This is a genomic window from Sheuella amnicola (assembly GCF_010499255.1).
GTDB lineage: Bacteria > Pseudomonadota > Gammaproteobacteria > Burkholderiales > Burkholderiaceae_B > Zwartia > Zwartia amnicola.
Genome location: NZ_JAAGRN010000006.1, coordinates 172,668 through 219,323 on the forward strand (window position 1 = coordinate 172,668; position 46,656 = coordinate 219,323).

Consider the following 46,656-nt stretch of genomic DNA (forward strand, 5'->3'; position numbering starts at 1 on the left):
TTGTTTGCCGCGATGGCTCATTTCCATCACGGACATACCGCTGCCATGCCAATCAAGCATCTCTGCAGCGGCTTGTTGCAACACGGCTTCTGGCATGGCCGACGGCCCGGCAGAAAAATTCCAGGGGCGCGTCGTCATATCAGGATTCCGATGCGGACTCGTCGGTGGTGTCCGTTCCGGTTACATCGCTTTCGGTATCTTCGCCATCCGCATCGCTTTCAACGACTCGACGCACACCTGAGAGCATGCTGCCATCGTCCACATTGATCAAGGTCACGCCTTGCGTGGCGCGACCCATCTCGCGAATTTCGGCAACCCGTGTACGCACGAGGACGCCACCGGTGGTAATCAGCATGATCTCATCCGTGGAGTTGGCCAAAACAGCTCCAACCACTTTACCGTTGCGCGCCGAGGTCTGGATGGCGATCATGCCCTTGGTGCCACGACCATGACGCGTGTATTCGGTAATCGGCGTACGCTTTCCAAAGCCGTTTTGCGTCGCGGTCAACACGGTTTGCGACTCGTCTCCGGACACCAGCATCGCGATCACGGACTGACCTTCCTCAAGCATCATACCTCGGACACCGCGGGCGTTACGTCCCATCGGACGCACATCGTTCTCGTCAAAACGCACGGCCTTTCCGGAATCCGAGAACAGCATGACATCATGCTTGCCATCTGTCAGTTCGGCTCCAATCAGGAAATCACCTTCATCCAAGTCGACCGCGATAATGCCGGCCTTACGAGGATTGGAGAAGTCAGACAACGGGGTCTTCTTCACAGTTCCACGCGAGGTAGCCATGAATACGGTCTGCACATCACTGAATTCCTTGATCGGCAGAACGACCGTAATCTTCTCTCCGTCGACCAACGGGAACATATTGACGATCGGCTTGCCGCGCGAGCTGCGCGTACCTTGCGGCACTTCCCATACCTTGAGCCAATACACACGGCCACGGTCCGAGAAACACAACAAATAATTGTGGGTATTCGCCACGAACAACTGGTCGATCCAGTCGTCTTCTTTAGTCGCCGCAGCCTGCTTACCGCGACCGCCACGACGCTGCGCGCGGTACTCGGACAACGGCTGGCTCTTGATGTAGCCGGCATGCGAAAGCGTCACGACCATATCGGCAGGCGTGATCAAATCCTCGGTGTCGAGCTCGGTCGCATTCAGTTCGATGTCCGAGCGACGGGTATCCTTAGCGTTGGTCGAGAATTCGGTCTTGATTGCCTGTAGTTCATCGCCGATGATCGCAGTGATACGCTCGGGCTTGGCCAGAATATCCAGCAGATCGGAAATCATATCCATGACGGACTTGTATTCGCCAACAATTTTGTCCTGCTCAAGGCCGGTCAGGCGTTGCAAGCGCATGTTCAGGATTTCCTGAGCCTGCGTCTCGGACAAGCGATACAAACCATCACCTTGCAAACCGAATTTATCCGGAAGATTATCAGGACGATACGCAGCGCGACCGCCTACCGCTTGCGCATCCGCACGCGACAGCATTTCGCGCACAAGGGATGAATCCCATGCCTTGTCCATCAAGTCCTGACGCGCAACGGGTGGGGTCGGAGCAGCCTTGATGATCGCGATGAATTCATCAATATTGGCCAACGCTACGGCAAGGCCCTCGAGCACATGTCCGCGTTCCCGTGCTTTACGCAACTGGAATACTGTTCGACGCGTGACAACCTCGCGGCGGTGGGACAGGAAGTATTCCACCATCTGCTTGAGATTGAGCAGACGAGGCTGCCCATCCACCAGCGCAACCAGGTTCATGCCGAACGTGTCTTGCAACTGCGTATGCTTGTACAGGTTGTTCAGTACAACCTCCGGTACCTCGCCGCGCTTGAGTTCGATGACCAGACGCATGCCGTCCTTATCGGACTCGTCACGAATATCGGAGATGCCTTCGATCTTCTTGTCGTTAACAAGCTCGGCGATGCGTTCTTGCAGAGTCTTCTTGTTGACTTGATAAGGCAAGGCATCGACCACGATCTGCTGTCGATTGCCCTTCTCCATATCTTCGAAGTGGGTTTTGGCGCGCATGATGACGCGACCACGCCCGGTGCGATAACCTTCACGCACGCCAACGATGCCGTAAATGATGCCGCCGGTCGGAAAATCGGGTGCGGGGATCAGTTCGATCAGCTCATCAACCGAGCAACCAGGATTGCGCAAGCAATACAGACAGCCATCCACCACCTCAGCCAGATTGTGCGGGGGAATATTAGTTGCCATACCCACGGCGATACCCGAACTTCCGTTGACCAGCAGATTGGGAAGCCGAGACGGCAGCAACAGCGGTTCGTTTTCGCTACCGTCGTAGTTGGGCCCGAAATCAACGGTTTCCTGGTCGATATCGGTAAGAAGCTCGTGAGCGATTTTGGCCAGACGGATTTCGGTGTAACGCATCGCCGCTGCGCTGTCACCGTCAACTGAACCAAAGTTACCCTGACCGTCAACCAGCATATAGCGCAGGGAAAAGTCCTGGGCCATACGCACGATGGTGTCGTATACAGCCTGGTCGCCGTGGGGATGGTATTTACCGATCACATCACCGACGATACGCGCGGACTTCTTGTAGGCGCGGTTCCAGTCGTTATTCAATTCATGCATCGCATACAAGACGCGGCGATGCACAGGCTTCAGACCATCCCGGACATCCGGGAGGGCGCGCCCGACGATCACGCTCATTGCGTAATCGAGATAACTGCGGCGCATTTCTTCTTCCAGTGAGATCGGAAGAGTTTCCTTGGCAAAGGAATCCATATAGTTCGCGGTAAAAGACAGCGGTTGATCACCCCGGTTCGGGGGCTAAAGGTCAACCTCGAATTCTACACCGACCCCTGCCTTTGTATGTTGCGCGAAATCCCCCTTTATATGTATACACTGGTGAACTATGACAGTTCGCGTCATATATCAGCCGCAAGGCGGACTACCTGGATCAATTCGACACTTCAAACTGAGCACAATTGAGTCCGAATGTAAATGGTGCAAAAAACTGACACTTGAGGATCAAATCAAGTCAGCTTGTTGCCAAAAACCAACATGAAACAGCCTTTAAACGTAGAAATGCTGATATCCATGCCCCTGTGACGCCATAAGAAAGACAAAAGTTCACTAAATGCCTTAAGATTCGTTCAGCACGCAGGAAACAATGTTGGTAATTTCTTTGAGGTTGCCACTGGGTGTTGATATACTTGCCCTGTTTTCTGAATGGTTTATTTTTTTATTTGCGGCGGGGGTTCGCTGCGAGTCACTTATCCAGCTTCAAGCTCAAACGAGGAGAAACATGAACAAACCCTCCAAATTCGCTCTGGCACTCGCCTTTGCTGCCATTACGGCAACCGGCGCAGCTTCCGCGCAAACGGTAGACAATTGGAAGAACGGCTCAAACGAGCTCATTTGGAAGAACGGTACCAATGAGCTCTGCTGGCGCGATGCATTCTGGACACCTGCTACGGGTGCTCAGGGTTGCGATGGCGTTGCTAAGCCAGTTGCTGCCAACCCAATGGCTGACAAGATTTCGATCAAAGCTGAAGCCCTCTTCGACTTTGACAAAGCTATCGTCAAACCAGAAGGCAAGAAGCTGCTTGACCAGGTTGTCGCTCAGACCCAGGCCATCAAGCTCGAGACCATCATTGCTGTTGGCTACACCGACTCGATCGGTACGGTTGACTACAACATCAAGCTGTCACAGCGTCGCGCTGCTGCAGTTAAGGCCTACTTGGTTTCGAAAGGTATCGATCCTAACCGTGTGACCACGGAAGGTAAAGGTAAGTCGAACCCAGTTGCTGACAACAAAACAGCTGCTGGTCGCGCCAAGAACCGCCGCGTTGAAGTCGAAATCATCGGCAGCAAGAAGTAATTCTTGTTAACGATTAGTGAATAGTGCCTAGGCACTGTTCACATCGACAAAAAGACCTCGCTTGCGAGGTCTTTTTTATTGCTTTTTTTGTTTTCGTTAAAGATTTAGAATCATCCCAGATTGCCGCCTATTTAATGCAATCTTGATTGACACCCCTATTTTCCGCCTTTTTAAGAATTAGCTGATTTTTATGTCGCTACACACCCCTACTCCCCCTGCTTCCGGCAATGTTGATCAGGCTGAAATCGATAAATTCAGTGCATTGGCTTCGCGCTGGTGGGATCCAAACAGCGAATTCAAGCCTTTACACGCAATTAATCCACTGCGTCTGGATTGGATCAAAGAGCTTACAGGTGGGATCGCCGGTAAAAACGTCATTGATATCGGTTGTGGCGGAGGCATTCTGGCAGAAAGCATGGCAGTCGCCGGTGCGACAGTCACTGGAATCGATTTAGCCGAAAAATCACTCAAAGTCGCTAAATTGCACGGACTGGAATCAGGAGTGCCGGTGACTTACCGCAATATCAGTGCCGAGGACATGGCTGCAGAACATCCAGGACAATTCGAGATTGTCACTTGCATGGAAATGCTTGAGCACGTACCTGATCCGGGATCCATCGTTCGAGCCTGCTCGACATTGGTCAAACCTGGTGGCTGGGTGTTTTTTTCCACGATCAACAGAAATCCGAAATCTTTCATGTTCGCAATTGTGGGTGCCGAATATATCTTGCGCCTGCTCCCACGCGGCACGCACAGCTGGAAAAATTTTATCCGCCCGAGCGAACTGGCCACATCAACCCGTGATGCGGGACTGGAACCAGTCGATATGCGTGGCATGGGTTACAACCCGATCACCGAGCACTATTCACTGAATCACGACACTAGCGTCAACTACCTGATGGCAACACGCAAATGAGCGCACTTGTTTTGTTTGATTTTGACGGGACTTTGGCAGATACCGCGCCGGATTTAGCCGCTGCGGCAAACAAGCAACGCATGCGTCGCGGCCTTGAACCGTTACCGGTCGATATTTTGCGCCCTTATGCTTCCGCTGGTGCACGCGGCTTGCTGCGCTGCGCATTGGACATGGCGACTGACCATCCTGAATACGAAGCGACACGCGTACAGTTTTTGAAAGACTATGAAGCGGCGATGACAGTCGATACCAGCTTATTTGATGGAGTGCCGGAGCTGTTGTCACAAATCAAATCCGAAGGCATGAAGTGGGGAATCGTCACTAATAAGGTGACCTACTTGGCGGCACCAATCGTTCAAGCACTTGGTCTGGCGGATGATTGCGCCGTCCTAGTCTGCGGTGATACGACTGCGCACGCCAAACCACATCCGCTTCCGCTTCTGCATGCCGCATCACAAGCCGGTTTTGATATCGAACGCTGCATGTATGTGGGCGATGACATTCGTGACATTCAGGCCGCCAAAGCTGCCGGCATGCCTTCAATCGCAGCCGCCTATGGCTATTGCGGACCTGATCATCCGGTTGAAACCTGGCAGGCGGACCACTGTGTTCAATCAGCGCGCGAGATGTGGCCGGCTATTCGGAAGTTAGTCCGCCAATGATCGCTATGACGTCAGTTGAAGCCAACTTATTCGCGCAAAACGGACTTGAATTTTTTCATTCTTGCCCTATTTAGGCTGTATGACAAAAGTTGTAACCGAAGATTGAACTCTTTTACGATTAAGTTGTCTTAACCCTTAGATTGTTCGTCTACAATCCAACTACTGGGGCCGATCCGGATTCGACGTGGGTCGCGACACAGTGCAGGGCATGTCGAGCACCAGTTCGCTCGTAAATCCACTGGAAAACTATAAACGCCAACGACGAGCGTTTCGCTCTGGCCGCTTAAGCGGTGAGCCGCTGCACTGATTTGTCTTTGGGTCAGGTGGGGTAACCCACAGCAGCGTCATTTACAAGGAATCGGGGTTGTCTGGGTCACACAGCCAATTCTTAAAACTATGTGAATCGCCAAGGTCCGGCCTGTCGGTTGGCTAAGTCCGAGGTTAAACAAAAAATAAATCGACTACACATGTAGAACTGCCTGCAGAGGTCTCGCGGACGGGGGTTCAATTCCCCCCGGCTCCACCAATACCGCACATACCAACCCTTCGGGGTTGGTATTTTTTTGCCTACAGATTTGGGTTCATGCGAGCTCCCGCGGGGTGTTACGGACTGTAGAGAATATGGTTCAGGGCCGTAAAAGGGAGCGTTTTGTCTCTGGGGGCGGAATGTCTCTGAATTTCACAGCCTTAGATACTGATCGAAGTCCGCAAGTGTCTTATACAAATACTATAAAAATCAATATGTTACTTGCGGACTAAGCGAGTGTTTTTTTATTTAGCATTGGTAAGTAAATCGGAGAGCTGTAAAGCTGTGTGGCGTCTGTTGAGACACTCATCTGCTCATAATATTCATCAACAGCATGTTCAAACCTTTATATGTAAAACTGAATTTGTCTCGCCAAAGAAAACACTTTTTAAACTGGCGAGTATTATGTAAGTAACCAATAATTTTAGGTAGTCCTTCACATGAAAACATTTCGTTTGTGTTTGCTGCTAACAGCAATGGCGTTTGTTTCGGGGTGTGCTGTACAAACACCACCAATCGCGCAAAAAGAAGCCCCACAATCAGCACAAGCACAAAGGGAAGCTCAAGCTGCCGTCAAGGCTCAGGCGCCAGCCACTCCCACCTTAAAACGCAAAATTGCTCTTGGTCGAGTGACCAACGAAACCGTCTACGGTCGATCGCTTCTTCGAGACCAATTCAACGACCCACTCGGAAAACAAGTCACTGACATGATGAGTAAGGCTCTTACAGAGTCTGGTGCCTACTTGGTGTTTGAGCGCCCTGATATTGGACGAGTTCAGAGCGAGAGCCAATTAACTGGATCAAAATTGAATCTGATTGGTGTTGATACCCTGATTGTTGGATCACTTACAGAATTTGGTCGAAAAACGGTAGGTCAGAGCGGTTTTGTATCTGCTAGCAAAAAACAAGTCGCCTTTGCCAAAATTGATATACGGTTGGTAGACACCAGCAACGGACATGTTTACTTTGCCACGTCAGGCGCCGGCGAAGCATCTAATGAAGCTTCTTCCACCTTTGGCTTCGGCTCAAGAGCCGATTACGATGGAACACTAGGAGATGCAGCTATCAGTCAAGCCGTCGGTGATGCCATCAGCAAGATGACCATGGAAATCAACACCAAGCCTTGGCAAACTTATATTCTAAAAGCTGAAGGTTCTCGCATTTTCATTGGCGGAGGCAAGAGTCAAGGCATCAAGCCCGGTATGACATTTTCAGTTCTGACAGCAGGCGAAACTATTAAATCACCTCAAACTGGCGCCAACATTACATTGCCAGGGCAAGCGATTGCGACGATTAGGGTGGACTCCTTGTTTGGGGAGGGTGAACTCAACGAAGGATCTGTAGCCAGCGTCGTCAGCGGCTCGATTGGAAATAAAAAAATTCGCGACATGGTGATACGCTTTGATGGAGCGCAATAAAAATGATTAAAAAATCTCTCAAATTTTTAATGCTCGCTTTCATCTCGTGTACGGTTTTATCTGCATGCACACAGTGGCCTACCGAAAAGCGTAGCACTGTAGATACAAGACCAGGGATTTCTTTTAAAGCCCCAAATGATGCAATGCTAGATGCAACGGTGAAAGTTGATGGTTTGGATGTGGGAGTGGCGCGTAACTACAAAGATGGCGAAGCAGCCCTCAGATTACTTCCTGGACCTCACATTATCAGCATTTACCTTGATAACAAAAAAATTATTGAAGAAAAAATCTATGCCGGCGACGGCATCAATCAAACTTTCGTGATTAGGTAATCTTCGCATGCGCCTTGCTCTGATTCTTTCGCTTGCAGTACTCGTGGGGCTATCTGGCTGCGCGACTAAAAAATACCAATGGAATGATTATGAGCGAAAGCTCTATGAAGCCTATAAGGATCCTAGTCAGGTTGAAGCATTAAAAATCAGGCTTGAAGAAACAACTTCAGCACTCGAAGCAAGTGATCAAAAAGTTCCCCCGGGTCTTTATGCAGAACTTGGCACTCTTTATCTAGAAGAAGGCTCAGTTGATAAGGCAAAGATCTACTACGCAAAAGAAAGAGATGCCTGGCCAGAAAGCAAAACGTTGATGGATTCGTTGATCAACAACCTCAACAGCAGAGAAAAGAAATTAGGACAGGATAAAAAATGAGACGAATTCTATCGATGGCATTCCTAATTCTTCTGACTGGGTGTGCAGGTGTTCAAAAAAAGGATATGTCAGCTTTCAATACTGCTGCCCCCAGATCGATTCTGGTGGTGCCTGTTGTAAACAAGTCGCTTGATCTTGATGCGCCCTCCTACGCGCTAGCAACCTTACCCATCCCGTTGGCAGAAAAGGGATACTACGTTTTTCCTGTTCATACAACCAAAGTGGTTCTCGAGCAGGAGGGATTTTACGAAAGCGACCGAATCCACAAGGAAGATGCCGCTCACTTAGCCAGCATATTTGGTGCAGACTCCGTCCTTTTCGTAACTATCAATCGATGGGATGCGCAGTACGCATTCATCACAACTACCGTAACAGTTGAAATTAATTATCGACTGGTTAGCAAAGACAATGTTGAACTCTGGAATGAAGATAAAAAACTAGTTTATTCGCCTAGCAACAGCAGCGGTGGACACCCTCTCGCTATGTTGATAGTCGCAGCCATTAACGCTGCAGTCACGCGTGCGGCACCAAATTACATTCCGTTGGTTCAACAGGCACACGCACAAGTTTTTTTGATGGGGCCTAATGCACTTCCTGATGGCCCCTACACTGACATAAAAAAATAGTTCTAACTTGCGAATGATTATCTGGCTAGCACGTAATTTCTAATTTTACTTGCCATGAAAAACCACAAACCGAAGGACTATTATTACTAATGGAAAAACTTAAAGGGTATCTTGGTCTTTTGCTAGCTTTAGCCATGTTAATTTTATTTAAAACATTACCAAGTAATTACCCATACTCAACCACCTTAACTCCGTTTGATAACAACGCAGTTACGCGACTTGCACTCCAAGGGAGCTCAGATCTAAAACTTTGGCAAAATGCAACAAACGCCCTGGGATTTTGCCGCGGCAAAGAAAACGGTAAATCACAAAGTTCTTATTATTATGGAAGCTACGATTGTGCAAAGCAGTTATCACAAAATATTTATGCTTATCCTTACCTAGGTAACCTTTACAAACTGAATCCCGAACTAGCAGCTCTAACTAGCGATTATTTGAGAGATTTTTCTGCAAAAAATGAGGAAAAATATCCGAACGAGCCCTCAATTGTTTTTTATCATCGCGAATTTAGTTCAACAATTTTGGAATATATCAAAAGCACTCAATCAAAGTTACGCTTTCAGATATATTTAATAAATACCCTATACATAGGATTAATTATCCTAACTTTTGTTTTTAGAAGACGCGTTGGAGCGGCATTAATATATCCATTTATGATCTTCTGGATTTTGACTGGCAAGATTTGGGGACTAGCAAAAAAAGCACACAAAAAAATCTAATTTATCTATTCAATAACTATCGCTAACTGTCGTCAATAATGGCATATGTTGAATTACGATAAAAGACAATGCGAATTTTTAGAGCTCTATATGCTGGCATCAAAAAATTTCTTTCCTTTATTTGATCATCCCAAAGCGACAACCGATTTACAGCAATATCAAACAAAGTCAGGTGATCAGGTAAACTCATCATCCAAAATTGCTTCAAAGATATCAGGCGCAAGCACCGTCAAGTTCATCATGCGACTGACGTAACTATTGTTGACTCCCTCATGGGCAGCGATCTCTCGCAGTGAACTTACCTGTCCTGATTCCAGCATCGCAAGCTAGCGATGCCCCCTTGCCAACGCAAGCGAAGATCCACTCAGCAATCTGTCGGGCCGAGAATTTCTCATCAGGATGCGAGGTCAGGTAGTCGACGATCGATTTGCCAAGGTTAAGCGCCTTTTTTCTATCTTCCGTTCGTATTGCACTCAAGCCGGTACCGCATTGAAACTCTCGACCTGGGTTGCGTTGCTGTTCTTGCCGACGAAGATCGACTCCAGTTGCGGGAAAACTGGGAGCTTCAGACGACGCTCCTTGAGGCAAAACGGCAGCACCCAGAGCCGCATTCCGCTGGACTTCGGAAAAACAAACACGGGCAGCGGGTCGTCGAATGCATCCGTTCTGGGGTAGATCAAAACAACATCCCCGGTGCCGTCCAGATAACTTAATCCATAGGCTTGCAGCTGGTAAAAGTCGCTCTGGGACAAACCGTATTTGTCCGTTCCGTTCGCCTTCAGACCATCGAGCAGCTTCCACTTGGTGTCGAGCACCAGTAAATCTCGATCTGAATCCCGAATCAGCAAATCTGGCTTCAACCGAAACCAATTCATTTCGCAGTGGCGAACCAGGTGATGACTGCGTGCCTGGGTCTTCAAGATGAGAGGTGGAGTCAGCTGCCGTACAAGATGCGTGGCCACATACGCTTCAAAGACCGCCTCCATCGGAAACAACAATGATGGAGCGGTGTATCGCCCCGAGCCCGTCAGAGGAGATTCTTCGTTCAAGATGAGGCGTGCCCAAGCAAGGGCATCGACATAGTAGCCCATGCCTCTGTCCAGTCGCACCTGCTGGAAATCGATCAGGGTTTGCGTGGAAGGCGGAACGTCCGCAAAAACGAAATCCAGTTCTCGGGCTAGCTGCTGGTTGGCATTCATTCCAGTCAGAATCAACACGCGCCGTAACGCCGTGTGTAGCAGGCGGTTTTCTGGTCGATCCGTCGAAAACTCATCTTGCTCAGTGAAAAAGCGGTCTGCCCGGAACATGTTCTGCCGCAAGTGTGGTGACATCAGAAGTTTGCCACGCAAGGCAAACAAGTTGTCCTGCCGCTGGCGGTAGTCACTCCGAAGACCACGCTTGACGATGTGCTCGACAGCGCGCAGAAACTCGCTGATGAAAATTTCCAATAGCGGCATCCGCGCCGCAGAAAGTTGGGCTCTATTGGTCAGCACATGCCTAAAGGCATCCAGACAGCACAGCATTTCAATCAGCAACTGACGCGCCTCGACCGCACCGCCACCGATGGCCTTGCCGACTTTCGGCAGCACCTCTATCTGGTATCCGTCCGGTGCACGAATGACGCCGACAAAGCTGGTCACTTGGATGACACGGCGTCCACGACGCTGTGCCCAGCGCAGCCAGGCGGCATCTCCCGCGTCTGCAGCGCGCAGGCACTGCTCCTCAAGCCAGCCAAATACGCTGGCAGGAACCTGGTGCACGTCATCGATAACCGTGAAGTCCGCCTCCGCTGACGCAAGTGCATCAAACTCGTAAATCGTCAAGCCATTCATCAGACTGGCAGCGTCTGGTAGATGCCAATGTAGGCATCCGGGTTGGTGAACGCCGCATCCTGAACCACGTAGCGCTGCTTGGTGGCATAGGTGTCCAGGCCGTGATCGCTGCCGAACAAACGCGCCAGATCCTCTTCATGGTCCTGGCTCTCAATCACAAACCTCGACGCCTCGGGTTTCTGGTTGTCTGCCAACACAAGCCGGATTTTTTGCCAGTCTTCGAAGAAGTATTCCTCGAGCAAGGGAACGATGCGATTACTGAAGACCTGCGACAACGCCACGAGCCGTTCGTCTCCGTCAGGGACTTGTACAAGCGACGTGAAGTAAGCATGACCGATGCAGTGATCGCGGTCGTAAAGTGCCTCGACACGCTGATTGATGACGGACAGCATTCGCGGGATGTCGATCACCTGCCCACCCAATGTCACCCGCAGACCAAAAAGTGGCGTACCCGCCTCATCACGCGCGTCCGGCAGCACAGGCACAAAGTCGAACCTGCGGCGCAGCGCTGTATCAAGCAGGGCAAGCGACCGATCCGCTGTGTTCATCGTGCCGATGATGTCAACGTTGGGTGGTACCGAGAATGATTCGCCCGAGTACGGCAACGTGACCGAGATGGTGTTTTCCGCACCCTCACGCTTGTCCGGTTCGATCAATGTGATCAGTTCGCCGAAAATCTTGCTGATGTTGCCCCGGTTGATCTCGTCGATGACCATGGCAAAGCGCTGCTCCGGTGCGAGGCGTGCCTTGCGGCACAGATCCTTGAATGCGCCTGGGCGTATTTCGTACTTGATCGCGCCCGATTCTGTGCCGTCATCCAACACCGGACGCAGGCCTTCCACGAACTCCTCGTAACTATACGATTGATGGAACGTGACAAAGCTGTAGTGACGAAGGATTTCCGAAGACTGGGCGCCAGCCCGGTACTCCTTGAGCAAGGCAACGAGGTCGGCGCAAGCTTCTTCACATTCACCGGCCAGTTGCCAAACGGACTCCTCGCTCTTGTCGAATACCTGCGGGCTAAAGCGCAGCTTCTGTTTGACAGTCGTGGATTCATCAACTGTGCGTTCCTGCAGCGTCGTCCAGATTGTCTGTCGCAGGTTGTCCTTGCGGCCCTTGGCCGTCGCCAGTGCATCGATGAAGGGGTGCGCCAATAGCTGGCTCACGTTGGCTTTTCCGCCAAGGTCAATCAACGCCAATACGGCAGCTTCCCACCATTTGAGCGGAGCGATCCTGTCAGCGATAAATTGGCTCTGCCATTCCGCCGCAGACACCGACGTCATTGCTTGCTCATAGTCTCGCCGCAGCAATTTGGAAACTTCGTATGTCTTGCCTGTCCCGGGCGGCCCGTAGTAGATGCGATTGAAGGCTTGCGTGACAGCGGCATCCATCGGTGGCTCCTCGTCATCTGATTCCTCATCGGACTCCGTCGGGTCATCCCGTAGTTGGTCAGGCCACAGACCTGGGCGTTCGGTTTCCAACACCAACCACTCGTCCAACGTTTCACGCTCGGCGACAAAGGCGGCTTCGATTTTCGCCACCAGATCATCGGTCAGTGGCTCCCGGTTCAACTTTGGCACGGCACCGACATCGCGTGTCCAGGATATTTTTCGAGTGCGGGTGCCACGGATCACACCGAGCACACCGATCGCACGCTCACTGCCAGGGTTCTTGCGGCCAAAGCGGACCTGAATCCCTTTGCCCATGTGCCACCAATCCAGCCCCGCCGCGTGAACGGCTCTGGCCAACCGGCAAAACCTAGCCTTGTCCTGCGCCGACCACGAAGCCCGGAAGGTCTTGAAGGTGGGCTTGCCATCGAAGTGCTTGAGCAGGTCTTCGTCGCTGAGTTTTTCACCCAAATCCAGCTTGGCCACCACCTCGTCATAGCGGACGCCGAATTTGCGAATGGCCTCGATGCTCCAATCGACCAATTCAGCCAGCGATTTGCCCAGCCCTTCTGACGCCGGCAGCATCGCGACGATGGGCGACCCGTTGTCGTAGTCGCCGCGCAGCGCAAGGTAGTTACGGCGCACGGGTGCACCCTCATCAAGCCCGACCGTGTCGATCTTGACCACAAAGCCATCATCAGCCCCAATCCCCACGGTATAAGCCAGTTCCTTGGGGGAATCCGCTGCCGGGTAGATGCGCGCCCAGTTGTACGGCAGGAAGGAATTTGCCTGACTGGTCGGGCGCTTGCGAACCTTGATCACACCCGTCGGGAACAACTTGGTCTTCACCTCGTTGGCCCACGCCTCGGTGACCTCGTAGGCCTTCTTCAATTCCTCGTAGGCGCGGTTCTGCTCGGGGTTGGATTCGTCCCGCTTTTGCCCCTTCCACTTGTTAAGCAGTTTGAAGTGGTCACTGGTGAAATAGTCGGCCATGCTTTCTTATATCCCCTCAACATCAATTCCGTGTTCGGCCAGCCAGGCCTTCCGCTGCGCATAGTCCGGCATTGCACGCTCAACGCGCAGCCAGAAGGCAGGAGTGTGGTGTGGCTCGTGCAGGTGGGCAATTTCGTGCACCACCACATATTCCGCAATGCGGGCGGGCAGCAAGATTGTTTTCCAGTGGAAGTAAAGCCAATCGCCCTTGCCGCAAGAACCCCAGCGATAGCCCAGGTCCTGCACCTTCACGCCAGTCGGAGCCACCTCCATGCGTGACTGGTAGTCGGCCACCCTACCCGACAGCCAGACCCGAGCCTTTTCGCTATACCAACGGATGAAGTGCTCCCGTGCGCCTGCCTGCGCATCGGGGCGCAGCGCAAAGCGGCCATTCACTAACTTCAAGGGGAAGTCTTGGTCATCGACCAATTTCAGCCGATGGCTGCGCCCGAGGTACAGGAAGCCCTCGCCGCCAACGAACTCTTTGCGCGGCACTTTGCGTTGCAGCCGGTCTTTCTCGGCCAGTTTGGTATAGATCCAGAAGCGCTTCTCGCTGACAAAGTCACCGAGTTGGTCGATGCCCACCTCGGGCGGTGCGCTCAGAATCAGTTCCCCCGTTCTTTCGACCGTGATTTGCATCGTCCGGCGCCGGGCACTGCGCCGTATCGTGAATTGCAAGTCGTCCACCTGGATGCAAGCCTCTGCCTCGGCTCCACGGCTGTCCACGTGGTGGTTGGTAGATTTCAGGGACGCCAGCATGGATTTACACCTGCACCAGATTGTCGTGACTGGCGCGCGCCTGCTCCATCAACTTGTCTGTCAGCACACCCGCCTTGTCAGTGTCCACCAAGGGTGGCCGTAGGCGCATCAAGTGCTCGAACAGTTGTGTGTTCAGGTCTTCCTGAGCCGCACGTTTATGGGGGCTCCAGATATCGCGGTTACCTTGCAGTTCCTGCACCAGCAGGTCCACCAGTTCCACGGTCACATCCTTCAATCGCAGCAACTCGGCTGCGGTTGGCGTCTGGCCAGCACACACCACGTCCAGAACGGTGCGCAGGAAGGGCGCGCAATGCTCGGGCAAGTCGCTTGGCGCATCGGCACTGCCTGCCTTGCCCGTGCGCAGCTCGTCGATGATCTTTTGCAGTTGCGAGATCACCTCGTTCCATTTTTCGCCCAGCGTTTTGAGAATGTCGTTCAAGTGCTCCGACAGCTTGCGGTACAGCACTGGGTCTTCATCGGTGTGCTTGCGGATGTGCGAGCGAATTGCGTGCTCCATTTCGGACGCCTTGGCGCGGTCGTTCGCGGCCCGGGCCACGTGCGTGTCGAACTGGGCATCGGTCAACTGAATCGGCGGGATCTTCGGGTCGATTCCCAGCGAGATCACATGGTCGTCGATCAGCTTGCGCACCTTGGCGCCGACATCCTTGCCCAGTACCGGAGTATCCTTGTAGCGGTTGCGGGCGCGGGCGTAGATGTAGGCCAGGCGCTTGGCGTCGCCGGAATAGGGCAAGCCTTCCGGTCGCGGCAGCACCGTGTCCAGTGATCCCAAGAAAGCCTTGAGCTTGACGGCAAACTCGGCCCGCAACTTCTCATTGCGCAGTGCCTCGACGCAGGCTTCGCTGTCCTCCAGCGATTCGATGCCCCGTTGGCGGAACAGATCCACCACGCGCAGATGCCGGTCGCGCAGTACCGGCATCTCGTCCTTCAGGCTGGCCAACGCGCCTTCCACGTCCTCATCGGCGTAGGCCGCCAGCGCCTCCTTCAAATGCTGCGCCACGCCGTAGTAATCCACCACGATGCCGCAGCGCTTGCCAAAGCCGGTACGGTTGACGCGGGCAATCGCCTGCAGCAATTCCGCCTCACGGATCGGGCGGTCGAGGTACATCACGCCCTCAATCGGCGCATCAAAGCCGGTGAGTAACATCGACTTCACCACCAGGAAGGCCAGCGGATCGGTCTTCTCGGGCTTGACATGGAACAGCGGATTCTTGAAGCGCTTGATCAGCTGCTCGTGTGCCGCGCCATCGGTCCACTGCTTCCACGCCGGGTCGTCGTTGTTGCTGCCCGAGATGATGGGTGCGAATTCAATCCGCGCCAGCGTGTCGCGGTAGCGCCATGCCTGCACCACCGCCTGCACGCTCACAGGACGCTGACACAGCGCCTCGTCATCCAGCGCCTTGTCCTCGGGCGAGAGCCCGTGGGCCTCGGCCAGCAACTCATCACGGGCGACACGCAGGGCCTCGAAATAACGAATTGCCGCCAAGCGGCTGTAGGCCACCACCTGCGCCTTGTAGCCGTTGGGCAGGATGTTGGTGACGTAATGGCGAAGGATGTCGCGCGCCTTGTCGGCGATCAACGCCGGGGCATCAAAGATGTGGCCCTTGGTGGCGTACTTTTTCTTGATCGCCTCCAGCTCTTCCGGCGAGTGCTGGCGAAACAGGTCCTCGAACAGCTCGTCCAGGCTGGCGCCGTCCTTGATCGCACCGTTGGCTGTACGGCCCTCGTAGAGCACCGGCACCGTGGCACCATCGGCCTCGGCTTCCTTGATGGTGTAGCGGTCAATGAACTCGCCAAAGATCTCATGGGTACGCTTCTTGTCGCCCATGATGATCGGCGTGCCGGTAAAGCCAATGCGTGCGCAGTTGGGCAGGCCCGCCAGCAAGTTGGCGTGCAGGTCCCCCGCCTGGGTGCGGTGCGCCTCGTCCACCAGCACGAGGATGCTGTCATCCTCGTTCAGTACCTCAAACCTCTCGTCAGATTTGTCGTTTTTGCCATAGACGGCCTTAGGTTCCTCCACCTTGGGCAGATCGTCCGCCGTCAACGGCGCATCACCCGCGCTGTCCGGGTCGCGGTATTTCTGAATGGTGGCAAAGATCAGCCCCGGCCCTTTGCGCCAAGCCAGCGCTTTCACACCGTTGGTGCTCTCAGCCACGTCCACCACCTCGCCGGTCAGCGTGGCGGTCACGGACAACTGGCCCTGCAAGTCCTTACGATCGGTGACGACGATGACCTTGAAGCGCCGTAAGTCAGCATCCGCGCGCATCTTGCGCACCAGGAACACCATGGTCAGGCTCTTGCCCGAACCCTGGGTGTGCCAGATGATGCCGCCACGCTTGTCGTGTTCACTGTTCTGCAGCCGCGTCTGACCGGTTTTCAGGCGCACAATCGCTCGGTTCACCGCCCGGTACTGCTGGTAGCGGCACACCGTCTTGATGGTCTGACCGCCTGCTTGCATGAACAACATGAAGCTCTTCACCACATCCAGCAAATGTGCGGGGGCCAGCAGCCCGGCAATCAGCCGTTCCTGCTCGGAAATTGCCGCCTTACCCAGCGTCTGCGCCACCTCAATCTCGCTACCGGAACCCTCCGGACCGATCACCGTCTTCCACTGCGCGTAGTGCTCAAAGGCTGCGCCCACGCATCCCACGCGTGCCTCGTCAAAGCTGGTGGCCACCAGCAACTGGTTGGTGGCAAACAGGGGCTCGTTGCCCTCGTTGTCATCTACTTCGAACGCAGCCTTCCGCTGGTTGCTGTAGCGTCGCAGTTGGTCCACCGCCTCGGCCAGCGGCTCAGGCACGGACGGGCTCTTGCATTCCACAACCACCAGCGGAATGCCGTTCACCAGCAGCACCAGATCGGGCACGATGAACTGCTTGGCGCTATTGAAGCCTGGCGGACAATCGACGCGGTACTGGTTGATCACCGTGAAGCGGTTGTTGGCCGGGGAGTCCCAGTCGATAAAGCGGATCGTCTGGCCGCGCCCGCCGTCCCAGCCGGGCAGGCCGTCCACGGTCAGGCCACGGATCAACAGGGCGGTGGCTTTTTCATTGGCCTCCATCAGCTTGTGCGTGCCCAGACGGCTGATGGCAGATACGGCTTGATCCAGCCGCGCCTCGTCCAGCCAGGGCGCGCCATCAGGACCAAGGTTCAGCGCGCAAAGTTTTTCACGTAGCAGCACTTCTTGGATCACTTCGGCAAAGCCGGTGCGGCCAGTCACCGACGGATCGTCAATGCTGCCTTCAATGTGCGTCCAACCGAGAGCCTGCAATTGGGCTACGAATGGTTTTTCGACATCTTCGAGTTCCCAGCCCATCAGGCGCTCCCTTGTTGTTGTGCAGCTTCGGCCAGCAGTGGCGTAACGCGGACGCGGCCAGTGAGCAGGTCGTCCATTAGGCCAGCCTTGAGTTCTCGCAGCTTGGCGGATTCAGTCGTCGCGTTCTGTATGCGGTTATCGATTTCATCCAAGCGTGCGGCAATCTGATCTTGTTCGGGACGAAGTGGCATTGCCGTCACCAAACCCCGAATAGTCGGCAAGTTCAGTCCAGCTTTTGCCCCCGCATCGTTCAGTTTGCTGATGTAGGTTTGTGCAACTGGCCCAGCCAGGTAATGGCCAACGAATCGCGAATTGACCGCCTCAAGGTCCGGGCGTACCAGTGCAATGTGCTGGTTGATGTAGGTCTCGCCCAATCCATCTGGAACAACGCCGATGATGCCCAGGTCGGCCGTAATGGAAATCAGAATGTCGCCAGACTCTAGCCGTGTCCGCTGCCCGTCCGCGTTCCGTGGTGGACGCACATACATCGTCGATTCATAGCGGAAGTTGATGTGCTCGCGCGTCAAATTGCCAATGCGAACGAATAACGCACCGCTGTCCGAATAGAAGCGGGCCCAATCTCGAGAACCGCTGGTCACCGTATTGGACACCGACTCCAGTGTGACGACATCCCACTCCTTCGGAATCCACCCCAGCGGTGACTCCTTGTAGAGATGCGGCACCTCGGTCTGGGGCAGGCGCAGTTCACCGTTGGCATCGATGCCACGCGTCAGCAGGTCATGCAGCAGGCCCTGCTTGACGGCCTTGAGCTTGACAATGATCGCCTCGGTTTCGTGGATCGCGGTGTCGAGGGTGTCGAGGATTTGGGCAATCTTGGCTTGCTCTTCTGGAGGCGGAAGATTCAGAGTCATCTCCGCCATCTTGGCTTTGTTTAGCGTTGCGCCCTTGACCGCAGTATCAGTAACAACGCTCGTGGCTGCCCTCGGAAGCGCGTGATACAGCCACTGCCCGTTTAAGCGATCGTCTTTTGGTTGAAAAATCGCTATCGCCTCATTACAGAACATTTCTATGCCTGTAATTGCAGTGCGACCGACGGTCAATTTGAAACTCATCACCGTCGTGTTTGCAGGGATCAGCTTCACATTGCTAGACCGAACCCCGAGAGCTGTGATGTGCTCTTTGGTCTCGCAAACGTACTTCCCCTTCAAGTCTGCGATCGATATCCAAGCGTAACCGGCCGATTTTTCTGCCCAAAATGAAGGAATAGCTCGTGACGGTGTACCGCCAATGTCGATAGTTGAAAGTTCGGAAATGCGGACCTCGCGCCAATCAGACATAACGCAACCCTTTCAAGAAACCTTGCAGCGCCTTCGCGGCTTCATCGCGCTTGCCCTCAATCTCGGTAAGCGTCATCCGGTACTTATCCCACCAGTTTTCGAAAGTGGCCACGATTTGCTTGCGCTGCGCGCTCATGTAGCGATCCACAATGGCCTGCATGTCGTTGTGCAAGATGCTCAGTAGTAAGTCGGCGGCGGCTTCGGGCGTCAGCCCCTCAACAGCAGTGCCAATGTGCTGCTTGAAGCTGTTGTTCTTGGCCTTGAGCTGCTTCTTGACGGCGGTAAGTTCCTTTTTCCAGGCTTTGAGCTGGGCTTCGTCCACGGCGTTTTCTTCGTCCGCATCGCCCTCTGCTGCCTCGGCGGCTTCACCATCCTCGCCCTCGGCATCTTTCGGACTAGCGGCCTTGATCTGGTTGTCCAGTTCGGCCTTCTTGGCTTCCAGCTCGGTGATGGCCTCGACGAAATCGCTCATCAGGAACTTGACCAGCTTGTGCTCCAGCGGGCTTTCCTTGCTGGCCTTATCTTCCAGCGCGGTGACGATGCTGGTGCGCCAGGCGTCGGCCACACCCTTGGCGCCGCGCGCCATCAGGGTGAGGAAGTCGTACTTGGTCTGGTACCAGAAACCGGCCACGATGCCGCGCACCTGGAAAGGGTCGAGCAGACCAATGGCCTCCAGGCTCTGGCTGAAGCTGGCCAGCAGGTCGTTGCGCAGGGCCACCAGACTGGCTGCGTTGTCCATCTGCCCCGAGAGTGCCGTAATACGGGCGCTGTGGTCTTGCCACCATTGCTCGAACGCGGTGCGGATGGCCGCTTCCTTGGCAACCAGGCCGGCATTGGTCTCGATGGTCGGCTTGAGGGCCTGCCGCCTGTCGAGGTCCGGCGCGAAGTCGAAATACTTGGCGTCGCGCTCCACCAGCAGGTCCATCGGGTTCAGCCCGTGGGCGCTGAACAGTCCGGCTTTGTCGGCCACCTCGGCCTTGGGGATGCCGCCCACCAGATGGGCGCGTACGTCATGCGGCTCGGGCGGCGGCGCATTATCGGCGTAACGGCGGATGTTGAGGTTGTAGTCGTTGGCCTTGAGCGTGGCGTTCTCCACAATGGCCGAGAAGCCGTCGATGGCGCGGAACTCGTCGAAGGTGGTGACGATCTTCTCAATGTGCTCAGGCAGCAGGTAGTTCTGGGCGCGGCCTTCGAAGAACTCGCGGTCGGCATTGATGAACAGCACCTTGCCTTGGCGTTCGGCGGGCTTGCCGCTGACACGGTTGGCACCGTTCTGCACACGCTGGCGCAGTACCAGAATGCAGGCCGGAATGCCGGTGCCGTAGAACAGATTGGGCGCGACGCCGATGACGGCTTCGAGCAGGTCGTCCTCAATGATGCCGGCGCGGATGTTTTTTTCCTCGCCACCCCGGAACAGCACGCCGTGGGGCAACACCGTGGCCACCATGCCCCCGTCACGAGTGACGGCCAGCATATGTTGCAAAAACATCAGGTCGGCTTTTTTGGCACCCAGCGGCACCTGCCCGTAGGGGAAGCGCTCGGCCTCGAATTTGGGCTTCCAGGCGGCATTGCCGTAAGCATCCTTCTCGGTATTCCCCCAGTGGATAGAGAACGGCGGATTGGTGAGCACGCGGTCGAAATGCATCAACTCGCCACCCTCGACGTGCTGCGGCTCGGCCAGGGTGTCTTCGTTTTGCAGGTTGGCGGTGCTGATGCCGTGCAGCAGCATGTTCATCTTGGCGATGGACCACACGGTGCCGTTGAACTCCTGTCCGAACAGGTTGGCCTTGCGGCCGTCTTCGCCGTGCTCGTCAATGTATTCCTTGGCCGCGATCAGCATACCCCCAGAGCCGCAGCACGGGTCGTAGATGTCATGCTTGAGCTCAGGCTTGATCAGCCGCACCATCATCCGCACCACCGATCGTGGCGTATAGAACTCGCCGCCTTTTTTGCCCGCCGAATCGGCGAACTCGCCAATCAGGTATTCGTAGGCGGCACCGAGGAGATCGGGGAATTCGAAGTCTTCATTACGCAAACGGTGCAGGCTAAAATGCGTGATGAGTTGCTGCAGCTTGATATCAGGGATCTTGCTCTGGCCGATCCTGCGGGTGAAGTCGATGTGCTCCAGTACGTCGTATAGGCTGACGTTGTCGCCTTCAATTCCGGCCAGCGCCTTGCTCAGTAGGCTGCCGACGTTGGCCTGCCGCGAGTTGTCGAGCAAGTAACTATAGCGCGACTCCTTCGGCACCCAGAAATAGCCGTCCTTCTTGTACCAACGCTTGTTCTCGGCCGAGGTTTCTGCTTCGGCGGGCGTCTTGCCCGCATCAATTTCGAGCTGGATCACTTCGGCCCGACGCTGCTCGAACACGTCTGAGCAGCGCTTGAGGAAGAGCATCCCGAAGATGTATTCCTTGAATTCGGAGGCATCCATCTTGCCGCGCAGGATGTCGGCGGCTTTGAAGAGGTGGCGTTCTAGCTGCGGTAGGGTTAAGGGCATCGAGTCATTCCTAATCTGATTCGGTCAAACGATTTGTTCTGGCATTTCTTGTCATCGCTCACTCGAATAGACTCGACTGCTTGACGACGTAACCTGCTGGCTTCTTCCGTTTCTCGATCACGCCTTCTTCGACGAGACGCTGCAACCACACCTTGGCCTGCGCGTTGGACACGTCCAGCGCGGCCGCCACTCCGGCTTCCTTCATCGGCGAACTCAAGAGTTGCTGAATCGCTGCGCGCACGGCAGCGAAGATCACTTCGGCAGGGGTCGATTCCGACTGCGCAGGTTCATTGGCCTCGTCTATCGACGCCACGAACTCTGTTGTGACTGAAGGCAGTTTTTCCGATGTCTCAGCGGTTGGCTGCGCATCGCAAACAACGTCGACCGGTGCCGATGACTCCCCCTCGGCCTGAGGCGCTGGCGCAGCGTCGCGTGGAATGGCCGCCGTTGGTTCTTCGTTCGAAAACAGCGCAAAACCAACCTGTGGCGATGCCATCGGCGTTGGCATCGCTAGGTTAAACACATCTTCGAAGGAATCCACGTCTTGCGGGTTCGGCCAGGGCAGTGCGCCCTTCTTTCGCAAACCATCCAATCCGGATGACGACTCACCCGTCGATCGAATAAAGACCGGAACGAACTTGAGTTTGTCGAGCTGTTCGACAGCACCCGCCCAGGTACCACCTTTGTTGAGGTCGGAACTCACCACCAGTGAGGTGTCTGCCAATGCATAAATCAGCTTGTTCCGCTGCATGGCATGGCCGACATTGAACCCGGCGCTTGGGTCGTAGGGAGAAATCAGCACCAGTTGACCATCGAGCAGCAGATTGCGGTGTTCGCGGTTCATGGTGGTCTTTTCCAGACTGTCCGCCAGCACTCCACAAACTTTTCCACCTCCCTCAAGCGCACCCCGCATGGCGGCCTGATCGATGCCCTTGGCGCCACCGGAGACAAGCGTGCTACCTGCCCGAGCAGCGAGCCGGCCAACTGCCATGGTGTAGTCGATGAGGGCGTCGTCCACATGGCGCGATCCAACAACGGCAAGCCCGCCGGTTTCGAGCAAAGCCATGTCGCCACAGCCGTAGAGCACTGCCGGGGCGTCTTCGCGCATGCGGGCCTTCAGGCGACGCGGGTACTCTGCATCGGCACGGCTTACTACCCAGATGGCACGTGCCTGCCAGCGCTCGATCACTTGGCTCAGCAGGAATCCGCGGCCCAACAATTTCTGCAGGCGGCTCTCGTCAATCACCGGATGACACTCAAGCAGGATCTCAGCTGCATACGGCGAGAGGAGATCCGCAGGCTGACGCTGGATGTCGCGCAAATGACGCGCGAGACGTTTGTATTCGCCGGGCGAGAGCAGATCCGATGACGCAGTGCCTCGTCCGGCAATGAGCGGCGCAGTCAGCAGCAGAATCGCCTGGGTGTTGGGTGAGAGGACTGGCGTCATTCGTCGTACCCCGTCTGTGAAAGGGCCATAGGCCAGACCGCGCCGCTGCCGCTTTTGCGCAGCAGCCATGCAGACACCGTCAGCGTCCAGCGCGAGTCGACCATGTCATCCACCAAGAGAACTGGTCCGGGAGGAATGGCCTGACCGTTGAGTGCGAGCGAACCATCTATGTTGCGCGCCTGTTGTGTACTATTTGCCATTGTTTTCTGTTCGGGCCTTGCGTCTGTTTTTGCGATGACCATATGAAACGGCAGACCCAGCGCAGCCGACAAGCGTTGTGCGAAATTCGGTACCAATTCGGGATGCCGGAGTGAAGGGACGCAAGTCACCCAGGTCGGGCTCGGCTGCGGATTCCACTCATGAATCATCTTCACGCACGCAGCAACGAGATCATCGGAAAAGTGGCTGTCGTAGTATTTACCCTGTCGGACCAAACCACCCCAACCGGCATCGCCCCAGACGCATAGCGCCTTGCCGGATTCAGCCTGATGGGCAGGGGCGATGAATCCCTTGGCGCCGTACTGGGGCATTCCACCATCGGGCCATTTCTTGCGCGGCTCGATAGGCAAGCTGGTGCGACGGAGAAATTCGACGGCAGCTTTTACCAGCTCAGCATCCACGGTTACGGGCAGCGGCGGTAAGGTAGGTTCTTTGACAACACTTGGATCGCCGTCGAGCGCACCAATCAAAAAGCCCATGTGCTCACCAAACGGCAGGCTAACGTAGTCCTGCATCTGCTGGTGCTCGTCTCGCCGCATCGCGGTGAGGCGTTCCGCTCGATCCCAGAACGCTTCACTCAGCGTTGCCGCTGTGAGCTGCCACTTGCTGCCTTGCTTAGCGATGGGTGCCGGCGCTTCGAGCGAAAGCAGTACAATCGTCTTGTCGACACGTCCTTTGCTCAAATTGAGTCGACTCAGCAGCTCCGGAACGGACAAGCCATTGGGCTCTTCTTCAAGCGCCCCAAGGACATCGGCAACTTCCTGTCGGGTCGGGAAGGCGCTCCGGATAAACCAGTCGGTGATGTCAGACTCTTCCTGACCACTTAGGAGTACTCCATACGCAGAGTCCAGTGCGCGTCCCGCGCGACCAACCTGCTGGTAGTAAGCAACAACCGATCCCGGCATTTGGTAATGGATGACAAACGCCAGATCCGGCTTGTCGTAACCCATGCCTAGCGCTGTTGTGGCAACCAGCGCTTTGACTTGGTTGTTGAGCAGCGCCTGTTCAAGCTGTTCTCGGCGATCGCCTGTTTCACCGGTGTAGGCTTCCACGTTGAAGCCTTGTGTCTTCAGCCATTGCGCCACTAGATTGGCATCACGAACTGTCAGCGTGTAGATGATGCCGTGGCCCTGCAGCGTGGCCAGTTGCTCTGCCAGCCAGGCAAGGCGCTCGGCCTGGCTGGGTATGCGGATAGTTTGCAGGGAAAGCGAAGTCCGATTCAAGTCACCACGCGAAACCTCCAACTTCGGACCCAACACGGCAGCAAGGTCATCCATCACGCGGTTATTCGCTGTTGCCGTGGTTGCGAGTAAGCGAAGGTTTGGCGGCAGCGTTTTGACAATCCGCTCTAACAGGCGATAGTGAGGACGGAAGTCGTGGCCCCAGTCGGAAATGCAATGTGCCTCATCGATTACCAGCATCGAGATCTGTGCAGCGATGCCGGCCATAACTTGCGTCCGAAAGCGCTCGTTTGCCAGGCGCTCCGGCGAGATCAAGAGAATGTCGATCTCTCCCTTGGCCAGCTTGCCCTCGACTGCCGTCCAGTCATCCATGTTGTCGGAGTTGATGGTGGCGGCGCGAACCCCCATCCGCTCTGCCGCTGCGATCTGGTTTCGCATCAGTGCCAGCAGCGGCGAGATCAGTAACGCAGGGCCGGCTCCAGCTTCCCGCAGCAACTTGGTCGCGATGAAGTAGACAAAGCTCTTACCCCACCCAGTCTTCTGCACGACCAGCAAGCGGCCTTTGCCGTCGACGATGTGACGAATGGCATCTTCTTGGCCGTCGCGGAAAGTGGCATCGGCGCGTCCGGAGCCGATGCGGAGAAGTTCCAGCGCGCGTTTTGGGTCGTAGGCCACGTTATTGCTCTTCCTTGTTTGGGTCGGGCGAGCGGTACCCCGGCGCCAACACAGCGTTCTTGACGCCGTACAGCGCCAGGTGATCTTTCAGCCAGAGCCTGAATTCATAACCGCGCAGACTGTGGTCCGGAGAGCAGTCCACACTCCACTGCCGCAAGATGTATCCGGCGGTGGCAGCACGCAGCTTCATCCGCAGTGATCCGCGAACCATGCCGTAATCCATCTCCGTAATTTCAGGGCGAGGCTGGTCCGGGTGCGGCACTAGCTCTAACTCCACTATCCGGGTCCATTGGATGTCCTGATCACTGCGCTCATGGGGCTGCACATCTGCATCCCCCATAAGGACCGGGTGCTTGATCCGGGTGATGACGAAATCCCGGAACTCTTGGGACTTCCGATCGAAAGCTCGGACATGCCAACGGAGGCCGTTGTCGATCAGCGCGAACGGGACGATCTTCCGCTCGGTGGGACCACTAGAGATGGAGTGGTACTCGATTCCTAGCGGACATTCCTGATGGATCGCCCGGGTTACGCTCGCCAGCACATCTAGATCCGGATGCGTTAACCGCGAAGGGCTCTCGCTAGCCACCCATGCCTTGAGCCGCATCGGCTCACCATCGCCAAAGCCCTGGGTCAGCCACGACAACACCCGCTCCGGTGGGAAGTCGAATACGGGGCGAAACTTCGGCCCCAGGACGTACGACTTGCCCTTGGAGTCGTAGTCGATGTTGCCTGGGGCCAACTCCTTGTACAGCGCCAGATCTCTGGATGCGGCAGCGGACTGGATGCCAAACCGTGTGACCAAGTCCTGACGGCGTATTTCCCCTATGAAGCGCACTCGCAACTCCACGAACGCGAGCCGGTCGCGTTGTGGCTGGGTTAAATCTGCAAGCGGTTCGTTCGACATCTTGGCTGGCTCGTTCGGGTTAGCAAATACTTGTACGGGATATTGCAGAAAGTATATGGTCTGCTTTAAAATCCGTCCATGACTTCATTTTAATTTGTGTATGCACTGCATTGTGATAACCACAAGCCGCGCAACGTGAAAAGGATCAGCAGTGGCGCCATGGAAAATTTCCCAGAGCTTCACTTCACGCCAAAAACGCTGGCGCGGTTCGGGCTACCGAACATCGCGTACCTCGTTCCAGCATTAAATCTGAAGTCGACTTTGCTCGAAAACGAGAAACTGTCGCTGGCCGTGAACCATGATGGCGATTCCGATTCAACCGCAGCGATCGTCTGCAACCTGCTAGGCGCAATGCATGGCATGAAGGCTATCTATGCCGAGTGGCTGAATCCGCTCGAACTACGTGACGTCATCACCGAACTGGCGGAAGACCTCTACGCATTCAAAGAGTGGAGAATCGGTGAGTACAGTGACAACAAAAAGCTAAACCAGCGGATCTGACGGAAGTACCTGGGATTCTGAGATGGAGTGATTTGGCATGAGTGGAAATCGATGGGACCAGCCGGGCGTGCCACACAAGGGGTGGCACTGCGTGGACGTGGTCGACCTGCGGGCCGACGGCGAGTCGGCAGACGAAACTGACTATGCGACCTGCCAGATGTGCGGCAACGAGAAGATCCGCTTCGTCCACATCATGCATCACACGGATCTCAACGATAACTTCGAAGTCGGGTGTGTCTGTGCCGAGAAGATGACCGACGACTTCTTGGGGCCCAAGCGACGGGAGTCTAGGCTGCGTAATAGGGCAGCACGACGGGCCCGCTGGCTGCAACGTACTTGGCGGAGGTCGGCCAAGGGCAACAGCTTCCTCAACCTTGAAGGCTACAACCTGGTGGTGTATCCAACTAAGACGGGGCGCTGGGGTTACAAGATCGGGGACCGATTCGGTCCGAGTACGTACCCGACGGTAAACAAAGCCAAGCTGGCGCTGTTCGATGACTTCTGGACGGCGACTCAGGACAATGAGCGACTATGGGCATCAGACTGAGATATGGGCTCGGGTTCAACTTCTTCGGAGGGAAATTGAACTGGCGTCCTGCATGAAGTATTGGGCGGGTGATTTTGCCCAGGCTGTACTGAATGCATTGCCGAAGTAAAAGAAGACTGGATTTCGCACCTTCCAGCTTGCGTTCGCAGGGGTTCTAAGGCGCTGAGCACAAACATGTAAGTAAAAAAGTCAAAGATTAGAGAAAAACAGGAGTTGAAAAAATGACCAAACGCGATTTCGAAAAAATAAAACGATCAAATTATGGCCCTTTCTATCCAGACCCAAATCCTCACAATGAAGTATCTCCATCTAAGGATAATAGAGAGGAGTTTGTTTGCTCAGTTCCCAATGATCAAGCAATTGATCCGGACTTTCGATCGCGTGTGAAATACCTAGAAAGTTTAGTCAAACACGTTGCTAGCGAAAAATTTTCGATTAAATCATCTGACAGTCAAAAAAAGATTTTTTTTGAACTACGAGATCTTCACGAAACAATCTTTATTGACAACTATGTCAAAAATTACCTTGGCTCCGAACTTTATCGAAAAGTCATCAAAATAATTGAAATGTATGGGCTTTGGGAAAGAGACTGGCGAAGATCCAGGAACATTCGTATTGTCTAGTGGCCAGAAGATTTGGTCGACGTGGACAGACACGACTCCTCGTAGGCCTCGATATCTATTTGCCGATAAAGTACTCGGCCAGGGAGCTTCAGCTTAAGAAATTTTGGTCCAATCCCTTCGCAACGCCAACGTTCGAGAGTAATATCCGCACCGGTGCGTTGCTCAAGAGCGTGCGAATCCGCTTTGTTCGCAAGAGTGAGAAGAAATACGGATGGGTCAGAGCCAATCTGATCGCAGGCAACAAAGAGGCTTGGTACGCGCACCTCATTGAGTTTGGAACGGGCAGTTATTACACGGGCACAGGCTCAAAGTCTAAGAAACAACCCTACGAGATCAGGCCTAAGAACAAAAAAAGTCTCTTTTTTGCGGGAGTCATGCGAGAAGTGATTGTGCATCCTGGCATCAAACCACAATCGTTTATGCGAAGCGCCTTTGATGCAAGTAGCGACCGGGCCATTCGTGCCTTTGCCGATTACATCAGAGTGCGACTGCCTAAAGAGATTAAAAAGTTAAACCCATAAGTATCCATCCATGATTACCGCCCCATGAGTACCCGCTCCATCAATGCAGAGTTAATTATTGCCATCATGCTCAACACCCCCGCCGTTGTTGCGCTGGTGGGTAACCGCCGGGCGCTTGCACAACTGCCGCCCAACACCCCGATGCCGGCGCTTGTTTACACCGTTATTGACAGTAAGCCCACCCCCAATTTGAATTACCAAATAGGTGAGCAGCGAGCACTTGCCAGAATACAAATCAACCCATTGGCCTCAACCATTGGCGAAGTCAAAGCCATCCATGAAGCAGTGCGTGCCGCGCTTGACTTTAAGCACCAAACCATTGTGGTGGATCAAAAGGTCATCTCCTGTCGACTCGACTTGATGGGGCCGGTCGATAAAGACACCGATGCAGGCCTCTGGACTCAACCCTATGACTACTTATTAAATTTCGTGGAATTTTCCACAGACTAATACTGCTGCGCGCAGGTGAGTCGTGCCCGCCCAGGCGACTGGTGGCGGGCATTTTTATTTCTAACCCACAAATTTGTGGGTATTTTTTTATGAGGAAATCATCATGACAGTTCGTACCAGTGCGGGAACCATTTTTAAAGTATCCGCGGCCACCCCTGCCTCCTTTGATGTAACGGGATATGGGGCACTCACCTACACCCCAGTAGGAGAGATCACCGATCTGGGTGAATTTGGTCGCGAGTATTCGCTTGTGACCCACCAGCCCGTGGGATCACGTGGCACACAAAAGTTCAAAGGCTCATTTAACGAGGGCTCTATTACGCTCTCAATTGGCCTGGATACCGATGATGCCGGTCAAATCCTCATGAAAGCGGCAAGCCTTTCGGACAACAACTACACGTTTCGCGTTGAAACACAGAATGGCGACAAGTATTTCTTTCAAGCCAAAGTCATGTCCTGGAAAGTCAATATCGGATCGGTGGACAACATCACGACTGCCTCGTGCTCGCTTGAGTTAACGACGAGCGCCAACGGTGCGGGCATCGTTGAAGACCTCTTTGCCTGATGTCAGCCCTCATGACCGCTCTTAAAATCCGCGAAGGAATACAAATGAATAAGACGCAAGATTTTTCAAGCTTCTTTCTGGCTGAAACGTCTGTGGTGGAGCTCGATCTGCCCAATGGCGAGCCTATGCTCTACCAAGGCAGTCCTGTGCGCGTGTATGTCCATGGACCGGCTACCGCTCGCTTTACGAAAGCCAATGAGGCAATGCAAAAGGAGGCGGCTAAGCGTGTGATGGCCGCCATTGGCAATAAAGGCAAAAAGGAAGCTGAGGATAAAGACGCAGATGCCAAATTCCTGGTTGCGATTACCGAGCGAATCGAGAACTTCCCCTACCCTGGCGGAATCGATGCGATTTACCGTGAGCCTAAGCTCAAATACGTAGCGGACCAGGTGCGCACCTTTGTAGGGGATGCGGGAAACTTCTTTGGGGTTGGCGAGAAGCCCTAATCCTTTATGCCCGTCAATTGGGCTGGATGCACGCGACTCCTCAAGACAAATCTGTCCGACGGGATTCCGACCCGCAGCTTAATCGCGCCGAGCAAATCATCGCTCAGGGCGGTGAACCTCTCTTGCCAGAGGTGGGCGAGGTCTCGTACCTACTTAGCTACTGGCAGGACATTGGGCTCGTGGGGTCAGGTGCAATGGGAGCTGTCAGATTAAGTGCGCTTGAACTCATTGCCTGGCAAGAAGGTTGTTGCGTCACGCTTGCGCCCTGGGAGTTTGCGGTATTGCGCGAGATGTCTGCGCAGTACATCGCAAGCCTGCATGAGGCATCCAAACCTGAGTGCCCGGCACCATATGGCGATCCATTACATCATTCATTACATCAACTTGATCGCGATGTGATTCAAAAGAAAGTGGTCGGGCAATTCAAAGCCTTCATGCTCGCGCAGTCTAGTCAGTCAAAACAGTCAAACGCAAATAGCTCAACAGAGATTCATCCATGCAAGTAGCAAACCTTGGGCATTATTTGATACCTCAGTCAGTACCTCGACTGCGCAGCCCAACAATATCACTTATGTCCTGGAGCCTGGGCAGGTGATCAATACGATTGCAGCGTTGAACTTAAACAACGCGACTGAGATCAAGGTCACGATGTATAGCGCGATTTCTGGTGCATTAGAAATCGTCTACGCCAAAACGATTGACCTCTCGGCTCTGCCCACAGGTTCAGACTGGTGGAGCTGGTTCTATAGCGCGCGCACCGTACCAACACAAAACATTCAAACAGATTTGCCCTCCTATGGGGATGGCGTCATTAAGTTCGAGTTGCTGGGAGGCGCGGACCTTTCTGTGGGCGTTCTTCTGATTGGACAGGAACGATCCTTTGGCCTGGGGGTGCAGCTTGGCGCGCGAGTCGGGATTCAGGATTACTCCAGAAAAGAGACAAACGATTTCGGGGACACGATTCTTGTGCGCCGAGCGTTTGCTAAACGAGCCAACTTCAATCTACTCATTGAGAAAAGCGAAGTCGATGCGTTTCAACTCTTTTTAACCGAGATTCGCGCCACGCCCTGCTTATGGATCGGGAGTACTGAATACGAGTCCACCACGCTCTTCGGGTTTTACAAGAACTTTGAAGCACTGATTAGTTACCCGGACTATGCGGATTTTGAATTAGAAATTGAAGGATTGACCTGATGGCCATTACCCCTCTACCCTCAGCCCCCCTTCCAACCGATGGGGCATCGGAATTTAACCGTAAGGCCTTTGCCCTCATTGGTGCACTGGATGCGTTTGTTTCAGAGACAAACGATGTAGCAGATTTGGTTGATACCGCATCAAAGACATCTATGTCACAGGTGGAATTTATGCGGCTTCCTTTTTAATTGGAACGAATGGGATTTTGTATGCTGCGGGAGAGACTAACTCTTCGCTCCTGACATCAAACTCCTCCACCCACCAGCCCGTCATGCCTTGGGGCTGGAATAAGACCGTCAAAAAGATCTTCTCCTGCGAGACGCCTGGAACGTGGGACGGCGCGGGGACTTATCGTCGATATGGAGCCGTACTGGATAACGGTGAGCTTTGGATGTGGGGTGATCAGGGCGGTTATGTCGGAGATGGCTTTGGGATTGGCTATGGTCCTGCATCGTTTCAAGGCAACACGATTTTCCCCATCAAATGCCTGGATGGCGTCAAAGACGCGCAAGCTGTAGCTGCGGGATACCACATGAGTCTTGCACTCATGAATGACGGCACGGTGAAATGGACCGGATACAACGGTCAATATATTGGTGGAAGCTCCGGCGTTTCCAGAAATACCTGGGAAACACTCGGTGGAAGTTACCTCACCAATGTCACCAAGCTGCGCCTCTACGGCTACTCAACTTATCAGACTGCGGTGGCATTGCGAAGCGATGGCAAAGTCGTGGTCTGGGGCTTTGGAGGATCAGGTCAGGTTGGCAATGGCAACAACCTCACACCGAATGCGCCCAACTCCTTTTTGCTCCTGGATAAAACAGTCGTTGACTTTAGTGTCTCCGGCTATTTCGGTGCAGGCTCGGGCGCTCTTTATTGCCTGACCACCGACGGTCAAGTCATGGTCAACGGGTATGGCGCGTACTCCATGGACGGGGATGACGACAAAGAAAGTCGCTTTGCTCCCTCACCCATCATTTTTTAAAGGAATCAACAGATGACAACCATCTCGCTTGGCAAAATCGCCTTTACGTGGCGATCAACTTACAACGCCAGTACCACCTATATGAAGCAGGACGTGGTTTCTTATAACGGGGACAGTTTTGTATGCGTGCTCGATAACACCTTGGGCGTCATTCCCACGGATGCATCGCCCGCCTGGGATCTCTTTGCCCAGGGAAGCACCGGAATTTCTAATAGTTCCGGGCAAATTATTTATAACAATGGCACGGGACTCGTGGCGCTGCCCGCGGGCACGCTTGGTCAAGTCTTAACAGTGGGACCAACGGGGCTACCCGTCTGGGCGACACCTGAAATCCGATCGGGTACCAAGGCATTAAGGTTTCCAGAAAATACGGCCAACACCCAATCGAATCTATACCGCACAATGGGTGTCATCATGACCGATGGGAGCGTGCGCGCCTGGGGTCAAAATTCAAACTTTAGGATTGGAGACGGAACTGAGTATTCGCGCTCCTACCCTGCGCGTGCGGCTTTTCCTCCCGGGTTTCCGGGTGCATCAAAACTTTACTACACAGCCCAAACGCATACCTATTGCATCGACAATAACGGTCAACTCTGGATCTGGGGCCTAAACGATTACGGTCAATGCGCCAATGGCAACACGAACGTGCAACGCGTGCCTTTTAACGCCAGTGCAGATTCTGCCAACTCGATTTATGGCAAAACGGTCACTCAAGTGGCGCTTGCCTGTGGTGAACAAAATGCCAATAGCTCATTAGTGTTGTGTAGTGATGGCACCGTGCACTCCTGTGGATACAACGGATATGGACAGCTGGGGCACGGTGATACCACCTATCGAACCCGCTTTGTGCAATTGCCCGTACTCTCAGGAATTACGCAACTCGCCGCAGGACGCGAAGCGTATCAGTCCTGCTATGCCGTAAAGAGTGACGGAACTCTTTACTCATGGGGCTATAACGGGGATGGTCAGCTGGGAGATGGGACCACAACCAATTCAACGATTGCCATGCCTCGCACTGGCGGCTCATTAAGTGGAAAAACAATCGTCAAGGTGTTTGCTGGCTACCTTCATGCCATGGCCCTCGATAGCCTGGGCAATTTACATGCGTGGGGTACGAACCAATACGGCCAGCTGGGTAATGGTAATTACGCTCAACAGTTAACCCCTGTTATGGCTGTGGGCACAGGCGTTGCAGATGTCTATCTTGGAGGTTACGACTACCCTGTCACCTATATCAAGAAAACAGACAACACGCTCTGGGCTTGTGGATATGGAGATTACTGGGCCAATGGCGTCTCACCAGCGGGCACAACAACTGCGACCTTTACTCAGATCCCGCTTGGAGGAACTCTAGTTAAAGCCGTGCGAGGAGGTTCTGGCTCTTACAACTTTGGCGCAGCGCTTCTCACTAACGGTCAGGTACGAGTCTGGGGATATAACGGCAACGGTGCGTTAGGTGTGGGAGATACGACCAATCGATACTCTGTCAACACCATGCTCACAGGCAATCGCCTGGTCACAGACATCTGCGCACTAGGCACTTCTAGCCAACAAGGCATTGCGTTACTTCTGGATGATGGTCAGGTCTGGCAAACAGGATATGCCGGAGGATCTCAGTTACCTGAAAACGACTCAGAATCGACCTGGACACCGATGCCGGTTGTATTTTGATTAAACGAAACACGCCCTAAAAAACACGCACTTATTCCACCAGCCACATTTAGCCGCCAGAAGGCGGTTTTTTTACATCTGCACACATCAAATACTAAATACATAACTACTAAGGAACATCATGGACGAAGAAATCACCCATAAAGAGATCTACGAACGACTCGTCTCAGTAGAGGACAAGGTCGATCGCATCGATGAGAACACAAAGGAAGTCACCGCTGCCTTTTCTGCTGCAAAAGGCGCATTCATTGTTCTTGAAGTGATGGGAAAGATAGCCAAGCCGATCCTTTGGATTACAGGCGTGTGCTCAGCTATTGCAGTGCTTTGGAATGAGTTTTGGAAAAGATGATTACTTTTAATGATGCTTTTGATCGTCTGATCTCACATGAAGGGGGCTTTAGCGATGACCAACGCGACTCGGGCAATTGGACTGGTGGTGCACCAGGTGTGGGGCAATTAAAAGGCACCAAGTTTGGGATTGCGGCAAGCTCCTACGGATATCTCGATATTAAAAACCTCTCTCTTGATAAGGCAAAGGCCATCTATCAGCGTGACTTTTGGGATGTTTGTGGCGAGGCCCACCCCGCGATCAAATTTCAACTGTTTGATGCGTCAGTCAATCATGGCCGCAGTAACGCGATTCGTTTTTTACAGCGTGCTGTGAAGGTGGCCGATGATGGAGAGTGGGGTGCGATATCTCAAGCGGCACTCAATCGCATGGATCCCAATGATGTGTTGCTGCGGTTTCTAGCCTATCGCTTGAAGTTTTGGGCATCGCTTCAAAAGTTCGATATTTATGGACGGGGCTGGACTAATCGGGGAGCCGAAAATCTTATTTATGCGGCAGAGGATAACTAAATGCGGATGCAAACTCATGACTAATCGATCTGATCGTTGGCGTAACCGCCGCAAGATGGCCTGGCTCTCTATGCTTGCGGGACTCCTTTTTCCACTACTCATACTCGTCACTGAATCAGCTCAACTCGGACAGATTGCCCCACCCTTTTATGTTTTTGTTGGAATGGTCGTGACTGCCTATATTGGTGGAGCCGTGGTCGATGACCGTTGGCAACAGGGGGTGAAATGATTGCACTACTAACCAACCGATACATTCTGATCGCACTTGCCATGGTCGCTGGCATGTCGGGGCTATGGGGCTACGGAAAGTATCAATTTCACGTGGGCTACCAAGCCGCTGAAAACATTCGTCATCTCGCAGATCTCGAATCATTTAAATCAGAGTCATTTCGGTTGCAAGGTTTATCCCAAAACCTCGAAGCGCAGCTATCTGGGCTGCGCGAGGCTCAACCCAAAATCATCGAAAGGTATAACCGTGTCGTTATTGAAAAACCTCTCTCCAGCGATTGCATTATTGATACTGAGCGGCTGCGCGAGCTCAACGCCGCCATCTCGGCCGCCAATTCCAGCAAACTTAAATAAACCATGCCCATCTCTAGCCACTTTCAACTCGAAATCTTGGGATGATCTGCTAACGACACACATTAGCTTAACTTTTATGTATGGTGAATGCGCTAATAAACTTGAAGCTTTGCTCCTCTACCTTGAACCACGTTAAATCATCAATTTCTTTGCCCTCAGTTTTTGGCCACACATCCCCTGGGTCAGTTTTAAGTGATTTTCAACAAACTTTCAAGAAAAGTCCGAGATCGATAAAACGAGCATTTGGGTTATCTTAGTTGAAGCTCTCTTTCAGAAAAGTAGCCTAAGCCCGTCATATACGGCATATTAGACAAATATGGCGACTTTACCGACCCATCATGTAGTTCTGTTGAAACATCATGTGATTCATCATTTGTTGCTGCATGCCAAGGTATTGGTCCGTCATGTATTGACGTTGCTTAAGCTGTTCAGGTGTGAGCCGCGAGTAATACCCCCCCATGCCATGCCATCCCATCATGCCTGTGCTACCCATATGCCATCCTCCGGATGTGTTACTAGCCCCACAACAGCCCATCATGCCCTGACCCCACATGCTCTGCATCAATCTCATGTTGTTCTGCATGGTTACCCAATGATCCTGAAGCAATTTCTGCCTTTCCTGTGGATCCTGCGTCTGACGGACCTTGTCCATCTGCGCCTGCATCGTCTTAATGTTTTCCTGAATTTGGGCAACCTGCTTGTCGAACTCGACGACATCGGGTGCTTCATGTTGCGCTTTCGCGCTCTTGTCGGAGGTGTTTGTCGGCTGGGCATTCACAGGCACGCCAGTGACTATAACCATGGAAATTGCCGCGGTTAAAAATATGTTTTTCATCTCACGGGCCCCTTGAAAACCCTGATTGAAGTTTAAAGTTAATACTGTTTTGAAATGACGTCAATTAATCATTGGATTTATATGAGAGATAGCTCAAATTTAACTCACAGTCTAAAGAGCAAGGTTCTATAAGTTGTAATAGAGAAGCATGGCGTGCATTGACTCTATCTGGCCCTAAACGACTAGAAGATGAGAATAAGAAGCTTACGAGACTAGTCGCAGATTGGATGCTATACGGACGGCAACTTACTTCACAACGGCCGCCTCTGTTGGCTCGGCAGTTGTATTGCTACACGGCGGCTCGATTAACTCCTCTTTCTGAATTGCTTCCGGCATTATGTGAATAAGAGAATAGGTGCAATTAACAGAACTGCATACACATGAACACATTGAGCACCAGCAACATCAACACGATAAACATGCACCTATTCCCGACCCATATGTTTATTGGCATAGGCACAAATCATTCACATCCAGGCATCCACATTATCCAGATATTCATTATCAACATCTTCACTCACTTCAGTACTCCGTAGCAATAAACGATTAAATGGTTGATGCTAAGTAGCAAAGCATCTTATTTGTTAAGCAACAATCACTGCAATCTTAATAAGTCTGTTGCAATTACTGCATCACAAGTCGGACCGTCGACTGTTTGCCGTTATTTATAATAATTGCAACAACTTTAGTGCCTGCGCCAACTTTAAACGACCCTGTGGCTTCAAGCTTTTCACCGTTTGGTTTGAGTTCGATCTCCTGCCTTTCTGATCCCGTGAGTAACGTCAGGTTGGCCATTGCTTTAGATATATCAACTGGCTTGCCATGATCTCTGATATAAAGCACCAAGGTTGTGGAGTTCACAACTAACTCATAGTCAATGTCCTTGACCACCACTAGTTGTCCGCCATACAACGGTTTGTGCTCTTTGTCGTCAGGAGCCGACCAGCTCAGATTGCTAACAGCCAGCGCAAATGAAATCAGAATAATTCGCAGTTTCATTAGTTTTCCTTTGAGGGTGAGTTGATAACATCAAAACGCATCGGCGTTCTTGTCTTGCAATAGTGTCTCGACAGATTTACGGCCGAACAGCCAAAACATTATTGGAGTGAGGAAAGTATCCAATAACGTCGAGCTGATCAATCCCGAAAAAATCACTACCGCTACCGGATGAAGTACCTCCGTTCCGGGTCGCTCTGCTTCGAAGAGCAAAGGTGCCAGTGCAAATGCGGTCACCAAAGCTGTCATCAACACAGGGCTGAGTCGCTCTAAGGAACCCCGGACAATCATCCGCGTGCTGAAAGACTCTCCCTCAAATCTCATCAAATTAATATAGTGGCTAACCTTAAGGATACCGTTCCGCACTGAGATGCCCGCCAGCGTAATGAACCCAATCAATGCGGCCACGGAAAGCGGTTGACCCGAAATCCATAAGCCAATCACTGCGCCAACCAAGGCAAGCGGAATATTCATCATGATCATGACAGACAACACGATCGTCTGGTATCGGCTGTAGAGGACAATAAACATCAACACAATAGAAATTAGTGAAAGCAACGCAATTAAGCGCGATGCCCCCTCCTGTGCCTGGAATTGCCCTCCCAGGGTAATAAAGTAACCCTCTGGCAAACGAGTCTCAAGCACAGTCTTGCGTATGTCTCCTACCACCTCGGACAATGGTCGTCCTGAGGCATTAGCTGAAATCACAATGCGCCGTTTACCGTTGTCTCGACTGATTTGATTAGGGCCATCTGCATCTTCAATTGTGGCGATCTTGGATAAAGGAATCCGCCCAAGAGGTGAATCAATCAGTATCTGCCCAAGTCCTTCAATCGATCTAGCAGATTCTGGCAAACGCACCACTAAAGCAAAGCGCCGGCTACCTTCAACGATCTGCGTCACACGCTCGCCTTCTACTAGTGCTTGCAGTGTGGTGAGCACCTGTGCCCCCGACAAACCATATTGGGCTGCAGCCGAGTAGTCAACACGAACCTTGATCTGAGGGGAAAGCACTTGCTTTTCAATTTGCAAATCCGCAATACCAGGGATTTTGGCTAAGCGCGTTCGCAGGGCATCAGCTTGACCTCGCAACGCATCGAGATCCTCACCAAAAATCTTAATTGCAATCTGAGACCGGACTCCGGAAAGCATATGATCTATACGGTGGGATATGGGCTGCCCAACCTCAATAGCCGCAGGCAAGTTCGCCAAGCGAGATCGAATATCAGCTCTGACTTCTTCCATCGAACGAGTAAGTTTTTCTGAAGACACTATGCCTACATCCAGTTCACTTACATGAACACCTTCGGCATGTTCATCCAGCTCAGCTCTACCGCTGCGCCGTCCAACATGCAACACCTCAGGAACTTGCTTAACCAAAATCTCAGCTTGCCTAGCCAGTGCAGAAGATTCAGTCAGTGTTACCCCCGGATTCAGACGCAAGCCCACTAGCAGCGTGCCTTCGTTGAATGGTGGCAAAAATGTGGTTGGGAAAAACGGTACAGTTGCAACAGCGACGAGCACAGCCAAGGATGCAGAGACGAGTGCTAGACGAGGTTTCTCTAATAGAGCCTGCAAACTTGTTTGGTATATTTTCTTAAGCCATGACAATGCCTTTGTGTCGCCGTGATCCAGATTCTTCATTCCGGGGAGTAAGTAATAACTTAGTACTGGTGTTACCGTCACCGATACCAGCAGCGAAGCAAGCGTAGAGACGATAAAAGCGATTCCCAACGGAACGAACAGCTTACCTTCAAGGCCAGGGAGAGCAAAAAGCGGCATAAACACGAGCACGATGATCACTGTGGCATATAAGATAGCCGAACGAACTTCCATCGATGCCTTTGTTACCAATGCAATCAAAGACTGGCGCTGGGTTGAATCTTTCGCTCGGTCTTCCTTGATTCGACGTAGAATATTTTCCACATCCACTACGGCATCATCTACTAAGCCACCAATGGCGATCGCTAGCCCTCCTAGTGTCATCGTGTTTATCGAAAGTCCAAAGTATTTGAAAATTAAAGCAGTGATGAAAATTGAGACGGGTATCGCTGTGAGCGCAATAATTGTTGGCCGAATAGTGCCCAGAAAGAAAAACAGAATTACAGCGACAAAGATTGAAGCCCCGATCAGCTTCCCTTGCAAGGTAGAAATTGATGCCTCGATGAAGCTTGCTTGCCGGAAGGTCACACGCGGCGCTTCCATCCCTTCAGGTAAAGAAGATTTGAGACCTAAGATCGCTTCCTCAATTGACTGAGTCAGCTTGATTGTGTCTGCTGCAGGCTGCTTTTGAACCCCCAAGATAACTGCAGGCTTGCCTTCAAAACCTGCATCACCACGTTTAATAGCAGGTGCAAAGTTCACTTCGGCTATCTGACGCAGCAAAATTGGTTGTCCGTTTTTGGTAGACAGTGCCAGATTTCTCAGATCATCAAGACGCGATGTGCGGCCTAAATTGCGTATCAGATACTCACGCCCGTTGAGCTCTAAAAAACCGCCTGATGTGTTGGCTGAAAAGCCCTTCAGCGCTACTTCCAGTTGATCAAAGGTAATTCCCAACTCGGCCATGCGAGCAGTGTTGGGTTGCACCTGAAACTGCCGTACTTCGCCTCCGATCGGAATAATTTGAGCCACGCCAGGAATTGAAAGCAATCGTGGCCTGAGAACCCAATCTGCGTACTCTCTCACCGCCATAGGTGAAATTTTTTGAGGGTCTAGGGGAATGGCGATTTGCATGATTTCGCCCATAATTGAACTAATCGGCCCCATCTTCGGCAGTATTCCCAAAGGTAAACCTTGCTCCATGGACGACAGCCGTTCGGAGACAAGTTGACGCGCACGAAAAATATCAGTATCCCAATTGAAGGTCACATAGAGAAATGACAAGCCAGCCGACGAAACTGAGCGAACAGTCTCCACTCCCGGCAAACCATTCATGGCTGTTTCCAGTGGGAATGTGATCAGTTGCTCGACCTCCTCGGCGGCCATGCCGCCAGCCTCGGTCATCACAGTCACAGTGGGCTTATTGAGGTCAGGAAAAACATCGACTGGAGTTTGGATCAAGGTGAACGCACCGTAACCCATCAGAACGAGACCTGCAATAATGACAAGTAGTCGATTAGCCAAACTGTTATTAAGTAGCCACTTAAACATACTGACTCCTCAACGAATCTGGTTGATTAATGTTGCACCATGTGTCGCAACACGGTCACCGACTTTGATACCCGATGTGACAGCGACCTGTGTTCCATTCAATGGCTCAAACGTCACCGTGCGAGGAGTGAATTGCTCAGCACCAGTCTTAACCCAGACTACAGTTTGATTTGAAGAATTTTTCATCAATGATGCCATGGGTACAGGAATACCTCGCGTTTGTCGCTTGGTTTGAATGTAAACCTTCACGGGTTGCCCTAGCGCTAAATCGAGCATCTGAGGGTTACTAGCCAGGAAATTCAAGGGTAGTGCCTGTTCGCGCAGACTTCGTGCTGCACCTAGGTATGTCAATGGAACTCGCTGCTCGCCTACAAGCAGAAAAGCACCACCAACGTTATTTGCCAAAGTTGGATCAAATGTCAGGGCTTCAATTCGCAAGCGCTGGGGGTCAATAATCTCGAACAATAACTCTCTTGCATCGACCACTTGCCCGGACACGGCTTGCGCAGTAGCAATCACGCCAGTCACCGGAGCCATCAACGCTTCTCGGCTACTAAGACCGGCATCCACCACCGAGATACGATCGGTCAAGCTCAGAAGTTCGCTTTCTGCTGCATCCAAGTCTTTACGGGGGATGGTATCTGCAAGTTTACGCAAGCGATTAACACGTTTTTCTGCCAAAGTCTGTGCTGCCCGCAGTTCAGCCAATTGCGCCGATTGACTTGCTTTCTCCAGAGGTGCAACGGCCGTAACTACATAAGCAAGTAAATCACCTTTACTTACAGATTGTCCGGCATTGGGCAAGCCTTGAGGCCCAGGTTCGATGCGTCCAGCATTGAGCGGCTGCACCTTACCTCCAGCATTTGGATCCATTAGGACGCGAGCATTGAGCTCAAACGATAGTGGGAGGGTCTGTTCTTCAACAACTATGGTACGCACCATCAGCTGTCTTTGAGCCTGCTTAGGCAAAAAGACGCTGCCATCTGGATTTCGTTGTGGACCGTTGGTGTTCGCGGTAGCTGGAGCGTTTCCATGGTCATGGCCTTCACCAGCACTCACTTCGCTCACTGGTGCTGAAAAAATTAGAAGGCTCGTTAGCACTAATCGTTGGAGTCGCGTTGAAAATATAAATTTCTTCATGTTGATCTCCGACTTATGTTGCTGTGCGTTGCGCACGTTTACGCAGAAAATGGACGAATGCTAGAGATACCAATATCACTACTCCCAACCATAAAATCAGGTTTTTCCATGTCCAATTTCTAACGTTGATATTTTGTTCCTCGTGCAAATCAAGTTCTGCTGCGAGTATATCTGTCACACTCTCAGAAATGATGCTGGCAGTTACTGCAGTCACACCTGGCTTAAGAGGCTCTTTTAGAGTTATCTCATATTCCCCCTCCCCATGCGGTTTTGCTTTGAACTTATTGCCATTAATTTCTATCTCAAGCTGTACATTATTTACAGGTGAGTTGTCTGCGAAGTGGTCCAGATAAAGGGTCATTTCCTTGTCATTCACAATACCTACCAACTCAAATAATTCTGAATCAGCAGAAAATCGTGGCAGTACAGAGCTCATTTTTGAGGGATTGGCATCGTCATGATCATGTCCTGCACCAGCTAACACCAAACTGCTGATACTAAATAAAATCAAAGCTGAGAGCAGCGTAGTTGTAACTTTTGAAATATTCATGGCACTCCAATTAGTTATAAACTTTGTTGAACTCATTCGGGAAGCAAGCCCGTGGTTTGACGTAATGCAGAGATAGCGGCCCCGAGTTCGATACGAGTACGAGCTTCTTGACGTTCTGCTTCAATTGCTTCGGTTTCTATTCGCAGTCGGGTCGGGAGATCGGACTCTCCTAAACGAAAAGATTTGTCAAAAAATCCTCTTGACTCCCGCGCAAGTTGCGCTCGACGCTGTGAGGCTTGCAACTGGACGCGAACAGACTCGACTCTTGAACGTGCAGCTTGCTGATCAGCAATAAGTCGAGCTTTTTCTAACTGCAGCTGAGCATGAACTTCTATTGCTTCAGCCTGTGCATTCGCTACACGTGCATCGTATCTGGGCCCATCGCCAAATGGAAAACGCACACCAACCAAAATGCTTTGTCCGTAGTTCTCACCGTAGGTACTTCGATCACGTTTGGCTCCAATCGTCAACTGTGGATTACTGCGGTTTTGAGAGCTGACTAAAGATACTGTTCGTTCTGCAACGATAATGCGATCTTGCAACTCTTTAAGTAAAGGATGCGGTGAGTCGTGTCCTTTAGGTGGTTCTGGCTCGCTTACACTCGTTCGATTTGATTCAGAAGGTGTCGCACCGCCTGTCAACATCTGAACTTGAGCCAATGCTAGAGCAAACGATGCTTGAGATTGAGCCAAATTGGCTTTCGCTGCTTGTACAGCACCCTCAGCCTGATGTTGATCTGCCCGCGCCAGCTCGCCAGCTTGTACTCGTCTGTTCACATCAACAGCCAGGCGACTGGCATTGACCAACTGTAACCGCGCCAACTCGTTGTCAATTCTCGTTCGTTGCCAGTTCCACCAAGCATCACGCACGGCAAAGGCAACTCGCAATTGCGCAGACAACTGTTTACTTTCAACAAATGAAATTTCCGCCTGCGCTAACTGACCAGTTGCATCGCGTTGTCCTGGCAGCCAAATCGGTATCGCCAAACCCACGTATGTTTCACTTGATCCGTAGTTACCAGTCATTTGATCGCCTCTCTGGATAATTTCCAAAGCCGCGGGCTCAGGCGACAGTTGACTAGCTACCTTAGCTTGGGCTTGTGCCGCATCACGACGTAGGTTAATGGCCCGAGCTTCAGGCTGTCTTAACCACGCAGCATCAAAAACCTCCTTGAGAGTTGTTAGTGAGGCTGACCCTGCTGCGTCGGGATTTTTCGCGTGAGTCAATGCAGTCGCGAAAATTAAGGCGATAGTAGAAAATACAATTTGATAGGTATTAACTTTTCTTTTTGAGAAAAACATCTCTCATCTCCAAGGTTGAATAATTCCAGGGAGATCGACGAGCGACGACTCAAGACGCTTGATGCGTCATTGTGATCGTCGAAAAAAATTAAAGGATAGAGAATCCCAACTCGCCGATCAAGCGAGTGAGGACCATTGGGGGCGGTCTGGACGTTCTGAAAGAGTGGGAAGGTCTCTATCAAAAAAGAGGAAATATAGGGTGTCTGCACTTACAACCGCGGACGTAGTCAGATTACCCAAAAGCGCAACTGCACACCCGAAATGACATACTGCGCAATCTTGATCCAAACTACTCAACTTCACAGGCTCATTAGACGACTCTTGGGGGTCGAAAGATTGATGATTATGGCTGTGATGACCAAAGTGCTTAGCAGTCACACCTGTTTCGTGCTGACAATAGCCAGAAACGGCTGCCCAACTGAATTGCAGAGGCAACAACACAAGCGCGAATATGATTAAGCATCTTTTCATCAAATTCATTATAACAGTAATTGCACCAATTCAGAGTTATATCAAGATTTTTAATATGAAACCTATTATTAAATGAAAAATTCATTACATTTAAGTAATGAACAATGAACAATTATTTTTTTGTTTGAAGGAGTCTTAATCCATTAACAACAACCAGTAAGCTTGCTCCCATGTCGGCGAAGACTGCCATCCACATGGATGCATCATCAAAGATTGCAAGTAACAAAAATATACCTTTGATTCCTAATGCAAGAGTAATGTTTTGCCACAGCACGGCATGAGTTCGCTTAGAAAGTCGAATGGTTTCGGGTAACCGTCGTAGATCATCATTCATGACAACAACATCAGCCGCTTCCATAGCCGTGTGCGTACCAGCTGCTCCCATTGCAAATCCTATGTCCGACTTAGCAAGTGCCGGAGCATCGTTTATACCATCACCTGTCATAGCCGTTAAGCCATAGATACGTTGAAACTCTCCAATCGCCTGTAATTTTTCTTCCGGCAAAAGATTACCTCGAATTTCTGAAATACCTGCTTGAGAACCAACGAAGTGAGCGGTTGCAATGTTGTCGCCAGTTAACATTATCGGTGTCAAACCTAGGGACTTCATATCTGCAATCGCTTCGATTGATGACTGCTTGATTGTGTCGGCTACTGCACAAACAGCCAAAGCGCGATCTCGATCAGCTAAGATCGTGACGGTACATCCCGCCTTCTCATGAGAGGCAAGTAGTACTTCTAATTGATCTGAACATTGACTCCGCTCTTCAATCCATCGATGATTTGCCAACACATATGGATGCCCATTAACCAAGCCCTGCACGCCACGTCCAGCCACTGCTTGAAAATCGCCCACAACCTGCTCATTCGATGAAAGTCCTTGTGCAATGGCTTTTGAAACTGGATGATCAGAGCGAACAGCAAGACTCTTTGCTAGTTGTTCCAATTGATGACGTGGTAGGTCCCTTACTAGTGCATCAAATGCAACCAGCTTGGGTTTGCCTTCCGTGATGGTCCCAGTTTTGTCAAGAGCAACAGCCTTGATTTTACGAGCTTGCTCTAAATAAACACCACCCTTGATCAAAATGCCTCGCCGCGCTCCGGCAGCTAGCCCGCTCACAACAGTCACCGGTGTGGAGATCACCAGCGCGCAAGGGCATGCGATCACCAATAAGACCAAGGCTTTGTAAATAGCTTGCAACCACGTCAAGTCTGTGACCCATGGCATGAATAAAGCAATCGATAAAGCAAGAACAAAAACTGACGGAGTGTATATTGCGGCAAAGCTATCGACAAAGCGCTGGGTCGGCGCGCGTGAAGACTGCGCTTGCTCAACAGCATGGACGATCCGTGATAATGTGCTGTCAGAAGCGGGAGCCGTGACTCGAATTTCAAGTCCTGCAGCTTGATTGATGGTGCCAGAGTAGACTTCATTCCCCGGCGCTTTCTCCACGGGAAGGCTCTCTCCGGTCACAGGTGACTGGTCGATGGCACTTTGACCGAGTGTCACGATTCCATCCAATGGAACACGCTCACCTGGGCGAATACGCACAATTGAGCCTACAGTAACTGTGCTGATCCCAATTCGAGACCAACTACCATCATCTTGCCGAACTTCGGCTTGTTCCGGTGTAAGTGCCAACAAACTCTTAATTGCATTGCGTGCTCGATCTACTGCCCGCGCTTCAATTGCCTCAGCAAGTGAATACAATGCCATCACCATTGCAGCCTCTGGCCATTGACCGATGAGAAAAGCGCCAGTTACAGCAACTGTCATCAACGCACTGATGTTTAGACGCAATTGACGCAATGCCACTAAACCTTTGCCGTATACTGAAAAACCTGCCAATAAAATAGCCGTTGCAGCTAGCACAACTCCAGCAATCTTCGCAAGGAAAATCTCTGGCAAAGCAAATGCCAGCCCCTCTGCCATAATCGCAAGAACCAAGGACAAAATTAACTTACCCCATGATCTCCAAAAAAAAGTTGTTGTTGTCGCTGCACTACTTTCCAATTTCTCTTTATCAATAGCTATTGGCTCAGGCTTGAAGCCAGCGTCTCGTATAGCACTAAGTGCTAACTCCAGCACTTGTGCATCAGCAGAAATATTCAATTGTCGAGCAGTTAAATTGAACTGTAACCCTCGAATGCCTTCTACATCTCTCAAAGCTCGGCGAATTTCCGACTCTTCCGAAGCGCAATCCATATTAGAGATTTGAAATCGATGCAACCCGGTAATCGGTACATCAGCACTGTCTGACCCTCGTTCAGCAGCTAAAGTGGTGCAGCAGTTTCCACAACCAAGATCGTTGCAACTTTGTTGGTATTTGTCATCAGGCTTCATATTTTTCTCCGTATGAGTTAAATTAAAAACCCTAAAGTCACTACAGAGTCAAGGACAATAAAAAATGTGAGTTCTTACGCTTGAAAATGTCAATTCTTAAGCTTGGCACTATTTATGGTGAAATCATGAAAATCGGCGACTTGGCCAAGGCCACGCATACCAAGGTTGAAACTATTCGATACTATGAGCGAGAAGGTTTGCTTCATGAAGCCGTACGAACTATGGGGAACTACAGAGTTTATAACGTAGAGCATTTAGATCGACTGTCATTTATCCGACACTGCCGGAGCCTGGATATGACATTAGAAGAAATTAAAACCTTGCTTAGGTATAAAGATTTTCCTCCAGAAGACTGTTCGAACGTCAATGCATTGATTGACGAACATATCGAACATGTTGCCGTGCGAATCAAAGAGTTGAAACACTTACAAAAACAACTCATTGACTTGAGAAAGAATTGCTCTGGAACAGGCCTAGTCAATCAGTGCGGAGTTCTTACAGAACTATCAAAGGCTTCTCGTGCCGAACAGGGATCAAATAATCTTGAGTTCAACCATGTAAATGGGACCCACAAATTCTCACACAAGTAACGATGAGAATCTGAGAATCAATGATAGAAAATTAGTCTGAAAAATGAGAAAAATTCACTATTTAAGATTTAGCTTAAATGTAATTTTTAAAAACTTTAGGTCTATTTGCATTGACTGCTATTGCAGAAATTATTGGCTGTTACCTTCCTTGGCTTGTATTAAATAATTAAATAATAATCGCACCCCGTGGTTGTTGATTCCCGCTGCAATATCTTTAGAATCGTTTGTATGAATCGCTACCAATTTCCTAGACACTTGCTAGCTTCTGATTGAACTGCATTTCGTATTTTATTGGTGACAGACCGTTGTTATGACTGTGACGGCGTATTGGGTTATAAAACATCTCGATGTAATCA

General features: G+C 52.0%; 46 protein-coding genes, 1 other RNA gene and 1 pseudogene (1 of these 48 cut by a window edge). 28 read left to right on the plus strand and 20 right to left on the minus strand.

What is annotated here, in order from left to right; genetic code table 11:
* Positions 1 to 138, minus strand: partial view of a 3-phosphoserine/phosphohydroxythreonine transaminase gene (gene serC, locus G3I67_RS10595; protein WP_163655103.1) — the 5' end (the start) only. Its footprint begins 996 nt before the window's first position; 138 of the gene's 1,134 nt are visible here — the first part of the coding sequence; it begins with the start codon at positions 136 to 138; the stop codon falls past the left edge of the window.
* Position 139: 1 nt separating this feature from the next.
* Positions 140 to 2,776, minus strand: coding sequence for a DNA gyrase subunit A (gene gyrA / locus G3I67_RS10600; protein ID WP_163655105.1), 2,637 nt, complete (start codon positions 2,774 to 2,776; stop codon positions 140 to 142).
* A gap of 523 nt (positions 2,777 to 3,299) precedes the next feature.
* On the opposite strand from gyrA, the gene ompA reads away from it, so the two are divergent.
* From ompA to G3I67_RS10645, 9 genes are all read left to right on the plus strand, one after another.
* The gene (ompA, locus tag G3I67_RS10605) at positions 3,300 to 3,875 is read left to right on the plus strand and encodes an outer membrane protein OmpA (RefSeq protein ID WP_163655107.1); all 576 of its coding nucleotides are present in this window, start codon (positions 3,300 to 3,302) and stop codon (positions 3,873 to 3,875) included.
* A gap of 190 nt (positions 3,876 to 4,065) precedes the next feature.
* Positions 4,066 to 4,791: a bifunctional 2-polyprenyl-6-hydroxyphenol methylase/3-demethylubiquinol 3-O-methyltransferase UbiG gene (gene ubiG, locus G3I67_RS10610; RefSeq protein WP_163655109.1), complete on the plus strand. Its 726-nt coding sequence runs from the start codon at positions 4,066 to 4,068 to the stop codon at positions 4,789 to 4,791.
* Positions 4,788 to 5,453: a phosphoglycolate phosphatase gene (gph, locus tag G3I67_RS10615; RefSeq protein WP_163655111.1), complete on the plus strand. Its 666-nt coding sequence runs from the start codon at positions 4,788 to 4,790 to the stop codon at positions 5,451 to 5,453. The genes ubiG and gph overlap by 4 nt, the downstream gene beginning before the upstream one ends.
* A gap of 164 nt (positions 5,454 to 5,617) precedes the next feature.
* Positions 5,618 to 5,979: a transfer-messenger RNA gene (ssrA, locus tag G3I67_RS10620) on the plus strand.
* 440 nt (positions 5,980 to 6,419) lie between these two features.
* Complete coding sequence (locus G3I67_RS10625) at positions 6,420 to 7,397, plus strand: CsgG/HfaB family protein (protein ID WP_163655113.1); 978 nt, start codon at positions 6,420 to 6,422, stop codon at positions 7,395 to 7,397.
* Between the two features lie 2 nt (positions 7,398 to 7,399).
* Positions 7,400 to 7,729, plus strand: coding sequence for a hypothetical protein (locus tag G3I67_RS10630; protein WP_163655115.1), 330 nt, complete (start codon positions 7,400 to 7,402; stop codon positions 7,727 to 7,729).
* A 7-nt stretch (positions 7,730 to 7,736) separates the two neighbouring features.
* Positions 7,737 to 8,102: a DUF4810 domain-containing protein gene (locus tag G3I67_RS10635; RefSeq protein ID WP_163655117.1), complete on the plus strand. Its 366-nt coding sequence runs from the start codon at positions 7,737 to 7,739 to the stop codon at positions 8,100 to 8,102.
* Positions 8,099 to 8,728 carry a DUF799 domain-containing protein gene (locus G3I67_RS10640; protein ID WP_163655120.1) on the plus strand — a complete coding sequence of 210 codons (630 nt, stop codon included), beginning with the start codon at positions 8,099 to 8,101 and terminating at the stop codon, positions 8,726 to 8,728. Before G3I67_RS10635 ends, G3I67_RS10640 begins: the two co-directional genes overlap by 4 nt.
* An 89-nt stretch (positions 8,729 to 8,817) precedes the next feature.
* Positions 8,818 to 9,447 (plus strand): hypothetical protein, encoded by a 630-nt coding sequence (locus G3I67_RS10645; protein WP_163655122.1) that lies wholly within the window; start codon positions 8,818 to 8,820, stop codon positions 9,445 to 9,447.
* A 473-nt stretch (positions 9,448 to 9,920) separates the two neighbouring features.
* On the opposite strand, the gene G3I67_RS10650 is transcribed toward G3I67_RS10645, so the two are convergent.
* From G3I67_RS10650 to G3I67_RS10690, 9 genes are read right to left on the minus strand one after another with little or no spacing between them, the layout of a single operon-like run.
* Positions 9,921 to 11,279 (minus strand): McrC family protein, encoded by a 1,359-nt coding sequence (locus G3I67_RS10650; protein WP_163655126.1) that lies wholly within the window; start codon positions 11,277 to 11,279, stop codon positions 9,921 to 9,923.
* Entirely contained in the window at positions 11,279 to 13,660 is a 2,382-nt protein-coding gene (locus G3I67_RS10655) for an McrB family protein (protein ID WP_163655128.1), read from the minus strand. Before G3I67_RS10655 ends, G3I67_RS10650 begins: the two co-directional genes overlap by 1 nt.
* Positions 13,661 to 13,666: 6 nt before the next feature.
* Positions 13,667 to 14,419: a M48 family metallopeptidase gene (locus G3I67_RS10660; protein ID WP_163655130.1), complete on the minus strand. Its 753-nt coding sequence runs from the start codon at positions 14,417 to 14,419 to the stop codon at positions 13,667 to 13,669.
* Between the two features lie 4 nt (positions 14,420 to 14,423).
* The gene (locus tag G3I67_RS10665) at positions 14,424 to 17,753 is read right to left on the minus strand and encodes a type I restriction endonuclease subunit R (protein WP_163655132.1); all 3,330 of its coding nucleotides are present in this window, start codon (positions 17,751 to 17,753) and stop codon (positions 14,424 to 14,426) included.
* On the minus strand, positions 17,753 to 19,051 hold the full coding sequence (locus G3I67_RS10670; RefSeq protein ID WP_163655134.1) for a restriction endonuclease subunit S: 1,299 nt from the start codon (positions 19,049 to 19,051) through the stop codon (positions 17,753 to 17,755). The genes G3I67_RS10665 and G3I67_RS10670 overlap by 1 nt, the downstream gene beginning before the upstream one ends.
* Positions 19,044 to 21,548: a type I restriction-modification system subunit M gene (locus G3I67_RS10675; RefSeq protein WP_163655136.1), complete on the minus strand. Its 2,505-nt coding sequence runs from the start codon at positions 21,546 to 21,548 to the stop codon at positions 19,044 to 19,046. The genes G3I67_RS10670 and G3I67_RS10675 overlap by 8 nt, the downstream gene beginning before the upstream one ends.
* Before the next feature lie 58 nt (positions 21,549 to 21,606).
* Positions 21,607 to 22,995, minus strand: coding sequence for a DNA-processing protein DprA (locus G3I67_RS10680; protein WP_163655138.1), 1,389 nt, complete (start codon positions 22,993 to 22,995; stop codon positions 21,607 to 21,609).
* On the minus strand, positions 22,992 to 25,070 hold the full coding sequence (locus G3I67_RS10685; protein ID WP_163655140.1) for a RecQ family ATP-dependent DNA helicase: 2,079 nt from the start codon (positions 25,068 to 25,070) through the stop codon (positions 22,992 to 22,994). Before G3I67_RS10685 ends, G3I67_RS10680 begins: the two co-directional genes overlap by 4 nt.
* Position 25,071: 1 nt before the next feature.
* Positions 25,072 to 25,977 (minus strand): helix-turn-helix transcriptional regulator, encoded by a 906-nt coding sequence (locus tag G3I67_RS10690; protein ID WP_163655142.1) that lies wholly within the window; start codon positions 25,975 to 25,977, stop codon positions 25,072 to 25,074.
* Positions 25,978 to 26,136: 159 nt separating this feature from the next.
* Between G3I67_RS10690 and G3I67_RS10695 the strand changes: the two genes are divergently transcribed.
* From G3I67_RS10695 to lysC, 17 genes are all read left to right on the plus strand, one after another.
* Positions 26,137 to 26,478 (plus strand): ADP-ribosylglycohydrolase family protein, encoded by a 342-nt coding sequence (locus G3I67_RS10695; protein ID WP_163655144.1) that lies wholly within the window; start codon positions 26,137 to 26,139, stop codon positions 26,476 to 26,478.
* Positions 26,479 to 26,515: 37 nt separating this feature from the next.
* Positions 26,516 to 27,025 (plus strand): hypothetical protein, encoded by a 510-nt coding sequence (locus tag G3I67_RS10700; RefSeq protein ID WP_163655146.1) that lies wholly within the window; start codon positions 26,516 to 26,518, stop codon positions 27,023 to 27,025.
* 221 nt (positions 27,026 to 27,246) lie between these two features.
* Positions 27,247 to 27,648 (plus strand): hypothetical protein, encoded by a 402-nt coding sequence (locus G3I67_RS10705; protein ID WP_163655148.1) that lies wholly within the window; start codon positions 27,247 to 27,249, stop codon positions 27,646 to 27,648.
* Positions 27,648 to 28,169 (plus strand): hypothetical protein, encoded by a 522-nt coding sequence (locus tag G3I67_RS10710; protein ID WP_163654806.1) that lies wholly within the window; start codon positions 27,648 to 27,650, stop codon positions 28,167 to 28,169. The genes G3I67_RS10705 and G3I67_RS10710 overlap by 1 nt, the downstream gene beginning before the upstream one ends.
* A 24-nt stretch (positions 28,170 to 28,193) precedes the next feature.
* Positions 28,194 to 28,619, plus strand: coding sequence for a tail completion protein gp17 (gp17, locus tag G3I67_RS10715; protein ID WP_163655150.1), 426 nt, complete (start codon positions 28,194 to 28,196; stop codon positions 28,617 to 28,619).
* 103 nt (positions 28,620 to 28,722) lie between these two features.
* Positions 28,723 to 29,184 carry a hypothetical protein gene (locus G3I67_RS10720; RefSeq protein ID WP_163655152.1) on the plus strand — a complete coding sequence of 154 codons (462 nt, stop codon included), beginning with the start codon at positions 28,723 to 28,725 and terminating at the stop codon, positions 29,182 to 29,184.
* A 44-nt stretch (positions 29,185 to 29,228) separates the two neighbouring features.
* Complete coding sequence (locus G3I67_RS10725) at positions 29,229 to 29,630, plus strand: hypothetical protein (protein ID WP_163655154.1); 402 nt, start codon at positions 29,229 to 29,231, stop codon at positions 29,628 to 29,630.
* A gap of 26 nt (positions 29,631 to 29,656) precedes the next feature.
* Positions 29,657 to 30,136: a hypothetical protein gene (locus G3I67_RS10730; RefSeq protein ID WP_163655156.1), complete on the plus strand. Its 480-nt coding sequence runs from the start codon at positions 29,657 to 29,659 to the stop codon at positions 30,134 to 30,136.
* Between the two features lie 85 nt (positions 30,137 to 30,221).
* Positions 30,222 to 30,824, plus strand: coding sequence for a hypothetical protein (locus tag G3I67_RS10735; protein WP_163655157.1), 603 nt, complete (start codon positions 30,222 to 30,224; stop codon positions 30,822 to 30,824).
* Positions 30,824 to 31,012, plus strand: a complete 189-nt coding sequence (locus G3I67_RS10740) for a hypothetical protein (RefSeq protein ID WP_163655159.1) — start codon at positions 30,824 to 30,826, stop codon at positions 31,010 to 31,012. Before G3I67_RS10735 ends, G3I67_RS10740 begins: the two co-directional genes overlap by 1 nt.
* Positions 31,013 to 31,095: 83 nt before the next feature.
* Positions 31,096 to 31,809 carry an RCC1 domain-containing protein gene (locus tag G3I67_RS10745; RefSeq protein ID WP_163655162.1) on the plus strand — a complete coding sequence of 238 codons (714 nt, stop codon included), beginning with the start codon at positions 31,096 to 31,098 and terminating at the stop codon, positions 31,807 to 31,809.
* Between the two features lie 12 nt (positions 31,810 to 31,821).
* Positions 31,822 to 33,480 carry an RCC1 domain-containing protein gene (locus G3I67_RS10750; protein WP_163655164.1) on the plus strand — a complete coding sequence of 553 codons (1,659 nt, stop codon included), beginning with the start codon at positions 31,822 to 31,824 and terminating at the stop codon, positions 33,478 to 33,480.
* 121 nt (positions 33,481 to 33,601) lie between these two features.
* Entirely contained in the window at positions 33,602 to 33,829 is a 228-nt protein-coding gene (locus tag G3I67_RS10755) for a hypothetical protein (protein WP_163655166.1), read from the plus strand.
* A complete protein-coding gene (locus tag G3I67_RS10760) occupies positions 33,826 to 34,338 on the plus strand; it encodes a glycoside hydrolase family 108 protein (protein WP_203583612.1) in 513 nt (170 codons plus the stop codon). The genes G3I67_RS10755 and G3I67_RS10760 overlap by 4 nt, the downstream gene beginning before the upstream one ends.
* Before the next feature lie 16 nt (positions 34,339 to 34,354).
* On the plus strand, positions 34,355 to 34,567 hold the full coding sequence (locus tag G3I67_RS10765) for a hypothetical protein (protein ID WP_163655168.1): 213 nt from the start codon (positions 34,355 to 34,357) through the stop codon (positions 34,565 to 34,567).
* Positions 34,564 to 34,920, plus strand: a complete 357-nt coding sequence (locus G3I67_RS10770) for a hypothetical protein (protein ID WP_163655170.1) — start codon at positions 34,564 to 34,566, stop codon at positions 34,918 to 34,920. The genes G3I67_RS10765 and G3I67_RS10770 overlap by 4 nt, the downstream gene beginning before the upstream one ends.
* Entirely contained in the window at positions 34,814 to 35,056 is a 243-nt protein-coding gene (gene lysC / locus G3I67_RS15200; RefSeq protein WP_446033326.1) for an Rz1-like lysis system protein LysC, read from the plus strand. The genes G3I67_RS10770 and lysC overlap by 107 nt, the downstream gene beginning before the upstream one ends.
* Positions 35,057 to 35,245: 189 nt before the next feature.
* On the opposite strand, the gene G3I67_RS10775 is transcribed toward lysC, so the two are convergent.
* From G3I67_RS10775 to G3I67_RS10805, 8 genes are all read right to left on the minus strand, one after another.
* Positions 35,246 to 35,722 (minus strand): hypothetical protein, encoded by a 477-nt coding sequence (locus tag G3I67_RS10775; protein ID WP_235931858.1) that lies wholly within the window; start codon positions 35,720 to 35,722, stop codon positions 35,246 to 35,248.
* Positions 35,723 to 36,379: 657 nt separating this feature from the next.
* Complete coding sequence (locus G3I67_RS10780; RefSeq protein ID WP_163655174.1) at positions 36,380 to 36,754, minus strand: hypothetical protein; 375 nt, start codon at positions 36,752 to 36,754, stop codon at positions 36,380 to 36,382.
* Positions 36,755 to 36,784: 30 nt separating this feature from the next.
* Positions 36,785 to 39,904 (minus strand): efflux RND transporter permease subunit, encoded by a 3,120-nt coding sequence (locus G3I67_RS10785; protein WP_163655176.1) that lies wholly within the window; start codon positions 39,902 to 39,904, stop codon positions 36,785 to 36,787.
* A 9-nt stretch (positions 39,905 to 39,913) separates the two neighbouring features.
* Complete coding sequence (locus tag G3I67_RS10790) at positions 39,914 to 41,044, minus strand: efflux RND transporter periplasmic adaptor subunit (RefSeq protein ID WP_163655178.1); 1,131 nt, start codon at positions 41,042 to 41,044, stop codon at positions 39,914 to 39,916.
* A 13-nt stretch (positions 41,045 to 41,057) separates the two neighbouring features.
* The gene (locus G3I67_RS10795) at positions 41,058 to 41,594 is read right to left on the minus strand and encodes a hypothetical protein (RefSeq protein WP_235931859.1); all 537 of its coding nucleotides are present in this window, start codon (positions 41,592 to 41,594) and stop codon (positions 41,058 to 41,060) included.
* 32 nt (positions 41,595 to 41,626) lie between these two features.
* A complete protein-coding gene (locus G3I67_RS10800) occupies positions 41,627 to 42,895 on the minus strand; it encodes a TolC family protein (protein WP_163655180.1) in 1,269 nt (422 codons plus the stop codon).
* Between the two features lie 117 nt (positions 42,896 to 43,012).
* Positions 43,013 to 43,375 (minus strand): cation efflux protein, CzcI family, encoded by a 363-nt coding sequence (czcI, locus tag G3I67_RS15170; RefSeq protein ID WP_375539316.1) that lies wholly within the window; start codon positions 43,373 to 43,375, stop codon positions 43,013 to 43,015.
* Positions 43,376 to 43,478: 103 nt separating this feature from the next.
* A complete protein-coding gene (locus G3I67_RS10805) occupies positions 43,479 to 45,710 on the minus strand; it encodes a heavy metal translocating P-type ATPase (RefSeq protein ID WP_163655182.1) in 2,232 nt (743 codons plus the stop codon).
* 125 nt (positions 45,711 to 45,835) lie between these two features.
* On the opposite strand from G3I67_RS10805, the gene cadR reads away from it, so the two are divergent.
* Together cadR and G3I67_RS10815 are read left to right on the plus strand one after the other, a co-directional pair.
* Entirely contained in the window at positions 45,836 to 46,300 is a 465-nt protein-coding gene (gene cadR, locus G3I67_RS10810) for a Cd(II)/Pb(II)-responsive transcriptional regulator (protein ID WP_163655226.1), read from the plus strand.
* A gap of 110 nt (positions 46,301 to 46,410) precedes the next feature.
* Positions 46,411 to 46,526, plus strand: a pseudogene (locus G3I67_RS10815) (YnfA family protein); the annotation flags it as partial.
* A gap of 21 nt (positions 46,527 to 46,547) precedes the next feature.
* On the opposite strand, the gene G3I67_RS10820 reads toward G3I67_RS10815, so the two are convergent.
* Positions 46,548 to 46,656: IS3 family transposase (locus tag G3I67_RS10820; RefSeq protein ID WP_163655184.1), on the minus strand; the 109-nt coding region annotated here is incomplete at its 5' end.

Excerpts from the sequence above, each read along its gene's own strand:
- G3I67_RS10775 (WP_235931858.1), bottom strand. The coding sequence starts at position 35,722 with ATGGTTATAGTCACTGGCGTGCCTGTGAATGCCCAGCCGACAAACACC.
- G3I67_RS10720 (WP_163655152.1), top strand. The coding sequence starts at position 28,723 with ATGACAGTTCGTACCAGTGCGGGAACCATTTTTAAAGTATCCGCGGCC.
- G3I67_RS10660 (WP_163655130.1), bottom strand. The coding sequence starts at position 14,419 with ATGCTGGCGTCCCTGAAATCTACCAACCACCACGTGGACAGCCGTGGA.
- G3I67_RS10800 (WP_163655180.1), bottom strand. The coding sequence starts at position 42,895 with ATGTTTTTCTCAAAAAGAAAAGTTAATACCTATCAAATTGTATTTTCT.
- gp17 (WP_163655150.1), top strand. The coding sequence starts at position 28,194 with ATGAGTACCCGCTCCATCAATGCAGAGTTAATTATTGCCATCATGCTC.
- cadR (WP_163655226.1), top strand. The coding sequence starts at position 45,836 with ATGAAAATCGGCGACTTGGCCAAGGCCACGCATACCAAGGTTGAAACT.
- G3I67_RS10755 (WP_163655166.1), top strand. The coding sequence starts at position 33,602 with ATGGACGAAGAAATCACCCATAAAGAGATCTACGAACGACTCGTCTCA.
- G3I67_RS10730 (WP_163655156.1), top strand. The coding sequence starts at position 29,657 with ATGCACGCGACTCCTCAAGACAAATCTGTCCGACGGGATTCCGACCCG.
- G3I67_RS10655 (WP_163655128.1), bottom strand. The coding sequence starts at position 13,660 with ATGGCCGACTATTTCACCAGTGACCACTTCAAACTGCTTAACAAGTGG.
- gph (WP_163655111.1), top strand. The coding sequence starts at position 4,788 with ATGAGCGCACTTGTTTTGTTTGATTTTGACGGGACTTTGGCAGATACC.
- gyrA (WP_163655105.1), bottom strand. The coding sequence starts at position 2,776 with ATGGATTCCTTTGCCAAGGAAACTCTTCCGATCTCACTGGAAGAAGAA.
- G3I67_RS10740 (WP_163655159.1), top strand. The coding sequence starts at position 30,824 with ATGGCCATTACCCCTCTACCCTCAGCCCCCCTTCCAACCGATGGGGCA.
- G3I67_RS10650 (WP_163655126.1), bottom strand. The coding sequence starts at position 11,279 with ATGAATGGCTTGACGATTTACGAGTTTGATGCACTTGCGTCAGCGGAG.
- G3I67_RS10700 (WP_163655146.1), top strand. The coding sequence starts at position 26,516 with ATGAGTGGAAATCGATGGGACCAGCCGGGCGTGCCACACAAGGGGTGG.
- G3I67_RS10675 (WP_163655136.1), bottom strand. The coding sequence starts at position 21,548 with ATGCCCTTAACCCTACCGCAGCTAGAACGCCACCTCTTCAAAGCCGCC.
- G3I67_RS10690 (WP_163655142.1), bottom strand. The coding sequence starts at position 25,977 with ATGTCGAACGAACCGCTTGCAGATTTAACCCAGCCACAACGCGACCGG.
- G3I67_RS10770 (WP_163655170.1), top strand. The coding sequence starts at position 34,564 with ATGATTGCACTACTAACCAACCGATACATTCTGATCGCACTTGCCATG.
- G3I67_RS10745 (WP_163655162.1), top strand. The coding sequence starts at position 31,096 with ATGCCTTGGGGCTGGAATAAGACCGTCAAAAAGATCTTCTCCTGCGAG.
- G3I67_RS10805 (WP_163655182.1), bottom strand. The coding sequence starts at position 45,710 with ATGAAGCCTGATGACAAATACCAACAAAGTTGCAACGATCTTGGTTGT.
- G3I67_RS10785 (WP_163655176.1), bottom strand. The coding sequence starts at position 39,904 with ATGTTTAAGTGGCTACTTAATAACAGTTTGGCTAATCGACTACTTGTC.
- G3I67_RS10670 (WP_163655134.1), bottom strand. The coding sequence starts at position 19,051 with ATGTCTGATTGGCGCGAGGTCCGCATTTCCGAACTTTCAACTATCGAC.
- ubiG (WP_163655109.1), top strand. The coding sequence starts at position 4,066 with ATGTCGCTACACACCCCTACTCCCCCTGCTTCCGGCAATGTTGATCAG.
- G3I67_RS10635 (WP_163655117.1), top strand. The coding sequence starts at position 7,737 with ATGCGCCTTGCTCTGATTCTTTCGCTTGCAGTACTCGTGGGGCTATCT.
- G3I67_RS10795 (WP_235931859.1), bottom strand. The coding sequence starts at position 41,594 with ATGAATATTTCAAAAGTTACAACTACGCTGCTCTCAGCTTTGATTTTA.
- G3I67_RS10765 (WP_163655168.1), top strand. The coding sequence starts at position 34,355 with ATGACTAATCGATCTGATCGTTGGCGTAACCGCCGCAAGATGGCCTGG.
- G3I67_RS10640 (WP_163655120.1), top strand. The coding sequence starts at position 8,099 with ATGAGACGAATTCTATCGATGGCATTCCTAATTCTTCTGACTGGGTGT.
- G3I67_RS10630 (WP_163655115.1), top strand. The coding sequence starts at position 7,400 with ATGATTAAAAAATCTCTCAAATTTTTAATGCTCGCTTTCATCTCGTGT.
- G3I67_RS10760 (WP_203583612.1), top strand. The coding sequence starts at position 33,826 with ATGATTACTTTTAATGATGCTTTTGATCGTCTGATCTCACATGAAGGG.
- G3I67_RS10625 (WP_163655113.1), top strand. The coding sequence starts at position 6,420 with ATGAAAACATTTCGTTTGTGTTTGCTGCTAACAGCAATGGCGTTTGTT.
- G3I67_RS10645 (WP_163655122.1), top strand. The coding sequence starts at position 8,818 with ATGGAAAAACTTAAAGGGTATCTTGGTCTTTTGCTAGCTTTAGCCATG.
- czcI (WP_375539316.1), bottom strand. The coding sequence starts at position 43,375 with ATGAATTTGATGAAAAGATGCTTAATCATATTCGCGCTTGTGTTGTTG.
- G3I67_RS10790 (WP_163655178.1), bottom strand. The coding sequence starts at position 41,044 with ATGAAGAAATTTATATTTTCAACGCGACTCCAACGATTAGTGCTAACG.
- G3I67_RS10705 (WP_163655148.1), top strand. The coding sequence starts at position 27,247 with ATGACCAAACGCGATTTCGAAAAAATAAAACGATCAAATTATGGCCCT.
- G3I67_RS10780 (WP_163655174.1), bottom strand. The coding sequence starts at position 36,754 with ATGAAACTGCGAATTATTCTGATTTCATTTGCGCTGGCTGTTAGCAAT.
- G3I67_RS10695 (WP_163655144.1), top strand. The coding sequence starts at position 26,137 with ATGGAAAATTTCCCAGAGCTTCACTTCACGCCAAAAACGCTGGCGCGG.
- G3I67_RS10725 (WP_163655154.1), top strand. The coding sequence starts at position 29,229 with ATGAATAAGACGCAAGATTTTTCAAGCTTCTTTCTGGCTGAAACGTCT.
- G3I67_RS10665 (WP_163655132.1), bottom strand. The coding sequence starts at position 17,753 with ATGGGCTGGGAACTCGAAGATGTCGAAAAACCATTCGTAGCCCAATTG.
- G3I67_RS10750 (WP_163655164.1), top strand. The coding sequence starts at position 31,822 with ATGACAACCATCTCGCTTGGCAAAATCGCCTTTACGTGGCGATCAACT.
- ompA (WP_163655107.1), top strand. The coding sequence starts at position 3,300 with ATGAACAAACCCTCCAAATTCGCTCTGGCACTCGCCTTTGCTGCCATT.
- G3I67_RS10680 (WP_163655138.1), bottom strand. The coding sequence starts at position 22,995 with ATGACGCCAGTCCTCTCACCCAACACCCAGGCGATTCTGCTGCTGACT.